The sequence below is a fragment of the Pseudomonas sp. C1C7 genome (genome assembly GCF_013359595.1).
Taxonomy (GTDB): domain Bacteria; phylum Pseudomonadota; class Gammaproteobacteria; order Pseudomonadales; family Pseudomonadaceae; genus Aquipseudomonas.
Genome location: NZ_JABFMP010000008.1, coordinates 1 through 57,671 on the forward strand (window position 1 = coordinate 1; position 57,671 = coordinate 57,671).

The following is a 57,671-nucleotide window of genomic DNA, read 5'->3' on the forward strand; positions in this document are numbered from 1 at the left end:
ATACCCGTACCCCTGTAGGAGATCCCGCAGGATGCGAAATTTTGATTTTGTTTTAAAAAACAGGATCAAAAGATCGCAGCCTGCGGCAGCTCCTACAGGGAGGCATGGGTGTTTTCGGATTTTATGATCCACACATAACAACTGTGGGAGCGAATTAATACTCGATCCGCACATCCCCCTTCGGAATGCTGCAGCACGACAGGATGAACCCTTCGGCTTCGTCGTCTTCGGTGATCCCGCCGTTGTGGTCCATCTCCACTTCCCCGCCCAGCTTCAGTACCTTGCAGGTGCCGCAGATGCCCATGCCGCAGGCTTTCGGGATCATCAGGCCGACCTTGGCAGCGGCGGCGTGTACGGTTTCACCCGGGGCCACGCGGATGCTTTTGCCCGATGCGGTGAATTCAACCTGGTGCAGGTCCGCGGCGTCGACTTGCGGCGCATCTGCCGCCTGTTCGGCGTGTTCCACGGCATCGGCGCGCGCTTCTGGCGGGGTCGCACCGAAGGATTCTTCGTGGTAACGCTTCATGTCGAAGCCGGCACCTTCCAGCAAGCGCTTGACTGCAGTCATATACGGCGTCGGGCCGCAGCAGAACACTTCGCGCTCCATGAAGTCCGGCGCCATCAATTCCAGCATCCGATGGTTCAGGTATCCGCGATAGCCAGCCCAGGGCTCACCCATGCCATGCTTTTCGCAAATGATGTGCAGATTGAAGTTCTCGATCCGCGATGCCATTTGCTCCAGCTCGCGGTGATAAATGATGTCTTTGGGCGAACGAGCGCTGTGGATGAACACCATATCCACGTTGCCGTTGGTGTCGTAGAACCAGCGCGCCATGGACATGACCGGGGTGATACCGACGCCACCGCTGAGGTAGAGCACTTTCGGCGCGGTGAAGTCCATGGCGTTGAACAGACCGACCGGGCCGTGCACTGCCAGTTCCTGGCCTTCGTGCAGGGTGTCGTGCAGCCAGTTGGAAACCTTGCCGCCCGGTACGCGCTTGATGGTCACCGAGAAGCTGTACGGCACCGACGGCGAGCTGGAAATGGTGTACGAACGCATGATCGGCTGGCCTTCGATCTCCAGCTCCAGGGTGACGAATTGCCCCGGCTTGAAGAAGAACATGATCGGCTGGTCGGCCATGAAGCAGAAGGTGCGCACATCCCAGGTTTCCTGGATGACTTTGACGCAACGGACAATATGTCGGCCATTGGCCCAGGTCTGGGTGGTTACCGGGTTCAGGAAGGTGTTGGACATGCTTGTTCTCCACAGCCGACTGTCGGCCTCATGATGGCGATTCTGCGTATAGCGTGAACCATCCATTTACCTATCTGCGACATTCACATGCTTATCGCGACCAGCCCCCAACCACCGGGGCTTGCGCGTCGGGAACAGATTGCACCATGTCGCCCATGGATAAGGTTCTGGCCTGCGCCGGCCCCACACTCGCCTCCAACAGGACAACCGTTTTTCCATACCTTGCGTTGCAAACCTGATCAGCCACTATTCGCGGCCACGCAGATGGCCTTGAGGACCTACACGATGGACGTCACTACTACCTTGAGCCTGGGCGATCCGCTGGAACCCGCACGCAAGGCCACCGCCCAGATGCTGCAGGAGCGCGAGCGCACCTTCTCGCTGCCGCAGCCGTTCTACACCGACGAGCGCCTGTTCGATATCGACATGCAGGAGATCTTCCAGAAAGAGTGGTTGATCGCCGGCATGACCTGCGAGATTCCGGCCAAGGGCAACTACATGACCCTGCAGGTCGGCAAGAACCCGATCATCGTGATCCGTGGCGCCGACGGCGTCGTGCACGCCTTCCACAACGTCTGCCGTCACCGCGGCTCGCGCCTGTGCACCAGCGACAAGGGCAAGGTCGCCAAGCTGGTCTGCCACTACCACCAGTGGACCTACGAACTCGACGGTCGCCTGCTGTTCGCCGGCACCGAAATGGGCGCCGACTTCGACATGAAGCAATACGGCCTCAAGCCCGTGAACGTGAAAACCGCCGGCGGCTACATCTTCATCAGCCTGGCGGAAAACCCGCCGGCCATCGATGAGTTCCTGGCGACGCTGACTCACTACATGGAACCGTACGACATGGAAAACACCAAGGTGGCGGTGCAAACCACCTTGATGGAGAAAGCCAACTGGAAACTGGTGCTGGAAAACAACCGCGAGTGCTACCACTGCGGCGGCTCACACCCTGAACTGTTGAAAACCCTGCTGGAATGGGACGACGTCACCGACCCGCGCGCCGACCAGGCGTTCAAGGACCACGTCGCGGCCTCCGCCGCTGCCTGGGAAGCCGAGAAGATCCCTTACGCCCACGCCAGCTTCGGCCTGCGTAACCGCATCGTGCGCATGCCACTGCTCAAGGGCACCGTGTCGATGACCATGGACGGCAAGCAGGGCTGCTCCAAACTCATGGGCCGCATCAAGAACCCGGACCTGGGCTCGATGCGCATCCTGCACCTGCCGCACTCCTGGAACCACTGCATGGGCGACCACATCATCGTCTTCACCGTGTGGCCAATCAGCGCCCAGGAGACCATGGTCACCACCAAGTGGCTCGTCCACAAAGACGCTGTCGAAGGCGTGGACTACGACGTGGAACGCATGCGCCAGGTCTGGGACGCCACCAACGACCAGGACCGTCGCCTGGCCGAGGAAAACCAGCGCGGCATCAACTCCACCGCCTACCAGCCAGGCCCATACTCCAAGACCTATGAGTTCGGTGTGGTGAACTTCATCGACTGGTACAGCGGTCGCATGCTGAACAACCTGGGCGCCGAGCCTGCGCCGTACCTCAAGGGAGTTGCCGTCAGCGGCTGATCAACCGCAAAGCCAAAAGCTTCGCGAGCAAGCCCGCTCACACATTGGATCTGTGTCGCTCACAAATCCCCTGTGGGAGCGGGCTTGCTCGCGAAAGCGCCCTTACAATCACCGCATCTCTCCCTGATACCCTCGCCCACTAGAACTGTACGAAATATGATCTATTCCGTTCGGCGCTAAGCCCCACAAGGCCCCCAGCCTTCCGCAAACAAGTTATCCACATCTCCACCCACAGCAAATGGGGACAACTGTGGAAAGACTGAAATTTTTCTCCACAGAATCTGAAGAAAATCCGTGACTTATTCAGAGCGACGGTTTTCTCCGGCACCTGATCATTTATTGACCAAGCCTCTGAAAAGCACGAAATACGTGGTGCGTAGCGTATGGCGAACACCTTATCCACAGATGCACCAACAGACTTTGGGTACAACTTCACGAGCACTGTGGAAAACCGCTGGAGACCTTGATTTTCCAACCCTTTCAGCATGCAAAGGGGGATAGAAGCAGCAGTTTGAGTGTTTTTTAACCAACTCTTCGGAAGCCACGCTCTACAAGGCCTCCAGCGCTAAACGAACATCTTATCCACAGAAGCGCCAACAGAGATTGGGGGCAAGTCGCGCCCTTATCCTCTGAAAAAACCCATGAAAAACCGTAGGTTAGGCTGGTTGTTTTTTGAACGAAGGGCTACAGGCCTCGGTTCACAAGGGCCTGCGCAAGGGGCGAACACGTTATCCACAGATCCGCCAACAGGGATTGTGGGTAAACACGTTCTAAATCATTCCAAGCCTTCAAACCTTGTTAAAACACGAGCGCCCCGCCTCGATATCCAGATTCAATTCAAACTCATCGAACGCCTGCCACCCCAGTAGAACCGACGGCACATAGCGCCCCCTCACCCAGGACGTCGGGATGGTGAAGCCGGGATAGTATTTGTAGGTGATCGGCAGGCTGTGACCGGGCAGGTTCAGCACACCCTTGAAGGATTGATAGCGCTGCCGGTCGGCGTTATCCGGGCGTGAGGCCCCAGGGGTGAGGGTTTGCACCACGTTGACCTGTTGGCCGGGCAAGGCGGAGGTCAGGTAGTCGACATTGCCGGTATCGACGATGGCCTGGGTGTTGCGGTTGTCCAGGCTGGCGGCGATGGTCAGGCGCTGGTTGAGGTCCATGCGGGTGTAGGTGATCGGCGAATCGCAGCGCGGGGAAGGTGCGGGGTTGAGCTCCAGGGTCTTGCGGGTGATTTTCAGACGGCCCAACTTGCTGATCAGGTCCAGCCCCAACAGGTTGTCCCTGGCGCTTACAAACACCAGCACGTTCCTGAACTCGCTTGAACCGATTTTCAGCGACTCGATGACTCCAAGCCTGGCCGACAGGTTGTTCTCGCCGTAAAACGTGCTGTAGGCGTAATGGGAGTCGCTCAGCAGCCTGATGCCCATCTGCTTTGCGGTATCGATGTTGACCCGGGTTTGCGGCGCTCCGGTGTCGAGGACGAAACGTGCCGAATGACCGTTGGCCGCGCTGACATCGATGAAGGGCAACACCTCTTGCGCGACGAAACGGTCGTTGGCGTATGGATGAATCTTCAGCACTTCGCGCTGAGACGCACGCTTTGTCGTGAAATCGCCAGTCTTGCGCAGCGTCGCCAGGGATTGCTCGCCGAACATCGAAAAGAGGATGTTCAGCTCCGGGTCAGCCTTGATCGCCCGAGCGTGTCGGCGCTGAACCGCCAGGTAGAAGTCCGGCAGCTGGTTGGCGGCCTTGAGCTCGAACATCCGGGCGATCACCGTCACCGAGCAGTCGAGGTTTTTCCCGGGCTCCGGCACAAGTTCGCAGCGCTCGCGCAACTGCATCAGGGAGGCTTTGCGCCCCTGCTCGGAGGCCAGCCATTGATAGAAGCCCGGCTCAGGCGCATTCAGCCGGGTAGCGGCCGGCAATCCCGTCGACACCAGGACAACCCAGGCAAGGAGCAATCGCATCAGCCGCTTCATGGCCCAACCCACTCATAAAAACCAGGTTTTATGAACAAGCGCTGAACCTCTGAAAGCTCCATGACTGCATGCTGCACCCTGACCAGCGCACCTAGAAAATGTAGTTCAGTGTGGCTCTTTGAGTGCTTACAGGAATCAGTGCCGTCATTAGGCGCTTCTTATTTCTTTGGGTGTATTGAGATCGCTCACTGATCCTACGGACGTCAGCGGAGCAGGAGATTTGGGTGGTTTCGCAGCGTCAGGCCAACCCACGATGTTTTTGACGTTGTTTTTCACTGTTTTCCACAACATATTGCTCTGGTACGCACTCTTGACTGCGACAGCTGCGCGAGTGGCCGCCCCCACGATCAAGGCCGATGTCCCTACGGTCTGGACGATGGCGCCGGCCGGGGATCCCCCTAACTGCATGGTTGCCCCCACAACACTGATGACAGAACCGCCCAAACTGAATCGGGTGGCGTGCAGAGCGACGCCTGAAACCTTGGAGCCGAAGATAAAGGCCACCGGAGCAAAGGTGTGCAGCGCAACCGTCAGGCCTCGTTGAATGATTGGTAAAACGCTCGCCATGAACTCACCCGTCGGGTCCGTGTAGTTCAGCGGGTCCCCCTTGCAATAGGCATACGCATTCAATCCCCCTTCCTCGAACGGACTGAGCCGATCAGGGCTTTGAAAACGCTTCAGCACCGGGTTGTACACCCGATGCCCGTTGCCCAGATGGTAGCGGCCGGTTGATCGCTCGCGCAGCTGCCCGTTGAAACCGAGGTGAGTACCGGCAGCCAGCAGGCTGCTTTGCGCGCCGTAGGGGGTATAGGCGAGTCGATTCGGACCTGTTCGGTCCAGTTCGGCGAGAACGCTCTGTTGCACGTCGCTGACCAGCAGCAAGACGCGCGCGGCAGAGTGTGGGGAGGGACGGGAAGCAGGCATCGTCGGCATCCTCGTAGAGGCGTTTCAGCTGTTCGATACCGTAGCAAAGCGAAGTGAAAATCGACACTAGCAGAACTGATAGTCCTCTTCGGGACTGCCAAAAATCATGTAGCAGCTGGCGAAGCCTGCGTCCGGCTGCTACAGGGATCGTGTTTGCCCCTAAGGGCGATACATCAGGTAGGCCTCGCCGGTGACGCGAATCATCGGGTGCGGTGTGATCTGGCAGGTGTCGACGATGCGAAAGCCGTGGCGTTCGTAGAAGCGTCGGGCGCCGGTGTTGGCGGCGTAGTCGATCAGGCTCAGGCCGTTGAGGCCCAGCTGGTTGGCGCGGTCGTAGGCGTAGGCGAGGAACTGTTTGCCCAGGCCCTGGTTACGCCAGCCCTCGTGCAGCGCGAGGCTGGAGATGTAGAGGGTGTCGGGAATTTCCATGGTGGCGTAGGGCGCCAGCACCGGGTCGGTGACCGGTTCGGCGAATGGATCGTGGCGCATCACGTAGCTGTGCATCATGCCGATGACCTGCCCGTACGCTTCGGCGATCAGGCAGTTCTGGTAAGAGAAATCCACGTCGTCGCGGGCATAGCGGATGGCGCCGACGTCGAGCAGATCCTGACCGGGTTCTGCGATCTGGCTCCAGATGTAATCTGAAGCGCCTTCGGATGAAATCTGGAACAGGCGCGCAATCTCCCGCGCGTCCGCGCGGACGGCGGAACGAAATTCAACTGTCATTGTTTCCCCATAAATTTCGGCTGCTTTTTGAGCTTTATGCAGGAGCTGCCGAAGGCTGCGATCTTTTGACTTTGGTCTTTAAAAACAAGATCAAAAGATCGCAGCCCTTCGGCAGCTCCTACAAAGAGAATCAGCGAACCACGCCTTCTTCGATGAGAAGTTTGAGGATCGCTTCAGCCCCAGCTTGCGCCGTAACACCCTTGAGCACTTGTCCACCGCCGCCACTGGCTTTCGCCGTTGCGGCTTTCATCCGGTCGGCACCGCTCTTGGCCTTGATCACCTTCAGGCGCTTTGGCCGTGGCTTGGCCGGTTGCAGGGTGGCGACCGCCAACAGCTCATCATCGACCACTTCGACTTCATCGGCCTGCAACACCCCGCGCCGGGCCGGGCCGTAGGCGCTCTGCCGAGGCTTGGGGGCGGCGTTATCCACAGTGGCCAGAAACGGCAGGCGCACCTTGAGTCGACGACGCTGACCACGGGGCAAGGCTTGCAGCACCAGCGCCGAACCGCCGTCGATGGATTCGACCTGGGCCAATCCCACCACCAGCGGCCAACCGAGGCCTTCAGCCAACAGGAACGGCAGCATGCCGGAGCCTTCGCCGGTTTCCGCCTGACTGCCGGTCAACACCACTTGGGCGCCGGCATCGCGCAGATAGGTCGTCAATGCCGGTAGCGCATCGGCGCCCTCGGGCTGTTCCAGCACGTGCAGCTGTTCCAGGCCCATGCCCAGATAAGCCCGCAGCGCCGGCTCGGCCACGTCGCCAGCATGCAGCACCTGCAAGTTATCCCCAGCCAGTTGCAGACCCAATTCCACCGCCCGCGCATCCTGTTCCGCGCGACGCGGACGACCGGAGGTCGGGTGGGCGCCGATGGACACCAGGCTGATGATTTTCGTGCTCATAACCCTTTCCTTCCCTTAAGCCGCATCGCGCTTGGCGTCGTTGCGATAAGCCTCTACCGCCGCGATCAAGGCTCGAAGAATCTCGGCGCTCTCGCCGATCACCGACAGGTCGGCCCGTTTGATCATGTCGCAGCCAGGGTCGAGGTTGATCGCCACCACCTTGTCGCAGGCACCGATGCCCTGCAGGTGCTGGATCGCCCCGGAAATCCCCACCGCCACATAGACCCGCGCAGTGACCCAGGTACCGGACGCGCCGACCTGACGGTCGCGGCCCATGAAGCCGTCGTCCACCGCCACCCTGGACGCGCCTTCGGTGGCGCCCAATGCTGCGGCGGTCTGGTGGAACAGGTCCCAGTCCTTGACCCCGTTGCCGCCGGAGAAGATGAACTCCGCTTCGGCCATGGGAATCGCTGCCGGGTCCACAGCCACCGCGCCCAGATCCTCGATGCGCGACAAACTGCGCGCGACGGCTGTGGATAACGCCACCGGCAATGCTTCGTGACGGGTTTCGCTGACCGGCTCGGCGCATTCGACGGCGCCCAGGATCAGGCGCGCCAGCGGCCGGGCCAGGTCCTGCAGACCGGCGCCAGCACGGCCGGTACAGGTTTCGTCCTTGACCTGCCAGACCCGCGTGGCCGGGCGTTCGCCCAGGGCCGCGGCGAAACGCCGGCCCAGTTCCCCGCCACCGGTGCGGCTGTCCGGCAGCAGCCAGTGCCGTGGATTGAACTGGTTATCCACAGCCCGCAAGCCCTGGACACGTTGCTCCGGTGCATAACCGCTGAATTCCTCGCCTTCCAGCACCAGCAGGCGGTCGACGCCCGCCGTGGCGAAGGCGTTTTCCTTGTGCTCGCCGAAGACCACCGCCAACACCGCGCCGTCCTTGCCGGCCAGCTGATGGGCCAGGCCGAGCAAGTCGCGGTCGTGGCTGCTCAGGCGGCCACCGACCATGTCCGGCACCACGCTGATGTAGAACGCAGGTTGCGCCACCTGATGCAGCGGCAACTGCACTTCAACGGCGGTCGAGCGCTTGGCCGTCCCGCCCTGTTGCGCGCCGCTGCGGTCGATACGCTTGATCCCGTTCGGCCCGATGAAACCGATGCCGTGCAGGTTCTTGCGGATGACGCCGTTGGGCCCCATCCAGCTGTGTTGCGCCGGTTGCATGGCCGCGTGCAGCGGATGCAGCCGGTTACGGGCGATCCATTCGGCGCGGGGGTCGCGGCGGATAATGTCGCTCATCAGTGCACCTCCGCAGGTTCGCGTTTGGCCGCCGAGGCAGACTTCGGCGCTTCGTCTTCAAGCAGCGCGTCAGCCACCAGTTCGGCAATGTCCTTGATCAACGGCCGGGGTTCGACCACGCCTTCGAGCATCGCGGTGCACTGTGGGCAACCCACGGCCACCAGTTCGGCACCCGTCTCGCGGATGTCTTCCATGCGCATGTCGGGAATACGCTGTTTGCCCGGAATGTCGGTGATCGGCGCACCACCGCCACCGCCGCAGCAGCGCGAGCGGAAACCGGAGCGTTGCATTTCCTTGACCTCGATGCCGAGGGCGCGCAGTACCTGACGCGGTGCCTCGTATTCACCGTTGTAGCGGCCCAGGTAGCACGGGTCGTGATAGGTCACGCTGTCGCCTTTGTGCTGGCCGAGGTTCAAGGCGCCGGCGTCGATGATTTCCGCCATGTAGGTGCTGTGGTGCTGCACCAGGTAGTTGCCGTCGAATGCGCCGTACTCGTTTTTCAACACGTGGAAGCTGTGCGGATCGCAGGTGACGATGCGGTTGAAGCTGTATTTGGCCAGGGTCTGGATGTTGCGCTTGGCCAGCAACTGGAAGGTCGCTTCGTCACCGAGGCGACGAGCCACGTCACCGCTGTCGCGTTCTTCGAGGCCCAGCACGGCGAAGTCGATTTTCGCCGCCTTGAGCACTTTGACGAAGGCGCGCAGGGTGCGCTGGTTGCGCATGTCGAAGGCGCCGTCGCCGACCCAGAACAGCACGTCGGTGGACTTCTTCTCGCTCATGAGATTGAGGTTGAGGTCCGCCGCCCAGTTCATCCGTCCGCCCGGGGCGAAGCCGCCCGGGTTGTCGGTGGCGATCAGGTTTTCCAGCACTTCGGCGCCCTTGTTCGGGGTCGCGCCTTTTTCCAGGGTCAGATGGCGACGCATGTCGACGATGGCATCGACGTGCTCGATCATCATCGGGCATTCCTCGACGCAGGCACGGCAGGTGGTGCAGGACCACAGGGTTTCGGCGTCCACCAGACCGTTGACGATCGGTTGATGCGGGTTGCCGCTGTGTTCGCCGATCGGTTTGCCTGGATAAGGGCTGCCGGCGAACTTGGCATCGCTGCCGCCGGCCAGACCGACGACCATGTCCTGGATGAGTTTTTTCGGGTTCAGCGGCTGGCCGGCGGCGAAGGCCGGGCACGCGGCTTCGCACTTGCCGCACTGCACGCAGGCATCGAAGCCGAGCAGTTGATTCCAGGTGAAATCCTTGGGCTTTTCCACGCCCAGCGGCGCGGCAGGATCATTCAAATCCAGAGGTTTCAAACCGGTCGAACGACCCCCGCCGAAGCGCTCAGAACGGCGGTGCCAGGCCAGGTGCAGGGCACCGGCGAAGGCGTGCTTCATCGGGCCGCCCCAGGTCATGCCGAAGAACAGTTCCGACACGCCCCACAACACGCCGATGCCGAGAATTACCGCCAGCAGCCAGCCCCCGAAGTTTTCCGGCAGGATCCCGGCCACCGGCAGGGTCACCAGGAAGAACGACGCCGAGAACGCCAGCAGGCTTTTCGGCAGGCGCATCCACGGGCCTTTCGACAGGCGCGAAGGCGGGTTGCGACGACGCAGGTAAACGAAGATCGCACCGACGAACATCACCGCCGACATCAACAGCAGTGCGTAACCGAGGATGCGGTTATGCAGGCCGAAACCGTGCACCAGGATCGCCAGCACGATGGACGCCACCGCACCACCGGCCGTGGCCACGTGGGTGTTGGCGATGTATTTGTCCCGCGCGACGACATGGTGCAAGTCGACCATGTAGCGCTTGGGCATGGCGAACAGGCCGCCGATCAGATCGACCTTCGAGGCCCGGCCCCGACGCCACATGGCCACCCGCCGCAACGCGCCCAGAACCGCGAGGCCCAGGGCTGCGAACAACAGGATTGGAAGAAGGGTGTTCAACATGGTGAAGCTCCCACCAATACAACTTGGAGAAACGCGGTCGGTGTAGGAGCTGCCGCAGGCTGCGATCTTTTGATCTTCAAATGTCGCGACTTTCAAAGATCAAAAGATCGCAGCCTTCGGCAGCTCCTACAGGGGGTTAGCCTGACTTAGAAATCCTTGCACAACCGCAGTGCGTCATAGATCGCCGCATGCACGTTACGCTGGGCCACGCAGTCGCCGATGCGGAACAGCAGGTAGCCGTCGCCGCTCTGTTCCAGGCATGGCTGCGGCTTGATCGCGAACAGGGCTTCGACGTCGATCTGGCCCTTGTTGCGCGAACCTTCCTTGAGCGCGTAGTAGATCGCTTCGTCCGGGCGCACGCCGTTTTCCACGACCACCTGGTCCACCACCCGCTCCTCTTTGGCGCCGGTGTATTCGTTTTCCAGCACCGCCACCAGCTTGTCGCCTTCGCGGTAGACCTTCTCCAGCATCATGTCGCCGGTCATGATCACTTCTTTGGGGTACATGCTGCGGTAGTAGGTCGGGAACGACGTACCGCCGATCGCCACGCCCGGCTTGATGTCGTCGGTGACGATCTCGACCTGGCTGCCCTTGTCGGCCAGGAAGTCGGCGGTGGACATGCCGGTGAACTCGCAGATGGTGTCGTAGACCAGCACGTTCTTGCCCGGTGCGACCTTGCCGTCGAGCACGTCCCAGCTGCTGACCACCAGGCCTTCAGCCGCGCCCCAGTGTTCGTTCTGCTCAAGATACGGATGACCGCCAACGGCCAGCACCACCACATCCGGACGCAGGTCCATGATGGTCGGCGCATCCGCCGCGGTGCCCAGGCGCAGGTCGACTTTCAGGCGCGCCAGTTCCAGCTGATACCAGCGGGTGATACCGGCGATCTGATCACGCTGCGGCGCCTTGGCCGCGGTGGTGATCTGCCCGCCGATGAATTCCTTCTTCTCGAACAGGGTTACGTCGTGGCCACGCTCTGCGGCCACACGAGCCGCTTCCATCCCCGCGGGACCTGCACCGACCACCACCACCTTGCGTTTCTTGCCGGTGGTTTTCTCGATGATGTGCGGCAGGCCCATGTATTCACGGGAGGTCGCCGCGTTCTGGATGCACAGCACATCCAGGCCCTGATACTGACGGTCGATGCAGTAGTTGGCACCGACGCACTGCTTGATCTGGTCGACCTGGCCCATCTTGATCTTGGCGATCAGGTGCGGGTCGGCGATGTGCGCACGGGTCATGCCGACCATGTCGACATAGCCGCCTTCCAGGATACGGGTGGCCTGGTTCGGGTCCTTGATGTTCTGCGCGTGCAGCACCGGAACCTTGACCACTTCCTTGATACCGGCCGCCAGGTGCAGGAACGGCTCCGGTGGATAACTCATGTTCGGGATCACGTTGGCCAGGGTGTTGTGGGTGTCGCAACCCGAACCCACGACGCCGATGAAATCGAGCATGCCGGTGTCGTCGTAATACTTGGCGATCTGCTTCATGTCCTCGTGGGACAGGCCGTCCGGGTGGAACTCGTCGCCGCAGATACGCATGCCCACGCAGAAATCGTCACCGACTTCGGCGCGCACGGCCTTGAGCACTTCCAGACCGAACTTCATGCGGCCTTCGAAGGTGCCGCCCCACTCGTCGGTACGCTTGTTGACCCGCGGGCTCCAGAACTGGTCGATCATGTGCTGGTGCACGGCCGACAGTTCAACGCCGTCCAGGCCACCGGCCTTGGCGCGACGGGCCGCTTGCGCGTAGTTGCCGATCACCCGCCAGATTTCTTCCGGCTCGATGGTCTTGCAGGTGGCACGGTGCACCGGTTCACGGATGCCCGACGGCGACATCAGGGTCGGCCAGTTGAAACCGTCCCAACGCGAGCGACGGCCCATGTGGGTAATCTGGATCATGATCTTGGCGCCGTGCTTGTGCATGGCGTCGGCCAGATTCTGGAAGTGCGGGATGATGCGGTCGGTGGACAGGTTCACCGAGCTCCACCATTCCTGCGGGCTGTCGATGGCGACCACGGACGAACCGCCGCAGATCGCCAGGCCGATCCCGCCCTTGGCCTTCTCTTCGTAATACTTGACGTACCGGTCGGTGGTCATGCCGCCGTCGGTCGCGTAGACCTCGGCGTGCGCGGTGCTGAGCACGCGGTTACGGATGGTCAGTTTGCCGATCTGGATCGGCTGGAACATTGCTTCGAAAGCCATGGCGGGTTCCTCGACTTACAACGGCTTGACGGTGAACAGGCCGTCGTCGTGGCCTTCTTCGGAGCCACCGTAGACTTGTTCGGCCACGGTGCGGATCTTGCTGCCGCGAGCGGCGAGGATCTGGTCCATCGCGCCGGCAAACCAGCCGGTGAACATGTAGTCGACCTTGCGTCCGACCTTGCCGTAGACGTAGACGAATGCCGAGTGCTCGAGCTTGACGCTGGCGGTGCCCTTGTCCAGGTCAATGTCCTGGATCTTGAACAGGCCCCAGCCGCGCTGCGACAGGCGCTTCATGTAGTGCTCGAACACCGCGACACCTTCCAGGCCGTGGCATTCGGCTTCTTTTTCACACCAGTGCCAGGCGGACTTGTAGCCGGCCTTGTAGAGGATCTCGGCATAGGCGTCGGCGCCCAGCACTTCCTCGATGCCCATGTGGTTGTTGACGAAGAAATGACGCGGCACGTACAGCATCGGCAGGGCGTCGGACGTCCAGACACCGGTCTCGCTGTCGACTTCGATAGGCAATTGCGGGGCGATCTTGGCCATGGAAACTTAACTCCAGAAAAATTTTGGTGTTGCCCCCGGCACGGACGGCCGGGGGAAAAGGATTCAGCGCGCTGCGGCTTACTCGCCCCAGACATCCTTGAGGACGTTGACCCAGTTTTCGCCCATGATCTTGCGCACCACTCGCTCGGAATGGCCGCGCTTGAGCAGGGTTTCGGTCAGGTTCGGGAACTCGCCGACGGTGCGGATGCCCAGCGGGTTGATGATCTTGCCGAAGCTGGTCAGACGGCGGGCGTAGCCCTTGTCGTGGGTCAGGTATTCGAAGAAGTCCTGGCCATGACCCTGGGTGAAGTCGGTGCCGATGCCGATCGCGTCTTCGCCGACGATGTTCATCGTGTATTCGATCGCTTCGGCGTAGTCGTCGATGGTCGAATCGATGCCCTTGGCCAGGAACGGCGCGAACATGGTCACGCCGACGAAACCGCCGTGGTCGGCGATGAACTTGAGTTCTTCATCGGACTTGTTGCGCGGGTGAACCTTCAGGCCCGACGGCAGGCAGTGGGAGTAGCAGACCGGTTTCTTCGATTCGAGGATGACTTCCTCGGAGGTCTTGGAGCCGACGTGGGACAGGTCGCACATCACGCCGACACGGTTCATTTCGGCAACGATTTCACGACCGAAGCCCGACAGGCCGCCATCGCGCTCGTAGCAGCCAGTGCCGACCAGGTTCTGGGTGTTGTAGCACATCTGCACGATGCCCACGCCCAGCTGCTTGAAGATCTCGACATAGCTGATCTGGTCTTCGAAAGCGTGAGCGTTCTGGAAGCCAAAGAGGATGCCGGTCTTGCCCTGCTCCTTGGCTTTGCGGATGTCGGCGGTGGTGCGCACCGGAATCACCAGGTCGCTGTTTTCGCGGATCAGTTTCTGGCTGGCGGCGATGTTGTTGACGGTGGCCTGGAAGCCCTCCCACACCGACACGGTGCAGTTGGCCGCGGTCAAACCGCCCTTGCGCATGTCTTCGAAAAGCTCACGGTTCCACTTGGCAATAATCAGCCCGTCGATAACGATGCTGTCGGCGTGCAGTTCGGCTGGGCTCATCAGGCTGTCCCCTTATTGGCGATTCATGCGCCGAATCGTCTGCCGGCGCTTTGGAGCCAGCATATGCCTCGGTGCCGTGGCAGCCGGGTGCAAAAACGACAGACGAATTGCCGAAAGCGTCAATCCGCGACAAAGGGTCGTCGCCAGGAGCGATTCGCGACCTGTTCAAGGTCGCCCGCATGGGCCAGAATTCCCCGCATCTCTTGATGTAGGGCGACTTGAATGAAATCGATCTTGCTGGCTTTGGCACTGATTGCGACGGGCGTAACGGCTGCGGAAGAAGCCGACGACAACCCCTGCGACAAAGTCGAAAACGACGTCCAGACCCTGGAATGCTCGGCGTTCAGCAAAAGCACCGCTGAAGACCTGCTGAACGAAAACACCAAAAGCCTGAACGAGCGCATGCAGTCGCTCTACGGCAAGAATCCGGCGCAACTGGCCGACATCACCGCCAAAATCAAAGCCGCCCACCAGCAATGGCAAAAAACCCGCGACGCCGACTGCGCCATCGAAGCCTTCCCCGCCACCGCCGGCAGCAAGGCATTCACCATCGCGCAAAATGATTGCGTGGCGCGGATGAGTGACGACAGGTCGGAATTTTTGGAGTCGATTGGGCAGGAGTGACAGGTCAGAGCGATCTCCAGATGCCGTCCAGCACCGACAGCAATTTTTCGCTCTGAACCTTGTCGATTTCCAACTCTGCGCAACAGGTGCCCCACCCTGAAAGCGCATCCAGTGTCTGGGCGATATACCGCTCGGGCTCAAGGAAGCTGTAGGGTTTGCACACCTCTATCAACGCCTTGCGCGACGGCTTTCCTGTTCCGGCAAAAGCCGTCGTGTGCTCATCCCGACGCCCGCCCGTGCTGGAAAACGTCAAGTCATACGCAGGTGCCATTTTCCAACCGCCGGGACCACCAAAGAAGGAGAAATTCTTCGCATGATCGTCGTGGTTGTGGGTCAGGGCGTTGAAGATCATCAAGCGGGCCATTTTCTCGACTTCTGTCGCATCCCGGGTCATCGCCCAGGTTGCACGCAGCAAGTCGCTGTAATCGAGACTGGGGGCACGAAAATCGGCATATAGAATCGCTGCGGCGGACAGCAAATGGCGCTTGGCGCCTGCTTCACGATCAAAGCGTCTGGTGGCAAAAAAGCGCTCGCGCCCCGTGACGGTCTGGACATCGAACAATTTCGACTCCGACATTTCTACCCCGGCTTTACGGGCCATCGTGGCATAAGCCTGCTCGATGGCGCCGCTGTCGCGATGGTCGCCATCGCTGCGGAACTTGATCAACCAATGCTCGTACCCTTCAGGCATCGCTCCGAAGGACGAAACGGCGCGGCGATGGTCCGCAGAGAGGCCAACGACCGCCTTGGGTCGCGCACCACCCGGGGAACCGCCCGCCAGGCGCAGGGAAGTGATGATCTCGTCAGCACTTCCGCACAGTATGGTCTGCGAAGCTTCATAGAGCGCCGCCAGATCCAGCTCTACGTCAGTCGTCCCGCCTTCCAGTGTCGGCACGTACTCCAACGCCCCCATGCCCCTGGCCCCCATATAGGCCAAACGATCGAGCGGACTTATGTCATGACGCTCGACGCTCAGTTCACGGCGAAAAAACCGGTCCATGAGCAACAACCCCCAACCGTCGGGAAGCGAATCGCTGAAGGCGCCATGGAGTCCGTCAAACAGCTGCGGATCGGCAGCTCTTTGAGGCTTGATCGAAAACTCCATATGAAACGGCGCGAGATTGAATCCCTTGGCCAGCCACACCGGATCGTACGAAAAGAACAGGCCTTGGCGGGGAATCGAAACCAACTCGCCCACCCTCGCCCCCTGGAGCATGACGCTTATCGATTTGACGGCTTTCATTGACGCCCCCTCGCCCTTCCGTGGTTTTTCAGATCTTGGAGTGTCAGCCATTGCGGCGACGCGAACAGATTCATCAGCGGCGCTTCGGCTTCCAGGCAGATCGCGATCAACAACAACCCATCCAGCGAAATCTTGCCGGTGGTCTCGAAGCGTTTGATATTGGATTCAGGCACACCTGACTTTTGCGCCAATGTGCGTCTGGACAGGTTTTTACTCAGCCTCAATTGCTTGGCATTGCTGGCGATCTGCATGGCGATCTCGCCGGGGGAGTAGAGAATATGGGTCAGGGCCATGATTTTGACCTCGTAGGGCGCAATAATGAGCGTAGTAGAGCACGGCTTTAAAATTAAATTAAAAGATAAAATATGAACCTTTATTTCCAAAAAAGTCGATTAGCGAACAATATTTAGTCCTTTATAAATCGACAATCAGTCATCCGATATAGGCACTTGAATGAAAATCTGCGGAATCGAAATCAAAGGCAGCGAAGCGATCATCGCCGTGGCCACCCTGGAGGGCCAGACGCTGAGCCATATCGCGCTGGCCACCAAGAAAATCGCACTGGACGATGACGACGAAGCGGCGAACGTGAAGGTTTTCGCTGCGCAAGTTGCTTCGTTTGTTCGCGAGAATTCGATAGATCGAATGGCGATCAAAAAGCGCAGCAAGAAGGGTGAATTCGCCGGTGGACCGACGACGTTCAAGATCGAAGGGGTCTTGCAGTTGCTGGAGAATTGCGAGGTGACGCTGCTGTCGCCGCAGACCATCAATGCGCAGGCGAAGAAGCATGGGTTTGAGCTGCCGCAGACGCTGAACAAGTATCAGCATGAGGCTTACAAGGTGGCTTGTTCGGCGTTGGTGAAGAAGTAATTTCAAACGCCGCTGTGAAAATGTGGGAGCGGGCTCGCCCGCTCCCACAGGTTTACTTGGCGTTCATACTTTTGCGGTTCGCCGGTCTTCCCGCGGGCAACGCTCGTACTTCGCCCGGTAGCTGCGGGTGAAATACGACGGTGATTCAAACCCGCAGGCAATGCTCACTTCCAACACGCTCATGTCGGTCTGGCGCAGCAATTGCCGCGCTTTCTCCAGTCTCAAGCGCAAGTAGAAATTGCTCGGGGTGTCGTTCAGGTGCAAACGGAACAGGCGCTCCAGTTGCCTACGCGTCACCTTGATCGATTCCGCTAGTTCCAGGGTGCTCAAGGGCGGCTCGCTGTGCTGTTCCATCTCGCCAATGACGTGAACGAGTTTCTTGTTGCTGATGCCATAACGCGTGGCGACTTCCATGCGCTGGTGGTCTTTGCGCGGGCGGATGCGGCCGAGTACGAACTGTTCGCTGACCTGGATCGCCAGGTCCGGGCCGTGGGCCTGGCCGATCAGATCGAGCATCAGATCAATAGAGGCAGTGCCGCCGGCGGAGGTGATGCGCCGGCGGTCGATCTCGAACAGCTCCTGGGTGACGCTCAGCTGCGGGTAGGACTCCTTGAAGGCATCGATGGCTTCCCAGTGCAGGGTCAGGCGATGACCGTCCATCAAACCCGCCTCGGCGAGGACGACACTGCCGGTGTCGATGCCGCCCAGGGTCACGCCTTCGTTATCCAGACGGCGCAGCCAGTGCTCCAGCGCCGGGGTGACGAACTTCAGCGGTTCGAAGCCAGCGACCACCCATAAGGTCGCGCCCTTCTTCAATGGCTCCAGCGCCGCATCGGCGTTGACCGACATGCCGTTACTGGCCAGCACCGCCCCGCCATCGGCGCTCAATACATGCCAGCGATAGAGCTCGCCGCGAAAGCGATTGGCGACCCGCAGCGGCTCGATGGCCGAGATGAATCCAATGGCCGAGAAACCCGGCATCAACAAGAAATAGAAATCCTGAGACATGGCGCGCACTCGAGTGGAGGTAGCGAGACGGCGGGAGCGTGAGGACGTTGATACGCCACTTGCAAACGCCATTCAAGAGGACAGGTCGCTGCAGTGCAAGTGCTGGTCGCCGCAGTGCGCTTTTATGGCCGATTAGCTGCGTAACGTGACATCACCGGCGCACAAAGACGACCGGACCCACAATAACGAAACTGCCGAGGAACCCGAGAATGAAACGACTGATCAGCAGCTGTGTTCTTGCACTCAGTGGTACCGCTTTGCTGAGCGCCAGTGTCATGGCCGCCGAACCCGCCTCCTGCCAGAACGTGCGCATGGGCGTGGTGAACTGGACCGACGTGATCGCCACCAGCGCCATGACCCAGGTATTGCTCGACGGCCTCGGCTACAACACCAAACAGACCAGTGCTTCCCAGCAAATCATCTTCGCCGGCATCCGTGATCAGCGCCTGGACCTGTTCCTGGGTTACTGGAACCCGCTGATGACCCAAACCATCACCCCGTTCGTAGACGCCAATCAGGTGAAGGTGCTTGAAGCGCCGAGCCTGAAGGACGCCCGCGCCACCCTCGCCGTGCCGACTTACCTGGCCGACAAGGGCCTGAAGACTTTCGCTGACATCGCCAAGTTCGAGAAAGAGCTGGGCGGCAAGATCTACGGCATCGAGCCAGGCTCGGGCGCCAACACCCAGATCAAGGCGATGATCGCCAAGAACCAGTTCGGCCTGGGCAAGTTCCAGCTGGTCGAATCCAGCGAGGCCGGCATGCTCGCCGCGGTGGATCGCGCCGTGCGCCGCAAGGAAGCCGTGGTGTTCTTCGGCTGGGCGCCGCACCCGATGAACGTCAACGTGCAGATGACCTATCTGACCGGCAGCGAGGACGCCCTGGGCCCGAACGAAGGCATGGCCACCGTGTGGACGGTTACCGCGCCGAAATACGCCGAACAGTGCCCGAACATCGGTCGCCTGCTGACCAACCTGACCTTCAGCGCCGAAGACGAGAGCCGGATGATGCAGCCGCTGCTGGATCACAAGGACGCCTTCGAATCGGCCAAGCAATGGCTCAAGGATCACCCCGAAGACAAGAAGCGCTGGCTTGAAGGCGTGACCACGTTCGACGGCAAACCGGCCGCTGAAAACCTGCAACTGACCAGTAAGTAACCCCCCAGAACCGAATCACAGTACCGAATCACAGTACCGAACCACAGTACCGAACCACCGATTCGCAGCCCCAGCGGGCTGCGAACGGCACCGCTACGCCCGGCTTTTGACCCGACTAAAAAACACTTGCCTGTAAGGAACCGCGAACATGAACCACGACGTCATCATCACCTGCGCACTCACCGGTGCTGGCGACACGACCGCCAAGAGCCCACACGTGCCGGTCACCCCGAAACAGATCGCCGCTGCCGCCGTGGAAGCCGCGAAGGCCGGCGCCACCGTGGTTCATTGCCACGTTCGCGACCCGCAAACCGGCAAGTTCAGCCGTGACGTGGCGCTGTATCGCGAAGTGATGGAGCGCATCCGCGAGGCCGACGTCGACATCATCGTCAACCTCACCGCCGGCATGGGCGGCGACCTGGAAATCGGTGCCGGCGAGAACCCGATGGAGTTCGGCCCGAACACCGATCTGGTCGGCCCGCTGACCCGTCTGGCCCACGTCGAGGAGCTGCTGCCGGAAATCTGCACCCTCGATTGCGGCACCCTGAACTTCGGCGACGGCGACACCATTTACGTCTCCACCCCGGCGCAACTGCGTGCCGGCGCCAAACGCATTCAAGAGCTGGGCGTGAAAGCGGAGCTTGAAATTTTCGACACCGGCCACCTGTGGTTCGCCAAGCAGATGATGAAGGAAGGCCTGCTCGACAACCCGCTGTTCCAGCTGTGCCTGGGCATCCCGTGGGGGGCGTCGGCTGACACCACCACCATGAAGGCCATGGTCGACAACCTGCCGGCCGACGCGGTCTGGGCCGGCTTCGGCATCGGCCGCATGCAGATGCCGATGGCGGCGCAAGCGGTACTGCTGGGCGGCAACGTGCGGGTCGGCCTGGAAGACAACCTGTGGCTGGACAAGGGCGTGCTGGCGACCAACGGCCAACTGGTCGAACGCGCCGGCGAAATCCTCAGCCGCCTTGGCGCCCGGGTCCTGACCCCGGCTGAAGGCCGCAAGAAGATGGGCCTGAAACAGCGCGGCTAAGCCGAACCTACACATCCCCCCCTGTAGGAGCTGCCGAAGGCTGCGATCTTTTGATCTTGATCTTCAAAAGCAACATCAAAAGATCGCAGCCTTCGGCAGCTCCTACAGGGTTCACCGAAATCTTCAGGAAATCGCCATGAGCTTTATCACCGAAATCAAAACCTTCGCCGCTCTGGGCAGCGGTGTCATCGGCAGCGGCTGGGTTGCGCGCGCCCTCGCCCATGGTCTGGATGTCGTGGCCTGGGATCCGGCGCCCGGTGCCGAGGCGGCGCTGCGCAAACGCGTGGCCAACGCCTGGGGTGCGCTGGAGAAAAAGGGGCTGGCGCCTGGCGCCTCGCAGGACCGCCTGCGCTTTGTCGCCACCATCGAAGAATGCGTGCGTGACGCCGATTTCATCCAGGAAAGCGCCCCCGAGCGCCTTGAGCTGAAACTGGACCTGCACAGCAAAATCAGCGCCGCGGCCAAGCCCAACGCCCTGATCGGTTCCAGCACCTCCGGCCTGCTGCCGAGCGAGTTCTACGAGAGCGCCACCCATCCGGAACGCTGCGTGGTCGGCCACCCGTTCAACCCGGTTTACCTGCTGCCGCTGGTGGAAGTGGTCGGCGGCAAGAACACCGCGCCCGAAGCCGTGCAGGCAGCGATGCAAGTCTACGAATCCCTGGGGATGCGCCCACTGCATGTACGCAAGGAAGTTCCGGGCTTCATCGCCGACCGCCTGCTCGAAGCGCTGTGGCGCGAGGCCCTGCACCTGGTCAACGACGGTGTGGCGACCACCGGCGAAATCGACGACGCGATCCGTTTCGGCGCCGGCCTGCGCTGGTCGTTCATGGGTACTTTCCTGACCTACACCCTGGCCGGTGGCGACGCGGGCATGCGTCACTTCATGGCCCAGTTCGGCCCGGCCCTGCAGTTGCCGTGGACTTACCTGCCGGCGCCTGAGCTGACCGACAAGCTGATCGACGATGTGGTGGACGGCACCAGCGATCAACTGGGCAAACACAGCATTTCTGCGCTGGAGCGCTATCGTGATGACTGCCTGATGGCGGTGCTGGATGCGGTGAAGGCCACCAAAGAGAAGCATGGGATGGCGTTCAGCGAGTAAGACTCAGGCTTTGAGGCCAGCAGTACTGGCCTCATCGCGGGCAAGCCCGCGATGACGGCGGCCTTGTCACCACATTTTTTGGAACCTGAAACATGCCCGCACTGACCACCTATCAAACCCGCATCATCCCCGACTGGGTCGACTACAACGGCCACCTGCGCGACGCCTTCTACCTGCTGATCTTCAGCTATGCCACCGACGCACTGATGGATCGCCTCGGCATGGACAGCAACAACCGCGAAGCCAGCGGCAATTCGCTGTTCACCCTGGAGCTTCACCTCAACTACCTGCACGAAGTGAAGCTCGACGCCGATGTCGAAGTGCGCACGCAGATCATCGGCCACGACGCCAAGCGCCTGCACCTCTACCACAGCCTGCATCTGGTGGGCGACGACAAGGAGCTGTCGGGCAACGAGCAGATGCTGACGCACGTCGATCTCGCCGGCCCGCGCTCCACGCCGTTCAGCGAATTGACCTTGAGCAAACTGCAAGCCATTGTCGCCGATCAGGCCGATCTGCCGGCCCCCGCGTACATTGGACGAGTGATCGCATTACCCCAAAAAAAATAACAAGGAGATTGCATGAACACCGCCGCCGCTTTAGCCGATTTTCGTACGTATCCGTTGATCAGCGCGCTGACAGGCGTGCAGGCGATGGCGGATCGTGTTCTGGTGAAGTGGGCCGATCAACGGGTCAGCCCCTTCCACCATCAATGGCTGCGGGACAACTGCCCGTGCCCGCAATGCGTCTACACCGTGACCCGCGAACAGGTACTGGAAATCGTCGACGTTCCGGACAACCTGCTGCCGGAACAGTGCAGCGTCGACGTTGAAGGCTGCCTGAGCATCCAGTGGCAGGACGGCCACCTCAGTCGCTTCGACCCCGGCTGGCTGCGGGCCCACGCCTATGACGACGAATCCCGCGCCGAACGCCTGGCCGGCAAGCCTCGGGCCAAACTGTGGCACAGCGACCTGACGCTGCCGGTGTTCGAATACCAGGCGCTGATGAACGACAACAGCGCCCTGCTGCAATGGCTGCTGGCCGTGCGCGATACCGGGCTTTCCCAGGTGCGCGGCGTGCCCACCGAGCCCGGCTCGCTGAAGCTGATCGCCCAGCGCATTTCGTTCATCCGCGAGAGCAATTTCGGCGTGCTGTTCAATGTGCAATCCAAGGCCGATGCGGACAGCAACGCCTACACCGCTTTCAACCTGCCGCTGCACACCGACCTGCCGACCCGCGAGCTGCAACCGGGGCTGCAATTCCTGCATTGCCTGGTCAATGACGCCGAGGGTGGCGAGAGCATCTTCGTCGACGGTTTTGCCATCGCCGACGCCCTGCGCCGGGAAGATCCGCAGTCGTTCAAAAGCCTGTGCGAGATCCCGGTGGAATTTCGCAACAAGGACCGCCACAGCGACTATCGCTGCCTGGCGCCGATCATCGCCCTGGATGCCCTGGGACAAGTGTCGGAAATCCGCATGGCCAACTTCCTGCGCGGTCCGTTCGACGCGTCAGTGGACGATATGCCCAAGCTCTATCGCGCCTATCGCCGCTTCATCGAGATGACCCGCGAGGCCCGCTTTCGTGTGATGCAAAAGCTCAATCCGGGCGAGCTGTGGTGCTTCGACAACCGCCGCACCCTGCATGCCCGCAACGCCTTCGATCCGGCGACCGGGGCGCGGCATTTCCAGGGCTGCTACGTCGACCGGGATGAGTTGTTGTCGCGCATTTTGGTGTTGCAGCGTTAGACCGTGTCATCGTTCATCGCGGGCAAGCCACGCTCCCACAGGTTCGGCGTCGTACACAAAATCTGTGACCACTCCGGCCCCTGTGGGAGCGGGCTTGCCCGCGAAGGCGTCAGTTCAGGCGACAGATTTCTCAAGGACACACAGGCAAAAAAAGCCCCGATCAAGCCGTGACATGACCGAGGCAGAGGGTACTGTTGAGGAGCTGCAACGCTCGGGTGACCAAACCTTCGTGAAGCGAGCTGAGTCCAGTGTGCCCACTCCCCTTTGTGCAAAGATGCCCGAAAACGACGTGCTCATAGTCAGTTATGACATTGCGACAAATCGCCCTTGATGCCACTGCATGCCACTACCAGAATCGAGCCAGACCCGTTCCCAGAAGAAGGATTAGCGCCATGATGCACGCCGATTTGATTGACCAGGAAGACCTGTTGGGCCACCTGATTGCATTGGGCTTTCAAGTGCCGAACGGTGCGACCGCCGAGCAGGCCTGTGAGTTCGCGGTACGCGGTTTGAACAACGAACGGGCCATCGTGCTGCGTACCATGGTCAAGCAGATGTATACCAGCAGCGCCACCATCCTGCCGGCCGTACGCCAGGCCATCGACAAGCAGTTGCTGCCGGCATTGGCCGAGTACCAGCAGAGCCATTCCGGCCGATAAGACGCAATCGCGGCCAAGCCCGCTCCCACAAGGATTTCGGTTGGATCATACATTTGCAATCCAACCGAGAACCCTGTGGGAGCGGGCTTGCCCGCGATGAAAACGCCTCGGTTTACAGCCTTACACTGGCAAACGTCGACTCATTGCGCGCCTGGCTCAGCGCCGACAACGGCCCCGACAGCGGCGACAGCACCATGGCCTGCGGCAGCGGCATCATCGCCACTTGCTGGGTAGTGTTGGAGCCTACGCGCTCGTCACGCGGCGGAATGCCGAAGTATTCGCGGTAGCACTTGGAGAAGTGCGGCGTGGAGACGAAACCACAGACCGACGCCACTTCGATGATCGACATCGGCGTCTGCTTGAGCAGCTGCCGAGCGCGGATCAGGCGCAGCTTGAGGTAGTAACGCGACGGCGAGCAGTGCAGGTATTTCTGGAACAGGCGCTCGAGCTGGCGACGGGACACCGAGACGTACACCGCCAGCTCGTCCAGGTCGATCGGCTCTTCGAGGTTGGCCTCCATCAGCGCGACGATTTCCTGCAGCTTCGGCTGGTTGGTGCCCAGCATGTGCTTGAGCGGCACGCGCTGGTGATCCTGTTCGTTGCGGATGCGCTCGTAGACGAACATCTCCGAGATCGCGGCGGACAGTTCACGGCCGTGATCGCGGCTGATCAGGTGCAGCATCATGTCCAGCGGCGCGGTGCCGCCGGAGCTGGTGAAACGGTTACGGTCGAGGGTGAACAGACGGGTACTCATGGCCACCCGTGGAAACGCTTCCTGCATCGCCGCCAGACATTCCCAGTGCACGCTGCAATCGAAACCGTCGAGCAGGCCGGCGCAGGCCAGGGCCCAGCTGCCGGTGCAGACCGCGCCCAAACGGCGGGACTGACGCGCCTGGCTTTGCAGCCATGACACGTGTTCGCGGGTAACAGTGCGCTGGATACCGATACCACCGCAGACGATCACGGTGTCCATGGGAGGGGCTTTGTGCATCGAGGCGTCGGGGGTGATCTGCAGGCCGTCACTGGCCCAGACCTGGCCGCCGTCGACTGTGAGGGTGGTCCAGCGATACAACTCGCGACCGGACAACTGGTTGGCCATGCGCAGTGGTTCGACTGCGGAAGCCAGGGAAATCAGCGTGAAATTGTCCAGCAGCAGAAAGCCGATGGATTGAGGCGCACGGTTCTGGGGTTGGGCCCCGGAGTTGAACGACGTCATCGCGGTATCTCCTCACACAAGCAGGTAATGGCCTCAGGCGCAGGCTCTTGTTATTGCCATCGTTCTCGCGTGGGAGACGGGCTTTGTAATGACAGAGCAATTGCCATGCCTAAAATTGAATAGGCATTCAATAACTCCTGAAAACGACGTCGCACGTGTCTAAATATGACGCGCGGCGAGTAGGGGATATAGGTGCTATCAATGCGGGAAAGTGCCCTTCTGCGACAGGTGTGAGCAGATCGGTAGCACTTGTGGGAACTGGGCTGCGGGCAACCCGGCAAGAGTGTCACCCAAGGCACGGGATGACGGGTGGTCGTGGCGGTGATTGTACCCGACCTTTGATGAGGCCATTTATCTGTGAGCGACGCGCCAAAAGATGGCGCGTTTTGGTGCGGGTGTTCGATTTACGCGCAGTTTTGACTGGTCCGGCCCCTTCGCGGGCAAGCCTCGCTCCTACCGACACCACTGTCCGCAGGAGCGAGGCTTGCCCGCGAACAGGGTCAATGCGGTCTCAACACTCCACCGCACTCACCGCCAACCCGCCCCGCGATGTCTCCTTGTATTTGTCATGCATATCGGCGCCGGTATCGCGCATGGTGCGGATCACCCGATCCAGCGAGATGAAGTGCTGACCATCGCCACGCAACGCCATCTGCGCCGCGTTGATCGCCTTCACCGCCGCAATCGCGTTGCGCTCGATGCACGGCACTTGCACCAGGCCGCCCACCGGGTCGCAGGTCAGGCCGAGGTTGTGCTCCAGGCCGATTTCCGCCGCGTTGCACAACTGTTCGGGCGTGGCGCCAAGGATCTCCGCCAGACCCGCGGCAGCCATGGCGCAGGCTGAACCCACTTCACCCTGGCAACCGACTTCGGCGCCGGAGATCGAGGCGTTCTTCTTGCACAGGATCCCCACGGAAGCCGCGCCCAGGAAGTAGTCGACGACATTGGCGTCGGTCACGTCTTCGCTGAACTTCATAAAGTAGTGCAACACTGCCGGGATGATCCCCGCCGCGCCATTGGTCGGTGCCGTGACCATGCGCCCGCCGGCGGCGTTTTCTTCGTTGACCGCCAGTGCATAAAGGTTGACCCACTCCATCGCACTCAAGGTCGAGCCGATCACGTTGGGCTTGTTCAGCTCCTGCAGGCTGCGGTGCAACTTGGCCGCGCGACGGCGCACGTTCAGACCGCCGGGCAGGATGCCTTCGTGCTTGAGGCCGTGATCGACGCAATCCTGCATGGCGCGCCAGAGTTTCATTAGGCCGCTGCGGATCTCTTCTTCGCTGCGCCAGACCTTCTCGTTGGCCATCATCAATTGGGCCACGCTCAGGTTGTGCTTCTTGCACAGCTCCAGCAGTTCGGCGGCGCTGGAGAAGTCATACGGCAACACGGTGCTGTCCAGGTCGACGACGCCGCTGCAAGCCTGGGCTTGATCGACGACAAAACCGCCGCCGACCGAATAATAAGTGTCGCGATGCAACTCGCCGTCATCACCCTCGGCGACCAGGGTCATGGCGTTGGGGTGAAACGGCAGGTTCTCGTCGATCAGGCGCATGTCCCGCGCCCATATAAAAGGCACCTCGAGACGACCATCGAGCAGCAGCGTGTCGGTTTCACGCAGGGTCGCGATGCGGATGCCGATTTGCGACGGATCGATCGCGTCCGGCCACTCGCCCATCAGGCCCATGATCACCGCGTTGTCGCTGCCGTGGCCGATGCCGGTGGCGGACAACGAACCATAAAGCTGAACCTCGACGCGCCGCACCTGCTCCAGCAGCCCGCGTGCGCGCAGATCCTGCACGAACAGCGCCGCGGCGCGCATGGGTCCCACGGTGTGCGAACTGGAGGGGCCGATGCCGATTTTGAACAGGTCGAAAACGCTGATAGCCATGACTGCCGAACTCCTGGATGAGCCTGATCCAGGCGCCCAAAGCGCCCGGTGGCGGAGCTGCTACGCTCAAGCTGCAATCCGCCGAGATGGCCGCATCATCCGGCTTTTATCGTGTCGCTCGACGTCTCGGACCGACGCACTCTTGTCCACCAGCGCCGTGTGCGTTTTACGCCATGTTTTCGCGGTTTTGGGCGGTGCAGACGGGGGAAAAGGGGCGAAAAAATCTGTAAACGACGTCACCGACACTGGATGCGACCATCCCTGTACTGGTTACGACGCACCCTGTAGGCGTCAGATTTTCACTGGTACATGATCTTATTCGACTCGATTGCAAAGGCGCTGCGGTAGAGCTGTCACAAGAACGCCACCCAACCGCAACCTATAAGTGCGGTAGTCCAAGTCGGAACACTGCCAAAAAAAAACACCAAGGAGTCCATTCATGAAAGGTTCCCCGTCGTTGTTGTTGGCCGCCATGCTTAGCCTGCCGGTTCTGGCTCAAGCCGCAGAACCGGCACAATGCAGTACCGTGAACTTCTCCGATGTCGGTTGGACCGACATCACCGCGACAACCGCCACCACCAGCGTCGTGCTCAACGCGCTGGGCTACAAGACCAAGACCACCATGATTTCCGTGCCGGTGACCTACAAGTCCCTGGCCGACGGCAAGAACATGGACGTTTTCCTCGGCAACTGGATGCCGACCATGGAAAACGACATCAAGGCCTACCGCGACGCCGGCACCGTGGACACCGTGCGCACCAACCTCAAGGGCGCCAAGTACACCCTGGCCGTTCCTCAGGCCCTCTACGACAAAGGACTGCATGACTTCGCCGACATCGCCAAATTCAAGAAGGAACTCGACGGCAAGATCTACGGGATCGAGCCGGGCAACGACGGCAACCGTCTGATCCAGAGCATGATCGACAAGAACGCCTTTGGCCTCAAAGACGCCGGCTTCAAGGTCGTCGAATCCAGCGAAGCGGGGATGCTGTCCCAGGTCGACCGCGCACAGAAACGCGACACCGCCGTGGTCTTCCTCGGCTGGGCGCCGCATCCGATGAACAAGCGCTTCAAGATCCAGTACCTCACCGGTGGTGACGATTTCTTTGGCCCGGATTTCGGCGCCGCCACCGTGGCAACCAACACCCGCAAGGGCTATGCCGAGGAATGCAGCAACGTGGGCCAGCTGTTGAAAAACCTGGAGTTCACCGTCGACATGGAAAGCGAACTCATGGGCAACATCCTGGACGACAAGATGAAGCCTGACGCGGCCGCCAAGGCCTGGCTGAAAAAGAATCCACAGGTGCTCGATACCTGGCTCGCTGGCGTGACCACCATTGACGGTAAACCTGGCGTGGACGCCGTGAAAGCCAAGTTGAATCAGTAATCGCTTATGCCGGACGGCTCCGGCCGTCCGGGCTGTTTATTACCTTGCATGCGGACGTTCACTACCATGCTGATTGATCAGAAAATACCTCTAGGCCAGCACATCGCGAGCTTTGTCGAATGGTTGACGCAACACGGCGCCAGCACCTTCGACGCCATTGCCGTGACACTGGAAACGATGATCCACGGCGTGACGTTTGCGCTGACCTGGTTCAACCCGCTGGTCCTGATCGGCCTCATCGCCCTTCTGGCCCACTTCATCCAGCGTAAATGGGGCCTGACCGCCTTTGTCGTTGCCTCCTTTCTGCTGATCCTGAACCTGGGGTACTGGCAGGAAACCATGGAAACCCTCGCCCAGGTGATGTTCGCGACCCTGGTCTGCGTATTGATCGGCGTGCCGTTGGGCATCGTCGCCGCGCACAAACCGATGTTCTACACTTTAATGCGTCCGGTACTCGATCTGATGCAGACCGTACCGACCTTCGTGTACCTCATTCCTACCCTGACCCTCTTCGGTCTGGGTGTGGTCCCGGGCCTGATTTCGACGGTGGTGTTCGCGATTGCCGCGCCCATCCGCCTGACTTACCTGGGTATCCGCGATGTCCCTCAAGAACTGATGGACGCCGGCAAGGCCTTCGGCTGCTCGCGTCGCCAACTGCTGACACGGATCGAACTGCCCCACGCCATGCCGAGCATCGCGGCAGGCATCACCCAGTGCATCATGCTGTCGTTGTCGATGGTGGTGATCGCGGCACTGGTAGGCGCCGACGGACTCGGCAAACCGGTGGTCAACGCACTGAACACTGCTGATATCGCCCTGGGCTTCGAAGCGGGCCTGGCGATCGTACTGCTGGCGATCATGCTCGACCGTATCTGCAAACAACCCGACGCCAAAGTAGGGGGTGACGCATGAGCATTATTCGCTTCGATAACGTCGACGTTATCTTCACCAAGGATCCGCGCGAGGCGCTCAAGCTGCTGGATCAGGGCCTGACCCGTAACGAGATTCTGAAGAAGACCGGCCAGATCGTCGGTGTGGAAAAGGCCAGCCTGGATATCGAGAAAGGCGAAATCTGCGTGCTGATGGGCCTGTCCGGCTCCGGCAAGTCCAGCCTGCTGCGCTGCATCAACGGCCTCAACACCGTGAGCCGCGGCAAGCTGTTCGTCGAGCACGAAGGCAAGCAGATCGACATCGCGTCCTGCACCGCCGCGGAACTGAAAATGATGCGCACCAAGCGCATCGCGATGGTGTTCCAGAAGTTCGCCCTCATGCCTTGGCTGACGGTGCGCGAGAACATCAGTTTCGGTCTGGAAATGCAGGGTCGTCCGGAGAAGGAACGCAAGAAGCTGGTCGACGACAAGCTCGAACTGGTGGGCCTGACCCAGTGGCGCAACAAGAAGCCCGATGAACTGTCCGGCGGTATGCAACAACGCGTGGGCCTGGCCCGTGCGCTGGCGATGGATGCCGACATCCTGCTGATGGACGAACCGTTCTCGGCACTCGACCCGCTGATCCGTCAGGGCCTGCAGGACGAGCTGCTGGAGCTGCAACGCAAGCTGAGCAAAACCATCGTGTTCGTGAGCCACGACCTCGACGAGGCCCTGAAGCTGGGCAGCCGTATCGCGATCATGAAAGACGGCCGGATCATTCAGTACAGCAAGGCCGAGGACATCGTCCTCAACCCGGCGGATGACTATGTGCGCACCTTCGTGGCCCACACCAACCCGCTCAACGTACTGTGCGGCCGCAGCCTGATGCGCACCCTGGACAACTGCAAGCGCATCAACGGTTCGGTGTGCCTGGATCCGGGCGGCGACTCCTGGCTCGACCTGGCCGAAGGCAACACCATCAAGGGTGCTCGCCAGAACGGTTCGGTACTGGACCTGCAGAACTGGGCACCGGGCCAGGCCGTGGAAGGACTGGGTCGTCGTCCGACCCTGGTGGATTCGAACATCGGCATGCGCGACGCGCTGCAGATCCGCTACCAGACCGGCAACAAACTGGTGCTGCACGACAACAACAAAGTCGTCGGCATCCTGGGCGACAGCGAGCTGTACCACGCACTGCTCGGCAAGAACCTGGGGTAAGGCAACAGACAAAAAACGCCGCGAGAGATCGCGGCGTTTTTGTTTGTGGAGCAAAGATCAAAGGATCGCAGCCTTCGGCAGCTCCTACATTGGAAAGCGTACACCTGCAGGAGCTGCCGAAGGCTGCGATCTTTTGATTGGTTACAGACTTGATGACCCCTTCGCGGGCAAGCCTCGCTCCTACAAGAGCACACATGATCTGTAGGAGCGAGGCTCGCCCGCGAAGAACTCAACGCGGTGCTTCAGACCGAAACACCATCTCGACGCACTTGCGCTTGCCCCGGCTCCAGGTCCAGCTCGGTCAGAAGCTCATTGAACCCCCGACGACTACGCGCCGCCAACTCCGCCTGTTCCTGCTCGATTTGCACGTCCCGGCGCATCGCCTTGTGCAAGCCGAACATGAAGAACACCAGCACCACCGAGAACGGCAGACCCGCCAGCACCACCATGGTTTGCATGGCTTCGAAGTTACCGGCGAACAGCAGACCGATGGTCACCAGGGTGATCACCACCGACCAGAAAATCCGCAGCCAGTGCGGCGCGTCTTCATCGACGGTACCGCCCTTGCACGAAAGGTTGGCCATCATCACCGCACCGGAATCCGCCGGCGTCAGGAACAGCACGAAACCAACGAAAATCGAAACGCCGATCACCACCTTCGACGCCGGGTAATGCTCCAGCAACTGGTAGATCGCCATCGACGGCTGTTCCAGCGCCGTCTTGCCCAGCTCCAACGCGCCCTGGTTCATCACCAGGTCCAGCGCCGAGTTACCGAAGATCGACAGCCACGCCAGGGTGAAACCCAGCGGAATCAGCAGCACGCCGGCCACCAGTTCACGCACGGTGCGACCACGGGAGATACGCGCGATGAACATGCCCACGAATGGCGCCCAGGAAATCCACCACGCCCAGTAGAACAGGGTCCACAGGCCCAGCCAGCGGTCGGACTTCTCACTGTCGCCTTCGTAGACGTACAGGTCGAAGGTCTTGAGCACCACGCCGTTGAGGTAGTCACCGACGTTCTGCACGAAGCCGTTGAGCAAATGCAGGGTCGGGCCGAACAGCAGCACGAAAATCAGCAAGCCGCTGAACAGCATGATGTTGAGGTTGGACAGGCGGCGGATGCCGTTTTCCACACCCGACACGGCGGCGATGGTCGCCACGGTGCTCATCACGATGATCACGATCAAAAGATTGGTGTTGCTGTGCTCCATGCCGAACAGGTTTTCCAGACCCGACGCCACTTGCAGCGAACCGATCCCCAGGTTGGTCACCAGCCCCAGCAGGGTCACGAACATGCCGAAGCCGTCCACCGCATGCCCCGCCGCGCCCTTGACCCAACGCTCGCCCACCAGCGGGTACAGCGCCGAACGCAATGCCAGCGGCTGGTTGTGGCGATAGGCAAAGTAACCCACGGCCAAACCGACCAGCGCGTAGATCGCCCAGCCATGCAGGCCCCAGTGCAGGAACGTCAGCTGAACCGCCTGACGCGCCGCCTGGTTGCTGCCGGCCGCGCCTTCGGGCGGGTTGAAGAAGTGATCCAGCGGTTCGGAAGCGCCAAAGTACAGCAGCGAAATGCCGATACCCGAGGAGAACAGCATCCCCGCCCAGGCGCCGTAACTGAAGTCCGGGGTGTCGTCCTTGGTGCCCAGTTTCAGTTTGCCGTAGGACGAGAACGCCAGGCCCACGACGAAGATCAGGTAGGCGGCAATGACCACCATGTAGTACCAGCCAAAACTGCGGGACAACCAGGCTTGCGCCGTACCGAGCAGTCTGCCGGCCTCTTGCGGGGCGATGATCAGAATGGCGGTCAACAACAGAATCAACGCGGTCGAGGTGTAGAACACCCAACCGTTGACCGTCACCTTTTGCGGTGGGGTCTTTATTAGCGAGGCAGAACTCATGGCACAGATGCTCCGGGCAGTGCGAGATGAAGAACGCAAGACAAACGAGTCACTCGACCAATCGGTTAGTGGGCAGCCGACCAGCGGGTGATATAAAGACAGCCGGAAAAAAGCCCGAAGCCTGGGGACGCCGTGGCGTACTGGTTTCGAGCTGATTTGGATGTCGGTTAGCCGCCATTTACACGTAGGAAAAATCTGTAAGGAGCGACGAATTGTCGCGGATCTTATTCTTTGTTGATTGAACGTTCAATCAAAACAAAATAGACTGGCCCACAAGCCGGTAGACGCTCGTCGTCTGCCGCAAGGGCCCAAGGAGATGTGCAAGATGCCCAAGGTCGGTATGCAACCCATCCGCCGCCAGCAATTGATCGAAGCCACTTTGCAGGCGGTCGATCAGGTCGGAATGGGGGACGCCAGCATTGCGCTGATCGCCCGTTTGGCCGGTGTCTCGAACGGCATCATCAGTCACTACTTTCAGGACAAGAATGGCCTGATCGCCGCCACCATGGGGTACCTGATGAGCGTCCTGAGCGAGAACGTCACCGCGCGCCGTCAGGCGCTCAAAGATGACAGCCCCCGGGCGCATCTGCAGGTGATCATCGAAGGCAACTTCGACGCCAGCCAGGTCAATGGCCCTGCAATGAAAACCTGGCTGGCCTTCTGGGCCACCAGCATGCACCAGACGTCTTTGCACAGGTTGCAGCGGATCAACGATCACCGTTTGTATTCCAACCTGTGCTGCCAGTTCCGCCGCGTACTGCCGCTCGAAGATGCGCGCAGTGCAGCCCGTGGCCTGGCGGCGTTGATTGACGGTTTGTGGTTGCGCGGTGCGTTGTCGGGAGACGCTTTCGACACCGAGCAGGCGCAACAGATCGCTTACGAATACATGGATTTCCAATTGGCCAAGCGGGTGAGCTAGAGCACAAAAGAACGCTCGACACCCGCACCGTGCCGCCACTCATGCACTTGCGAGGACTTTATGGCCCGTTTCGAACTGCAAAAACTCTACATCGATGGCGCTTACTCCGACGCTGGCAGCGACGCCACTTTCGAAGCCATCAACCCGGCTAACGGCGAAGTCCTCGCAAAAGTACAACGTGCCACCAAGGAAGACGTCGAGCGCGCTGTCGTCAGCGCCGAAAAGGGCCAGAAAATCTGGGCCGCCATGACCGCCATGGAGCGTTCTCGCATCCTGCGTCGCGCCGTGGAAATCCTGCGTGAGCGCAACGACGAACTGGCTGCCCTGGAAACCCTGGACACCGGCAAGGCCTACTCCGAAACCCGCTACGTGGACATCGTCACCGGCGCCGACGTGCTGGAGTACTACGCAGGCCTGGTGCCGGCCATCGAAGGTGAGCAGATTCCGCTGCGCACCACTTCTTTCGTCTACACCCGTCGCGAGCCGCTGGGCGTCGTGGCCGGTATCGGCGCGTGGAACTACCCGATCCAGATCGCCCTGTGGAAATCCGCACCGGCCCTGGCTGCCGGCAACGCGATGATCTTCAAGCCAAGCGAAGTCACCTCGCTGACCACCCTGAAACTGGCCGAGATCTACACCGAAGCGGGCCTGCCAGCCGGCGTGTTCAACGTCCTGACCGGCAGCGGCCGCGAAGTCGGCACCTGGCTGACCGAGCACCCGCGCATCGAGAAAGTCTCGTTCACCGGCGGCACCGACACCGGCAAGAAAGTCATGGCCAGCGCCTCGAGCTCTTCGCTCAAGGACGTGACCATGGAACTGGGCGGCAAATCCCCGCTGATCATCTGCGACGACGCCGACCTGGATCGCGCCGCCGACACCGCGATGATGGCCAACTTCTACAGCTCCGGTCAGGTCTGCACCAACGGCACCCGCGTGTTCGTGCCGAGCCACATGAAGGCCGCCTTCGAAGCCAAGATCGCCGAGCGCGTCGCGCGCATCCGCATCGGCAACCCTGAGGACGAAAACACCAACTTCGGCCCGCTGGTCAGCTTCGCCCACATGGAAAGCGTGCTGGGCTACATCGCCAAGGGCAAGGAAGAAGGCGCACGCGTACTGTGCGGTGGCGATCGTCTGACTGACGGCGCATTCGCCAAGGGCGCGTTCGTGGCACCGACCGTGTTCACCGACTGCACCGACGACATGACCATCGTGCGCGAAGAAATCTTCGGCCCGGTGATGGCGATCCTGAGCTACGAAACCGAAGAAGAAGTGATCCGCCGCGCCAACGACACCGACTTCGGCCTGGCCGCCGGTGTGGTCACCAAGGACCTGAACCGCGCCCACCGCATCATTCATCAACTGGAAGCGGGCATCTGCTGGATCAACGCCTGGGGCGAATCCGACGCCAAGATGCCGGTCGGTGGCTACAAGCAGTCGGGCGTGGGCCGCGAGAACGGGATCAGCTCTCTCAATAACTTCACGCGCATCAAGTCCGTGCAAGTCGAACTCGGTGAGTATGTTTCAGTATTTTGATTAGCTGATCCAGCTACAAGCGGCAAGCTTCAAGCTGCAAGTAAAAGCAGTTTGGTTTGCCGCATCTCTTCGATACACCGCTCGCTGCTTTTTCTTGCAGCTTGAAGCTTAGAGCTCGCAGCTCTCAAGGAGCCCCCATGACTCAAGAATACGACTACATCATTGTTGGCGCAGGATCGGCAGGCAACACCTTGGCTACCCGTCTGACCGAAGACGCCGGCGTCACCGTCCTGCTGCTCGAAGCGGGCGGTCCGGACTACCGCATGGACTTCCGCACGCAGATGCCGGCCGCCCTGGCGTTCCCGCTGCAGGGCCGTCGCTACAACTGGGCCTACGAAACCGATCCGGAGCCGCACATGGACGGTCGCCGGATGGAATGCGGTCGCGGCAAGGGCCTGGGTGGCTCCTCGCTGATCAACGGCATGTGCTACATCCGCGGCAACGCCATGGACTACGACGGCTGGGCGAAACTGCCGGGCCTGGAAGACTGGTCCTACCTCGACTGCCTGCCGTATTTCCGCAAGGCGGAAACCCGTGACATCGGCCCCAACGATTACCACGGCGGCGAAGGCCCGGTCAGCGTGACCACGCCAAAGGCCGGCAACAACCCGCTGTTCCACGCCATGGTCGAAGCCGGCGTGCAAGCCGGTTACCCGCGCACCGAAGACCTCAACGGTTACCAGCAGGAAGGCTTCGGCCCGATGGACCGCACCGTGACCCCCAAAGGCCGTCGTGCATCCACCGCCCGTGGTTACCTGGACGTGGCCAAGAAGCGCTCGACCCTGACCATCGTCACCCACGCCCTGACCGACAAGATTCTGTTCGAAGGCAAGCGTGCGGTCGGCGTGCGTTACCTGGTGGGCGCCGCTGAAGAGCGCGTTGAAGTCAAAGCGCGCAAGGAAGTGCTGGTCTGCTCCGGCGCCATCGCTTCGCCGCAACTGCTGCAACGTTCTGGCGTCGGCCCGGCCAAGCTGCTGCAAAGCCTCGATATTCCGGTGGTCCACGACCTGCCTGGCGTAGGTGAAAACCTGCAGGACCACCTCGAGTTGTACCTGCAATACGCCTGCACCCAGCCGGTGTCGCTGTACCCGTCGCTGCTGTGGCACAACCAGCCGGCCATCGGTGCCGAATGGCTGTTCAACGGCACCGGCATCGGCGCCAGCAACCAGTTCGAAGCCGGCGGTTTCATCCGCACCCGTCCGGAATTCGAATGGCCGAACATCCAGTACCACTTCCTGCCGGTGGCGATTAACTACAACGGCAGCAACGGTGTGCAGGAGCACGGTTTCCAGGCGCACATGGGTTCCATGCGTTCGCCGAGCCGTGGTCGGATCCAGGTCAAATCCAAGGACCCGCGCCAGCACCCGAGCATTCTGTTCAACTACATGGCCACCGAGCAGGACTGGCAGGAATTCCGCGACGGCATCCGCCTGACCCGTGAAATCATGCAGCAGCCGGCACTGGACGCCTTTCGGGGTCGCGAGATCAGCCCGGGTATCGAAGTGCAAACCGATGAGCAGCTGGACAAGTTCATCCGCGAGCACGCCGAAACCGCGTTCCACCCGTCCTGCTCCTGCAAGATGGGCACCGACGAGATGGCGGTGGTCGACGGTCAGGGTCGCGTGCATGGCATGCAGGGCCTGCGCGTGGTCGACGCCTCGATCATGCCGATCATCACCACCGGCAACCTGAACGCACCGACCATCATGATGGCCGAGAAAATCGCCGACCGGATCCGCGGTCGCCAGCCGCTGCCGCGCAGCAAGGCCGCCTACTACGTGGCCGGTGATGCGCCGGTGAAGGGCAAGGCGGTGCGGGAAGTGCCTCAGACCGCGTAATACCGCGTCGGGGCCAATCGCGGGCAAGCCCGCTCCCACAGGTTTTTGGGTTGGAATACAAATCTGTAGTCCAACCGAGATCCTGTGGGAGCGGGCTTGCCCGCGATGAGGCCCTCACAAACAACACACCTCTACCGCTCCAAACTTGATCCTCCCCCCTCGCAGGCCTAATCTAGCGCCACGCAATCGTTTCACCCCCTCCCTCGCAGCACCGATGCTCCACACCAAGGAGGCCCCCCGAATGTTCGATTTCCACCCCCAGCTCAAGCAGCGCTTCGCTGCCTTGCGCACGGGCGCCGAGTTCTTTTCCCTGCGTTATGTACGCGAGTCCGGCCAGTACCTGTCGGTGCGCAAAAATGTCGCCGAACCGCCGAGCCTGCGACGTGACGAAGGCGCGATGTTGACCGTGCGGGTCAATGGCGTCGAAGCTTATGCCGCCACCAACGACCTGTCGCAGCAAGGCCTGCAAGCGGCCCTCGAACGCGCCGAACATCAGGCGCGCCGGCTCAAGCCCCATGCCCTGCTCGACCTGCACGATCAGGCCGTCTCGGAGGAGCGCGCCGATTATTTCTCGCCGAACCTCGACCAGCCGTTCCCATCCTTGAGCCAGTGCTATGAACTGCTCGGCGCCGAATCCGCTGCCGTGCCCAAGGACGATCGTCTGGTGAACTGGCAGGTGAGCATCGGCATCACCCACGTCGAGCAGATCTACCTCAACAGCGCCGGCGCCGAGTTGCGCCAGGCCCAGCGTTTCGTCTACCCGGGCCTGGACGTCACCGCCTACGACGGCAACGACAGCCAGACCCGCAGCCTGGGCCGCGAGAACTTCGGCCAGCAGGGCGGCGCCGATGTCATCAGCCGCTGCGGACTGATCGGCGCCGGCCCGAAAGTCGCCGATCAGGCCCTGCAACTGCTGCTCGCGCCGAACACCCCGCAAGGCCCGCGCGACCTGCTGCTGATGCCCGACCAGATGATGCTGCAGATCCACGAATCCATCGGACACCCGCTGGAACTGGATCGCATCCTGGGCGACGAGCGCAATTACGCCGGCACCAGCTTCGTCAAGGCCGAAGACTTCGGTCATCTGCAATACGGCTCGAAACTGCTCAACGTGACCTTCGACCCGGACATTCCCGAGCAGCTCGCCAGCTACGGCCATGACGACGACGGCACCGCCGCGAGCAAGCAATTCCTGATCCGAGAAGGCCTGTTGCTGCGCCCGCTGGGCGGTGCGCTGTCGCAATTGCGCACGGGCCTTTGCGGTGTCGCCAACAGCCGCGCCTGCAGCTGGAACCGTCCGCCGATCGACCGCATGGCCAACCTCAACATCGAGCCCGGCGATCAACCGCTGGAGCGCCTGATCGGCAACATCGAACACGGCATCCTGATGAGCACCAACCGCTCCTGGTCCATCGACGATGCGCGCAACAAGTTCCAGTTCGGCTGCGAATGGGGCCAGTTGATCGAAAACGGCGAACTCAAGGGCGTGGTGAAGAACCCGAATTACCGGGGCGTTTCCGCGCAGTTCTGGAAGAGCCTCAGCGCCGTCGGCGATGCCAACACCTTCCAGGTCCTCGGCACGCCGAACTGCGGCAAGGGCGAACCCAACCAGGTGATCCGCGTCGGCCATGCGTCGCCCGCCTGCGTGTTCAGCAACGTTGATGTGTTTGGAGGAGACGCCTGATGACTACTCACGCGAGCACCTCGAAAAACCAGGGCGAGTCGTTCAAGGCGCTGGTCAACGGACTGCGCGAGGCCCTGCACGAACCGGAACGGTTCACCTTGAGCTACGCCGCCGAGTCCTCGGCCTTCGTGCGTTTCAACCACGCCAAGGTGCGTCAGGCCGGGCAGGTGCAGCAGGCGAGCATCGTTCTGAAACTGATCAATGATGGTCGCCACGCCGACCTCGACATCACCCTCTCCGGCGATCCGCAGGTGGATCAGCAGCGTCTGGCCGAAGGCCTGCAACAGCTGCGCGACACCCTGCCGTTGCTGCCGCAGGATCCGTATCTGTTGCTCAACCACAACGGCTGGCAAAGCAACAATGTGCAGGAGCATCCGCTGCCGGACACCGAGCAGGTGGTCGCCGAAATCACCCGTTGCGCCGAAGGCCTGGATCTGGTCGGTTTCTACGCGGCCGGGCCTATCAGCCGTGGTTTCGCCAGTTCCGCCGGAGCCTTTGGCTGGCATCAGGCCAACAGTTTCAACTTCGACTTCAGCCTGTTCCACGAAAACGGCCAGGCGGTGAAAGCCAGCTTTGCCGGCCATGACTGGAACAGCGAGGCGTTCGCCAAACGTTTCCAGCAGGCCCGCGAGCAGCTGGAGCTTCTCGGGCGGCCATTGCGTACGTTGGCGCCGGGACAGTACCGCGCTTACCTGGCACCGGCGGCGCTGGAAGAGATCATGGGCATGCTGTGCTGGGGCGGGTTTTCCGCACAGTCGATCGCCAGCAAGAGCAGTCCGCTGCAGAAGCTGTATGGCGGTGATCAGCACTTCAGTCCGCTGGTGTCGCTGGACGAGAAAGTCAGTGGTTCGTTGAGTCCGGCGTTTTCCGATGAAGGTTATCCGCGCAGCGATCTTCGGTTGATCGTCGAGGGCAAGGCCGAGGCACAGCTGGTCGGTTCGCGCAGCGCCGCCGAATACGGCCTGACCGCCAACGGCGCCAGCGCCGGCGAATGGCCCAGCGCCCTGAACATGCAGGCCGGGGTCCTGGCGGAAGCGGACGTCCTCAAGCAGCTGGGCACGGGCCTGTACATCAGCAACCTGTGGTACCTGAATTTTTCCGACCAGCCGGCAGCCCGCCTGACCGGTATGACCCGCTTCGCGACCTTCTGGGTCGAGAACGGCGAAATCCAGGCACCGGTCAGCACCATGCGCTTTGACGACAGCGCCTTCAGCCTGCTCGGCTCGCAGCTCGAAGCGTTGACCCAAGAGCGCGAGATGCTGCTGTCGGCCAGCACCTACAGCCAGCGCGCGACGGCTTCGGCGCTGCTGCCGGGGGCGCTGGTCAGCAAACTGACTTTGACCCTTTGAAAAGCTTCGCGAGCAAGCCTCGCTCCTACAGGTTTTGCGCCAATTTCGGATATGCGAAAAACCTGTAGGAGCGAGGCTTGCCCGCGAAGAAGTCACCCCGGATTGCCTGATTCACACTGACAAGAGGTCCCATGCCCAACCGCCCGCCTCTCGACGCTGTCACCGCCCGCTGGGTGCCGTGGGTCGTCGCCATTGCGTTTTTCATGCAGTCCCTCGACGGGACGATTCTCAACACCGCGCTGCCGGCCATGGCTGCGGATCTGGCTGAAGACCCGCTGCGCATGCAGGGCGTGATCATCGCCTACATGCTCACGGTCGCCTTGTTGATCCCGGCCTCGGGCTGGATCGCCGACCGCTTCGGCACCAAAAAAATCTTCTTCAGCGCCATTCTGCTGTTCAGCATCGGCTCATTACTCTGTGCCATGTCGAGTAGCTTGACCCAGCTTATTGGCGCTCGAGTCATTCAGGGCCTGGGCGGCGCGCTGATGCTACCGGTCGGGCGGCTGGTGGTGTTGCGCGCCTACCCGCGCTCGGAGCTGGTGCGGATCATGGGTTTCATCACCATCCCCGGCCTGCTCGGCCCGCTGATCGGCCCGACCATGGGCGGCTGGATGGTGCAGTACCTGACCTGGCACTGGATCTTCCTGATCAACCTGCCGGTGGGCGTGGTCGGTTGCTATGCGGTGTGGAAATTCATTCCCGACCTGCGTGGCTCGGAACGCACGAAATTCGATGGCCTGGGCTTCGTGCTGTTCGGCGCGGCGATGATCCTGATCACCATCGCCATGGAGGGCCTGGGCGAACTGCACCTGCCGCACCTGCGCGTGATGTTGCTGCTGTTCGGCGGCATGGCCTGTCTGGCGGCGTACTGGCTGCGCGCCGGGCACATCGAAAATCCATTGTTCTCGCCGTCGCTGTTCAAGACCCGGACTTTCGCCGTCGGCATTCTCGGCAACCTGTTCGCCCGCCTGGGCAGCGGCGCCCTGCCGTTCCTCGTGCCGTTGCTGCTGCAGGTGGCGCTGGGCTACTCGCCGTCCCTGGCGGGGATGAGCATGTTGCCGCTGGCTGCCGCGGCGATGGTCGCCAAGTGGGTGGCGCGGCCGATGATCGAGCGCCTGGGCTACCGCATCGTCCTGACCGGCAACACCCTGGCGCTGGGGATCATGCTGGCGAGCATGGGCCTGGTCAGCGAGCAGACGCCGTACTGGCTGCTGCTATGCCTGCTGGCGATCCTGGGGGCGATCAACTCCCTGCAGTTCACCGCGATGAACACCGTGACCCTGATCGACCTCGACGACGCCAGCGCCAGCAGCGGCAACAGCCTGCTGTCGGTGGTCGCGCAATTGTCCCTGAGCCTCGGGGTGGCCTGCGCCGGTGCGCTGCTTGGCGGCTTTACCGCCGAGGTTGGCAATGACGGCGTGGAAACGGTGCTCGGGGCGTTCCAGCTGACGTTCGTCACTGTAGGCATCATGGCGATGCTGGCGGCGACGATTTTTTCCCAGCTGTCACCCAAAGACGGACGCCGAATAGTCAGCCGCGAGCACGATATCGGGCATTGATCGTTCGCCATCGCTTCAACTATTCGTCCGGAAACAAAAGGCGAATGGCCATCGGACTGGTACACTGCGCGACATTTTGTTTTGCAGGCCAGTCCCGTGACCACCATCGCCACCGAATTCAATACTCTGCCGTTGTCCGCCGCCATGCTGGCTAACCTCGACTCCCTCGGTTATTCCCAGATGACGCCGATCCAGGCGCAGAGCTTGCCGGTGATCCTCAAGGGGATGGACCTGATCGCCCAGGCCAAGACCGGCAGCGGCAAGACCGCGGCTTTTGGCATCGGCCTGCTGAACCCGATCAACCCGCGCTACTTCGGCTGCCAGGCGCTGATCCTGTGCCCGACCCGTGAGCTGGCCGACCAGGTCGCCAAGGAAATCCGCCGTCTGGCCCGCGCCGAAGACAACATCAAGGTCCTGACCCTCTGCGGCGGCGTGTCGCTCGGCCCGCAGATCGCTTCGCTGGAGCACGGCGCGCACATCATCGTCGGCACCCCGGGGCGCATCCAGCAGCACCTGCGCAAGGGTTCGCTGGTGCTTCACGGCCTGAACACCCTGATCCTCGACGAAGCCGACCGCATGCTCGACATGGGTTTCTACGACTCGATCGAAGAAATCATCATGCAGGCACCGGAACGTCGCCAGACCCTGCTGTTCTCGGCCACCTACCCGGTCGGCATCAAGCAACTGGCGGCGAAGTTCATGCGCAACCCGCAGCAGGTCAAGGCCGAGGCGTTGCACGACGACTCGCAGATCGAGCAGCGTTTCTACGAAATCTCCCCGGAAGAGCGCATGAGCGCGGTGACCAAGGTGCTGGGCCACTTCCGTCCGGCGTCCTGCGTGGCGTTCTGCTTCACCAAGCAGCAGGTCCAGGAAACCGTCGATCACCTGACCGCCAAGGGCATCTCCGCCGTCGGCCTGCACGGCGACCTGGAACAGCGTGACCGCGATCAGGTGCTGGCCATGTTCGCCAACCGCAGCACTTCGGTGCTGGTGGCCACCGACGTGGCGGCCCGCGGCCTGGACATCGATTCCCTGGACATGGTGATCAACGTCGAACTGGCTCGCGATTCGGAAATCCACATCCACCGCGTCGGCCGTACCGGTCGTGCCGGCGAGAAAGGCCTGGCGATCAGCCTGGTGGCGCCGTCCGAAGCGCAGCGTGCGCAGGCGATCGAAGAGTTGCAGAAGTCGCCATTGAACTGGGATCAGGTAGACAACCTCAAGTCCCAGGGCGGCGGTCCGCTGCTGCCGCAGATGAGCACCCTGTGCATCGCCGCCGGGCGCAAGGACAAAGTACGCCCGGGCGACATCCTCGGCGCCCTGACCGGCGACGCCGGCATCCCGGGCGCCCAGGTCGGCAAGATCGCGATCTTCGACTTCCAGGCCTACGTGGCCGTGGAGCGCGGCATCGCCAAACAGGCCCTGCAGCGCCTGAACGACGGCAAGATCAAGGGCCGGTCGTTGCGGGTGCGTATTCTTTAAGGCTCCCACATGGACCGTCGGTGAATTGAAAATTTGTGTGAGGACACCGTTTTGCGCTCTACCGAAGTCGTGATCATTGGCGCTGGCGCCGCAGGGTTGATGTGTGCACTGACCGCCGCCGGCCGTGGGCGCAAGGTGCTGTTGCTCGACCATGCCAACAAGGCCGGCAAGAAAATCCTGATGTCGGGCGGTGGGCGCTGCAATTTCACCAACATGTACACCGAGCCTGGCAATTTCCTCTCGCAGAACGCGCACTTCTGCAAATCCGCCCTGGCGCGCTACACCCAGTGGGATTTCATCGGCCTGGTGGCCAAGCACGGCGTGCCTTACCACGAGAAAAAACTCGGCCAGCTGTTCTGCGATAACAAATCCAGCGACATTCTCGAAATGCTCCTGAACGAGTGCGATCAGGCCGGCGTCAGCCTGCACCTGGACACCTCGATTCAGACCATCGAGAAGCTCGAACAGGGTTATCTGCTGGACACCACCCTCGGTCAGGTCACCTGCCAGTCGCTGGTGATCGCCACCGGCGGCCTGTCGATCCCGACCCTGGGCGCCACCGGTTTCGGCTATCAGGTGGCCAAGCAATTCGGCCATGAACTGCTGCCGACCCGCGCCGGCCTCGTGCCGTTCACCATCACCGATCAGCTCAAGGCGCTGTGCAGCGAGTTGTCCGGCACGTCGGTGGATTGCCTGGTCAGCTGCAACGAGCAGAGTTTCCGCGAGAACATCCTGTTCACCCACCGCGGCCTCAGCGGTCCGGCGATTCTGCAGATTTCCTCGTTCTGGGAATCGGGCGATACGGTCGAGATCAACCTGATGCCCGACCACGACGTGCCGACCTGGCTGCAACAGCAACAGGCCGAACGCCCCAACAGCGAACTGAAAACCCTGCTCGGGGAGATCTTCACCAAGAAGATGGCCAACCTGCTGGCGGACAACTGGTTCGTGTCCAAACCGATGAAGCAGTACACCCACGCGGAAATCGCCGGCATCGCCGAAAAACTGGCGAGCTGGAAAATCGTGCCCGCCGGCACCGAAGGCTACCGCACCGCCGAGGTGACCCTGGGTGGCGTGAACACCAATGAAGTGTCGTCCAAGACCATGGAATCGCTGAAAAGTCCCGGCCTGTACTTCATCGGCGAAGTGCTGGACGTGACCGGGCATCTGGGCGGTTTCAACTTCCAGTGGGCGTGGGCCTCGGGGTACGCGGCGGCGCAGTACGTCTGACACTCCTACAAAAGAAGGTCGTGTTTGCCAGGGAAGGAACAGTTTTTGCTGCCCGATGTGATCGCCGCCATTGCGTCGGCGTCATTACTGGCTCAATTTAGCGGCATCGCCTCGGAAGGCCTTCGCATTTCATGTCATCGACTTCGTTTCGTCAGTCTCTGCGGCGTCTGTGGGCGCTGGACAAGTTCAGCTACAGCGTGCGGGTGTTCATCGCCCTGACCGGCACCATGGCACTGTGTTGGTATCAGGATGAAATGGGGCTGCTGATCCCGTTGTTCCTGGGGATTATCGCCAGCGCCCTGGCCGAGACCGACGACAGCTGGCAAGGCCGCCTCAATGCGCTGGCTGTGACCCTGGTCTGTTTCGCCGTCGCCGCGCTGTCGGTGGAGCTGCTGTTCCCCTACCCGATCGTCTTCATCATCGCCTTCGCCCTCGCCAGCTTCTGCCTGACGATGCTTGGCGCCCTGGGCGAACGTTATGGCGCGATTGCCTCGGCGACGCTGATTCTGTCGGTGTACACCATGATCGGCGTGGACCAGCGCGGCGGCGCGGTGATCGACGTCTGGCACGAACCCTTGCTGCTGGTGGCTGGCGCGGCCTGGTACGGGGCGCTCTCGGTGCTGTGGCAGGCGCTGTTTTCCAACCAGCCGGTGCAGCAGAGCCTGGCGCGTTTGTTTCGCGAGCTGGGCTACTACCTGAAGCTGAAATCGTCGCTGTTCGAGCCGATTCGCCAGCTGGACGTGGAAGCCCGGCGCCTGGAACTGGCCCAGCAGAACGGCCGTGTCGTCGCCGCACTGAACGCCGCCAAGGAAATCATCCTGCACCGGGTCGGCAACGGCCGCCCGGGCTCGAAACTGAGCCGCTACCTGAAGCTGTATTTCCTCGCCCAGGACATCCACGAACGCGCCAGCTCTTCGCACTACCCTTACAACGCCCTGGCCGAGGCGTTTTTCCACAGCGACGTGCTGTTCCGCTGCCAGCGCCTGCTGCGCCAGCAGGGCAAGGCCTGCCGGGCGCTGGCCGAATCGATCCAGATGCGCCAGCCGTTTATCTACGACGCCAGCTTCGCCGAAGCCCTGGGCGATCTGAATGCCTCCCTCGAACACCTGCGCATCCAGAGCAATCCGGCCTGGCGCGGCTTGTTGCGTTCGTTGCGGGCGCTGGCGGCGAACCTTTCCACCCTCGACCGCCTGCTCAGTGATGCGAGCAACCCCGATGCCCTGGCCGACGCCACCGACAGCAGCCTGCTCGACCGTTCGCCACGCAACCTCAGGGACGTCTGGGTGCGCTTGCGCACGCAGCTGACGCCGACTTCGCTGCTGTTCCGCCATGCCCTGCGCTTGCCCCTGGCCCTGAGCATCGGCTACGCGATGGTGCATTTGATCCACCCGTCCCAGGGCTACTGGATCATTCTCACCACGCTCTTTGTCTGCCAGCCCAACTACGGTGCGACACGACGCAAGCTGGGCCAGCGGATCATCGGCACCGCCGTCGGCCTGACCCTGGCCTGGGCGCTGTTCGACCTGTTCCCCAACCCGCTGATCCAGTCGTGCATCGCGATTGCCGCAGGTGTGGTGTTCTTTATCAGCCGTACCACCCGCTACACGCTGGCGACGGCGGCGATCACCCTCATGGTGCTGTTCTGCTTCAACCAGGTGGGCGACGGTTACGGGCTGTTCCTGCCGCGGCTGTTCGATACCCTGCTCGGCAGCCTGATCGCGGGGCTCGCGGTGTTCCTGTTCCTGCCGGACTGGCAGGGCCGCAGCCTGAACAAGGTGCTGTCCAACACCCTGACCTGCAACAGCATTTACCTGCGCCAGATCATGCAGCAATACGCCGCCGGCAAAAGCGACGACCTGGCCTACCGCCTGGCCCGACGCAACGCGCACAACGCCGACGCGGCGCTGTCGACCACCCTGGCCAACATGCTCATGGAGCCGGGGCACTTCCGTAAGGAAGCGGACGTGGGCTTCCGCTTCCTGGTGCTGTCGCACACGCTGCTCAGCTATTTGTCAGGCCTCGGCGCACACCGTGAAACCCGCCTGCCAGCCGAGGTGCGCGAGCATCTGATCGAAGGCGCCGGGGTGAAGCTGGCAGCCAGCATCGACGAAATCGCCCAAGGGTTGGCCAGCAAGTCGGCGATTGCAATTCAGAGCGACGAGGAAGAAGCCCTGGCCAATGAGCTGGAGCAGATGCCCGATGAGATCGATGAGGGACAGCGGCTGGTGCAGACGCAACTGGCGCTGATCTGCCGGCAACTGGGGCCGTTGCGGACGTTGGCGGCGCATTTGATCAAGGACACCCGTGCAGAGGTGTAGCGCCTGACAGGGCCTCTTCGCGGGCAAGCCTCGCTCCTACAGAGAATCACCACGCCCCGTAGGAGCGAGGCTTGCCCGCGAAGGCGCCAGACCAGACACCACATAACCAACTCTTGCAGCTTGAAGCTTGCAGCTGCCCCTCTACATCCCATGCTGGCGAAGCAACCGCGCATAACTCCCATCCGCCTTCATCCTGGCAATCTCCCGGTCAAAACCGGCGACGATCTGCTCATGCTTCGGATTCTTCAGGCTCACCAGGATATGCAGGCTGTTCTCGCTCAAGGGCCTGGGCAAAAACTCCACGGCATTGCGCACTTTGGCCGATTCCCGGGCCAGGTAGTAACGGGCGACGTATTCGTCTTCCAGGGTCAGCTTGACCCTGTCGGCAGCCACCATGCGCACGGCCAGGGCGAAGTTGTGGACCGGCACCTTCTGCAGTGATTCATCTTCATCGAACGCCGGCGAATAGGCGTAACCGCGCACGATAGCCACCGGGTAGGTGTGCAACTGCTGCAGGTTGTTGTATTCGATGGGGGCATCCTTGCGCTTGATGAAGCGGATGCGATTGATCAGGTATTCAGCGGAAAACTGGCCAAGCCGGGTGCGATCCTCGGCGTACCAGGCGTTGACCAGCACGTCGTAGCGCCCTTCCCCCAACCCCAGCAACGCCCGGGCCCAGGGCACCTGTTCAAACTCGCTGGCATAACCGGCTCGCGCCAGGGCGGTACTGACGATGTCGGTGGCCAACCCGCCATTGACCAGCGTGGCATCGGTAAAGGGCGGCCAGGCATCGGCGACCAGACGCAGTTTGTCCGCTGCCGCGTGCTGGGCCAGCAACAGCAAAACGATCAGAGCAAAGACTCGATGCAATCGCGGCATGCTCGAACATCCTTAGCGGGCGAGGTGCCCGACGTGTTTTCAGCTAAATCTCCAAGCTCCTTACCGGCACGCCCAGGTGCAAAATCTCAGTTCATTGAAGCCACTGCAGATGGCTGGAATCCAGATTACACAAAGAAGCCGGCGCCGCGCGAGATGATTGATGGCATTTTGGTCTTTGTCACAGATTTCTCCGCCATAAAGACTTCCATCGTGCGGGCGCTTAGTATCACCAGGACGTTTTCAGGGAATCAAAACATGACAATCGAATGGGTCTGCAAACACCACAGCGATCTGGGCATACAGCAGCTGTATGCGATTTTGCAGCTGCGCGCCGAGGTGTTCGTCATCGAGCAGCAATGCTTCTACCAGGACATCGACGGCCAGGATCTGGAAGGTGAAACCTGCCATTTGATGGCCTGGGACGAGGACCGGCTGGTGGCCTATCTGCGCCTGCTCGATCCGGAAATGCAGGGCGGTGACGTGGTGATCGGACGGGTCGTGACCTCGCCGGCGGCCCGTGGCCAGGGTCTGGGGCATGAAATGATGGAACAGGCGCTGAAACAGGCGCAAAAGCGCTGGCCGGACATGCCGATCTATCTCTCGGCCCAGGCGCATTTGCAGGGGTACTACGGGCGGTACGGGTTTGTGGTGGCGGGTGAGGAGTATGTCGAGGATGGGATTGCGCACATAGGTATGCGTCGTTCCTGAGGGCCTCTTCGCGAGCAAGCCCGCTCCCACATTGGATTTGCGTCGTTCACAAATCCAATGTGGGAGCGGGCCTGCTCGCGATGAGATCGATCAATCACCGCAGATTAGGGGTACTCCAACACCTCTTTGATCCCCCGCAAATGCCGCTCGATCCACCCCCGATCGATCGCCCCCCAGTCACGAATCCGATAGCGCCCGGCATGGTTGCGGGCGCCCTCTTCCTGTTCGAACTCGCAGACGATATCCAGATCCGCCAGCGCCGCGATGGTGTCCTGGGCGGTGCGCCGTGGCATGCCGGTGACTTCGGTCAGTGCCGGAACGCTGCTGGCCAGGCCGCTGTCGATCAGGTACGCCACGTACAGGCGGCGGTAGAAGCTGCTTTTGGTCTTGCTTACGTCCATCCATGCGCCTCGGTTTCAGAAGATGAAAAGTCCGGAAGATCTGTTTACTGCATGTCCCGCCAGGTCAGGTACACCCGCACATCGAATTCGATCTGGTGATAGCCCGGCAGCATGTGTTCACACAACTTGTAGAACGCCTTGTTGTGATCCGATTCCTTGAAGTGCGCCAGCTCGTGAACCACGATCATCTTCAGGAATTCGGCGGGCGCTTCCTTGAACAGCGAGGCGATGCGGATTTCCTTCTTGGCCTTGAGCTTGCCGCCCTGCACCCGCGAGATGGTGGTGTGCAGGCCGAGGGCACGATGGGTCAGGTCCAGGCGGTTGTCGAACAGCACCTTGTCGATGGCCGGGGCGTTGCGCAGGTATTCCTGCTTGAGGTCCAGCGCGTAGGTGTACAGCGCCTTGTCGCTCTGCACACCGTGCTGCTCGGGGTAGCGCTTGCTCAGGTAGTCGCCCAACCGACCTTCGGCGATCAGCTGGCGCACCTGATCCTGCAGCGAAGCAGGATAAGCCTGGAGGTATTTCAACGCGGTCATCGCAGGCAACACACATGACGAAAAGGTCGCCAGTGTAGCGAATTCAACCGCTGAGCGCGCTCCAGTCGAAAGGCTGCACAAAGCGCTCGGTGTCTTCGGCCATCATCGGCCGCGCCACCAGGAAACCCTGCACGTACTCGCAGCCATTGGCTTGCAGCCACTGGTACTGCTCGACGGTTTCCACCCCTTCGGCGATCACCAGCATGCCAAAGCGCTTGCACAGCTCGATGATGTTGCACACCAGCGCCGCGTCCCGTGAGGACTGCGGAATCCGCGCGATCAGGTGGCGGTCGAGCTTGAGCGTGTCCAGTTCCAGATCCCGCAAATGCGCCAGCGAACACGGCCCGGAACCGAAATCATCCAGCGCCACCCTGACCCCCAGGTTACGCAGCAATCGCAGCTGCTTGCGGGTTTCCTCCGGATGACGCATCAGCGCCTCTTCGGTCACCTCCACTTCCAGATGCCGGGGTTGCAGGCCATGACGCTCCAGCACTTGGCGCAGTTCGGTCACCAGATTGGGCATGGAGAACTGGGTGCTGCTCAGGCTGACGCCCAGCACCAGATCTTCGGCGAACAGGGTTTCCCAGGCTTTGCGCTGCCCGGCGCCGCGTTGATAGATCCAGCTGCCCAGGCGGCTGATCAACCGCGCCTCTTCCAGCAAAGGCAGGAACAGCCCCGGCGGCACATCGCCGACACTCGGGTGCTGCCAGCGCAGCAAGGCTTCGAAGCCACGAATCCGCCCGTCGGCGATGGCCACCTGCGGCTGATAGACCAGGTTGAAGTCGCGATTCTCGATGGCGCTGCGCACGCTTTCTTCGAGCATCAACCGCGACCGGGCGCGGCCGTTCATCTCGTGATCGTAGAAGCGGTATTGCTGCCGACCGGCGCGCTTGGCTTCGTACATCGCGATGTCCGATGCCCGCAGCAGACCGTCCAGGTTGGCCCCGCAATCGGGGTAGGTGGCGATGCCGATGCTCACGCCCAGGGCGATATCCAGGCCGTCGATCTGCTGACAGATCGACACCCGCTCGATCAGCTTCTCGGCAATTCGCGAGGCCTGCTCGGGGAATTCGAGGTCGAGCAAGGCGGTGAATTCATCGCCGCCGATGCGCGCCAGAATGTCGAACGGCCGCAGACAGGCCTTCAACTGCTCGGACACCCAGCGCAGCACGCGATCCCCCGATTCGTGACCGAGGGAATCGTTGACCCGCTTGAACCCATCGAGGTCCAGGTACATCAGCACCCAGGCACTGTCGTTGTGCTCACTGCGCAGCAGCAGGTTTTCCACGGTCTGATAGAAGCCGCGGCGGTTGAGCAAGCCCGTCAGCGGGTCGGTGACCGCCTGGTATTCCAGCTGTTGATGCAGATGGCGCACCACCGACATGTCTTGCACCGTCACCACCATCGCATGCTGCTCGGCTGGCAGCGGCGCGCAGGACAATGCCACCGGCACCTGCTGCCCCCGTGCGGTCCGCAGCAGCGCATCGTGCAGGCGGAAGGTCTCGCCGCGCTTGTAGCCGCTCAGCAGTTCGGATTCCGCCCACACCGGAATGTGCGGCTTTTGCATGAAATCCAGGAATTCCTTGCCCTCCAACTCCTGCACCGTGGCATTGAGCAGGCGCGACATCGCCGGGTTGGCGAAACGGATCAGGCCGTCTTCGTTCACCACCAGGATGCCTTCGGCGGCGTTGTCCAGCACCGAGGCGTTGAAGGCGCGAGCGACTTCCAGATCATGACTCAGGCGCTGCAAGGCGCGGCGGTTGCGCTGGTGTTCCAGCAACGCCTGGACCTTGGGCTTGAGGATCTGTGGGTCGAAAGGTTTGAACAGGTAATCCACGGCGCCGCTGGCGTAACCCTTGATCACGGCATCCTGGGACTGCTCGTTGGCGGTCAGGAAAATGATCGGTGTCAGCCGGGTGCGCTGGCTGCCACGCATCAGGCGCGCCACCTCGAAACCGTCCATGCCCGGCATCTGCACATCCAGCAGAACCAGGTCGACATCCTGTTCGAGCAACACGCTCAGCGCCTCGAAACCCGAGGCCGCGGTGATGACCTGCCAGTCCTGGCGCTGCAACAACGCGCGCATGCTGATCAGGTTTTCAGGGTAGTCGTCGACGATCAATAACGTTGAGTTGCCGTCAATTGGCGGGGGTTGCGCGCATTCCATGCTGCTTCTCTTTGTTCGGGACGAGACCGGTTTCTCGTGAAAACCGGACAGATACTATGGCTTCACTCTAGACCTGGATCCAAAAAAGCTGAAGCTGTCAGTGCGCCATCATTTAACCAAGGTATTAATTTACCGACTAACGGTCACCTCTGAAAGCCACTAAAACCGCGAAGGATGGCCTTTTAACAGTTTTTTGACGCCATGGATCCGGCGATGCCAGCATTAACAAAAAACCCTTCTATGTTTATAAAGGCCGCCGTCAAAGGCGCGTGTTAGAGCTTCTGGTACGCCCGTACTGCAAATTCCTGTGGAAGCTTAGCCAATGATTGACCTCGCATCCTGGAACCTCAGCGTTCCGGTCGGCAACCCGCCGTACACCGTTGAAACCTCGAAACTGGTCAAAGGCTACAAGAATCAGTATTTCCATTCCGATACCGGCACCTTGTTTTTCTGGTCCCCGGTGACCGGTTCGCGCACTGAAAACGCGATCTATCCGCGCACTGAACTGCGGGAAACCTACAGCAATGGCACCCTGAAAAACTGGTACTACCCGGACGCCGACAACCTGCTGCATGCCACCCTCACAGTGAATCAGGTGCCCAGCTCGGGCAAGATCGTCATAGGCCAGATTCATGCCTATGAAAGCCAAAAGCCGCTGGTCAAACTCGAGTATCAATACAAGACCAAGACCGAAACCGGCAACATCGTCGCCAAGGTGCGCATGCATCCCGATGATGATGAAGGCCGGGTAATCACCATCGCCACGGGCGTGAAACTGGACCGCGAATTCTCCTACCTGATCCATTTGAGCCCCGGCGGCGCCCTGGGCCTGAGTGCCGCAGGTTACCAATGGGACACCCGGATCAGCGCGACATGGCGGGTCAAGCCGCTGTATTTCAAGGCCGGGGTATATGTGCAGGACAACACCGGCTACACCAGCGAGGGCGGGAAAGTGACGTTCAGCCGGCTGGATATCGATCACAACAAATAAACGCAAAAAGATCGCAGCCTTCGGCAGCTCCTACATTGGAACGCGCTTCCTGCAGGAGCTGCCGAAGGCTGCGATCTTTTGATCTTCACCCAAAAAAAACCCGCCTCACGGCGGGTTTTTCATATGACTCAAACGCGGAGGTCTTAGTTGACCTTGGCGTTCAACTCACCCTTCAGGTAACGCTGGTACATGCCTTCCAGGGAGATCGGCTTGATCTTCGAGGCGTTGCCGGCGGTGCCGAAGGCTTCGTAGCGAGCGATGCAGACGTCGCGCATGGCGGTGACGGTGGCGCCGAAGAATTTACGTGGGTCGAACTCGCTCGGGTTGGTGGCCATCAGGCGACGCATCGCACCGGTGGATGCCAGACGCAGGTCGGTGTCGATGTTGACCTTGCGCACGCCGTGCTTGATGCCTTCGACGATTTCTTCAACCGGTACGCCGTAGGTTTCTTTGATGTCGCCGCCGTACTGGTTGATGATCGCCAGCCACTCTTGCGGAACCGAAGACGAACCGTGCATGACCAGGTGGGTGTTCGGAATACGCTTGTGGATTTCCTTGATGCGGTCGATCGCCAGTACGTCGCCGGTAGGCGGCTTGGTGAACTTGTAGGCGCCGTGGCTGGTGCCGATGGCGATGGCCAGGGCATCGACCTGAGTGCGCTTGACGAAGTCAGCGGCTTCTTCAGGGTCGGTCAGCATCTGGCTGTGATCCAGAACGCCTTCGGCGCCGATGCCGTCTTCTTCACCGGCCATGCCGGTTTCCAGCGAACCCAGGCAGCCCAGTTCGCCTTCTACCGAAACGCCGCAGGCGTGAGCCATGGACACAGTCTGCTGGGTGACACGGACGTTGTAGTCGTAGTCGGTCGGGGTCTTGCCGTCTTCGCCCAGGGAACCGTCCATCATCACCGAGCTGAAGCCCAGTTGAATGGAACGCTGGCAGACGTCAGGGCTGGTGCCGTGGTCCTGGTGCATGCACACCGGGATGTGCGGGAATTCTTCGATGGCCGCCAGGATCAGGTGACGCAGGAACGGGGCACCGGCGTATTTGCGGGCACCGGCCGAAGCCTGGACGATCACCGGGGAGTCAGTCTTGTCAGCGGCTTCCATGATGGCGCGCATCTGCTCAAGGTTGTTGACGTTGAAGGCTGGAACGCCGTAGCCGAACTCGGCTGCGTGGTCCAGCATCTGGCGCATGCTGATAAGTGCCATTGTTAGGGTCTCTCCCGGTTGAAGTCGTTAATCGTGCCAGCCTGCCGGAGCGGCGGCGGCTATTCAAGTTATTGCAGATCGGGGGTTGAGCCCGGGCTGCGGATTCGGTGTTACGAAAAAATCTGAATGCCGACGCAGAACCTGCAGGAGCAAAGCTTGCTCGCGATAGCGGTTCAACTGCCAACACAGGTGTTGAATGTGCTGGCCTCATCGCGAGCAAGCTTTGCTCCTACAGAGGGCTGCGTTGTTATTCGGCCTTACACCCACGCCCAATCAAATCATTGGTGGCGACCCAGTAAACCAGGCCTTCCTCACCTTTTATGTGAAACGCCAGCATGTCGTTGCTGTACAGCACACCCGACGCGCCCGGCTCCTGCTTCAAGCGGTAGACCTGATCGGCGCCACCGAGTCGCACGTCGACCTGACTGCGGCTCTCGTCGGCGAAGCGCCAGACCACTTTGGCCTGGCTGTCGCAGGTCCAGGTGGTCCAGTTGTCTGCCGGGGCGGACGACTGGAACGGGTTCAAGTTGGAGCACCCGGCCAGCAATGCCAGCGCCGTAATGGCGATCAATCCTTTCATCCGTGTTCCTCGACCGGCAGCGCACGCCGCCGGCCCTGAGTAAAGAGTCAGACCCGTCAAGGGCAACCATGTTCCTTGGCGGGAGTCTGTGTCTCGTATTTATCCAGGCCGTCAGGCCCGGAACGCTTGTTGAGCACAGGATTGGTTTCCGCCTGCCAGTCGGCCTGGTAGCAGCCCTTGTCCTGTGCCGGCGTCTCGGGCACCTCGGGGGCTTTGGGGTTACTCCCGCAAGCCGCCAGCGCACCCGCGACGATCAACAGCGCAAACGTTCTGACCATCTGAACACTCCCTTGCCTGGTCAAACGGCAGACCTCAGGCCTTGGCCCGGCTTTCCAGGACTTCAACGGCTGGCAGCACCTTGCCTTCGACGAATTCGAGGAACGCGCCACCGCCGGTAGAAATGTAGGAGATTTGCTCGCCAACACCATATTTGTCGATGGCCGCCAGGGTGTCGCCGCCGCCAGCGATGGAGAACGCCGCGCTGTCCGCGATGGCCTGGGCCAGGACTTTGGTGCCGTTACCGAACTGGTCGAATTCGAACACGCCCACCGGGCCGTTCCAGAGGATGGTTTTCGACGATTTCAGCAGGTCGGCGAACTTCGCCGCGGTCTGCGGGCCGATGTCCAGGATCATGTCGTCAGCAGCAACGTCGGCGATCAGCTTGACGGTGGCTTCGGCGCTTTCAGCGAATTCCTTGGCAACCACGACGTCCACCGGCAGCGGCACGCTGACCTTGGCGGCGATGGCGCGAGCGGTGTCCAGCAGGTCCGGCTCGTACAGGGACTTACCGACCGGGTGACCGGCAGCGGCCAGGAAGGTGTTGGCGATGCCGCCGCCGACGATCAGCTGGTCGCAGATCTGGCTCAGGCTGTTCAGCACGTCCAGCTTGGTCGACACCTTGGAACCGGCAACGATCGCAGCCATTGGCTTGGCCGGGGCACCCAGGGCCTTGCCCAATGCGTCCAGTTCGGCAGCCAGCAGGGGACCTGCAGCAGCGACTTTGGCGAACTTGGCCACGCCATGGGTCGAACCCTCGGCACGGTGTGCGGTACCGAAGGCGTCCATCACGAACACGTCGCACAGCGCGGCGTATTGCTGGGCCAGTTCATCGGCGTTCTTTTTCTCGCCCTTGTTGAAGCGCACGTTTTCGAACAGCACGATGTCGCCGGCCTTGACGTCAACGCCGCCCAGGTAATCGGCCACCAGCGGCACTTCGCGGCCCAGGGCGCGGCTCAGGTAGTCGGCGACTGGCTTGAGGCTGTTCTCGGCGGAGAACTCGCCTTCGGTCGGACGGCCAAGGTGCGAGCAGACCATCACGGCCGCACCTTTTTCCAGGGCCAGCTTGATGGTCGGCAGCGAAGCCAGGATTCGCGCATCGCTGGTGACTACACCGTCCTTGACTGGGACGTTGAGGTCTTCGCGAATCAGTACGCGCTTACCTTGCAGATCGAGGTCGGACATCTTCAACACGGTCATGGGTCGCATTTCCTGAATAGCTGTTCTTAGAGAGCAGGTTTTTTTGAAATAGCTGATTGCAGATAGTGTTCCGCAACATCCAGCATTCGGTTGGCAAAACCCCATTCGTTATCGAACCAGGCCAGGATGTTCACCAGCCGTGGGCCGGAAACGCGGGTCTGACTGGCATCGACGATGGCCGAATGTGGGTCGTGGTTAAAATCGCAACTGGCGTGGGGCAACTCGGTATAGGCCAGAAGGCCTTTGAGCGGGCCGCTGGTGGCAGCCTCGCGCAGGATCCGGTTGACCTCGGCGGCGTCGGTGCCACTCACAGTCTGCATCGTGATATCGAGGCAAGACACGTTCACCGTCGGCACGCGTACGGCTTTGGCCTGAATTCGCCCGGCAAGTTCCGGCAACAGGCGTTCGATGCCTCGCGCCAGACCGGTGGACACCGGAATCACCGACTGAAACGCCGAGCGCGTGCGGCGCAGGTCTTCGTGGTGATAGGCGTCGATCACCGGCTGATCGTTCATCGCCGAGTGAATGGTGGTGATCGAGACGTACTCGAGGCCAATGGCCTGGTCCAGCAGGCGCAACAGCGGCACGCCGCAGTTGGTGGTGCAGGAGGCGTTGGACACCAGCAGTTCGTCGCCGGTCAGGCACTCCTGGTTCACGCCGTAGACGATGGTGGCGTCGACATCCGACTCGCTGGCCATCGGCTGGGAAAACAGCACCCGTGGCGCACCCGCGTCGAGGAAACGCTGGCCGTCTTCACGGGTGTGGTAAGCGCCGGAGCATTCCAGCACCAGATCGACGCCAAGGGACGCCCAATCGATGCCTTCGGGGGTGGCACTGCGCAGGACCTTCACGCAATCGCCATTAATATGCAGACAATCGCCGTCGACCTTCACCTCACCGGGAAAGCGCCCGTGGGTGGAGTCGAAGCGCGTCAGGTATTCGATGCTGGCCATGTCGGCCAGATCGTTGATCGCGACAATCTCGAACCCAGCCGCCGAGCCTCGCTCGAACAAAGCACGCAAGACGCAACGACCAATCCGGCCGTAGCCGTTGAGTGCAACTTTGTAGGGACGCGGTTGGGGCATGGGGGGTCTCGATTACCGTGGTGAATCCGTTAACGCGGCGGCGCCCGATCTATCGCTTTCGCGAGCAAGCCCGCTCCCACATTGGGCCATTGTTGTGAACACCATCTGGCCACACAACAATTCCCCTGTGGGAGCGGGCTTGCTCGCGAAGACGTCAGTCCAGGCGACACCTATGTTGGATCAGTCTTCCAGCAGCTCTTCAGCCTGACCCAGGATGTTTTCCAGGGTGAAGCCGAACTCTTCGAACAGGGCCGACGCAGGGGCCGACTCGCCGTAAGTGGTCATGCCGATCACGCGACCTTCCAGACCGACGTACTTGTACCAGAAGTCGGCATGGGCAGCTTCGATGGCGATACGGGCACCGACTTGCAGCGGCAGGACCGCTTGCTTGTAACCGGCGTCCTGGGCATCGAACACGCTGGTGCAAGGCATGGAAACCACGCGCACCTTGCGGCCTTGCTCGGTCAGTTTGTCGAAGGCCTGAACGGCCAGACCGACTTCGGAACCTGTGGCGATCAGGATCAGCTCAGGCTCGCCCGCGCAGTCCTTGAGCACGTAGCCACCACGGCTGATATCGGCGATCTGGCCGGCATCACGGGTTTGGTGCTGCAGGTTCTGACGCGAGAAAATCAGGGCCGAAGGACCATCCTTGCGCTCCAGAGCGTGCTTCCAGCTCACGGCCGACTCGACGGCATCGGCTGGACGCCAGGTGTCAAGGTTCGGCGTGCTGCGCAGGGCCGTCAGTTGCTCGATCGGCTGGTGAGTCGGGCCGTCTTCGCCCAGACCGATGGAGTCGTGGGTGTAGACGTGGATCACACGCTGCTTCATCAGGGCCGACATGCGCACGGCGTTACGGGCGTATTCCATGAACATCAGGAAGGTCGCGCCGTAAGGCACCAGGCCGCCGTGCAGGGCAACGCCGTTCATGATCGCAGTCATGCCGAACTCGCGCACGCCGTAGTACATGTAGTTGCCGCTGGCATCCTCGGCGCTGACGCCTTTGCAGCCTTTCCACAGGGTCAGGTTGGAGCCGGCCAGGTCGGCGGAACCACCAAACAGCTCAGGCAGCAACGGGCCGTATGCATTCAGCGCGTTCTGGCTGGCTTTACGGCTGGCTATGGTTTCGCCTTTGGCCGCCACTTCTGCAATGTATTCATCAGCCTTCGACGAAAAATCGAGTGGCAGATCACCATTCAGACGGCTCCTGAATTCGATGGCCAACGCAGGGAATTCAGCATCATAGGCAGCGAAGCGCTGTTCCCACTCGGCTTCCACCGCGCGACCGGCTTCCTTGGCATCCCACTCGGCATAGATGTCGGCCGGGACTTCGAACGGGCCGTGGTTCCAGTTCAACGCCTGACGGGTCAGGGCGATTTCCGCTTCACCCAGCGGGGCGCCGTGGCAGTCTTCCTTGCCTTGCTTGTTCGGCGAGCCGAAACCGA

General features: G+C 61.3%; 49 protein-coding genes (1 of these 49 running past the window's edge). 23 read left to right on the forward strand and 26 right to left on the reverse strand.

All coding sequences use genetic code 11. The annotated features are described in order from the left end of the window. Positions 1-154: 154 nt before the first annotated feature. Positions 155-1,255, reverse strand: a complete 1,101-nt coding sequence (gene gbcB / locus HNO86_RS08645; protein ID WP_175376585.1) for a glycine-betaine demethylase subunit GbcB — start codon at positions 1,253-1,255, stop codon at positions 155-157. A 285-nt stretch (positions 1,256-1,540) separates the two neighbouring features. On the opposite strand from gbcB, the gene gbcA reads away from it, so the two are divergent. Next, on the forward strand, positions 1,541-2,836 hold the full coding sequence (gene gbcA / locus HNO86_RS08650) for a glycine-betaine demethylase subunit GbcA (protein ID WP_175376586.1): 1,296 nt from the start codon (positions 1,541-1,543) through the stop codon (positions 2,834-2,836). 788 nt (positions 2,837-3,624) lie between these two features. Here gbcA and HNO86_RS08655 read toward each other — a convergent pair. From HNO86_RS08655 to HNO86_RS08695, 9 genes are all read right to left on the reverse strand, one after another. Beyond that, positions 3,625-4,809, reverse strand: a complete 1,185-nt coding sequence (locus HNO86_RS08655; RefSeq protein WP_256672582.1) for a retropepsin-like aspartic protease — start codon at positions 4,807-4,809, stop codon at positions 3,625-3,627. 159 nt (positions 4,810-4,968) lie between these two features. Continuing rightward, entirely contained in the window at positions 4,969-5,745 is a 777-nt protein-coding gene (locus HNO86_RS08660; protein WP_256672583.1) for an RHS repeat-associated core domain-containing protein, read from the reverse strand. 159 nt (positions 5,746-5,904) lie between these two features. Beyond that, positions 5,905-6,471, reverse strand: a complete 567-nt coding sequence (locus HNO86_RS08665) for a GNAT family N-acetyltransferase (RefSeq protein WP_175376589.1) — start codon at positions 6,469-6,471, stop codon at positions 5,905-5,907. A gap of 130 nt (positions 6,472-6,601) precedes the next feature. Further along, complete coding sequence (locus HNO86_RS08670; protein WP_175376590.1) at positions 6,602-7,372, reverse strand: electron transfer flavoprotein subunit beta; 771 nt, start codon at positions 7,370-7,372, stop codon at positions 6,602-6,604. A 15-nt stretch (positions 7,373-7,387) separates the two neighbouring features. Continuing rightward, positions 7,388-8,608 (reverse strand): electron transfer flavoprotein subunit alpha/FixB family protein, encoded by a 1,221-nt coding sequence (locus tag HNO86_RS08675; protein WP_175376591.1) that lies wholly within the window; start codon positions 8,606-8,608, stop codon positions 7,388-7,390. After that, positions 8,608-10,554: a dimethylglycine demethylation protein DgcB gene (gene dgcB / locus HNO86_RS08680; RefSeq protein ID WP_175376592.1), complete on the reverse strand. Its 1,947-nt coding sequence runs from the start codon at positions 10,552-10,554 to the stop codon at positions 8,608-8,610. Before dgcB ends, HNO86_RS08675 begins: the two co-directional genes overlap by 1 nt. A 146-nt stretch (positions 10,555-10,700) precedes the next feature. Then, entirely contained in the window at positions 10,701-12,761 is a 2,061-nt protein-coding gene (gene dgcA / locus HNO86_RS08685) for a dimethylglycine demethylation protein DgcA (RefSeq protein ID WP_175376593.1), read from the reverse strand. 15 nt (positions 12,762-12,776) lie between these two features. Then, positions 12,777-13,307 carry a DUF5943 domain-containing protein gene (locus HNO86_RS08690; RefSeq protein WP_007926354.1) on the reverse strand — a complete coding sequence of 177 codons (531 nt, stop codon included), beginning with the start codon at positions 13,305-13,307 and terminating at the stop codon, positions 12,777-12,779. Between the two features lie 78 nt (positions 13,308-13,385). Further along, on the reverse strand, positions 13,386-14,363 hold the full coding sequence (locus HNO86_RS08695) for a dipeptidase (RefSeq protein ID WP_175376594.1): 978 nt from the start codon (positions 14,361-14,363) through the stop codon (positions 13,386-13,388). A gap of 222 nt (positions 14,364-14,585) precedes the next feature. On the opposite strand from HNO86_RS08695, the gene HNO86_RS08700 reads away from it, so the two are divergent. Beyond that, a complete protein-coding gene (locus HNO86_RS08700; protein ID WP_175376595.1) occupies positions 14,586-14,987 on the forward strand; it encodes a lysozyme inhibitor LprI family protein in 402 nt (133 codons plus the stop codon). Between the two features lie 4 nt (positions 14,988-14,991). Here HNO86_RS08700 and HNO86_RS08705 read toward each other — a convergent pair whose 3' ends face one another. Further along, complete coding sequence (locus tag HNO86_RS08705) at positions 14,992-16,230, reverse strand: type II toxin-antitoxin system HipA family toxin (protein ID WP_175376596.1); 1,239 nt, start codon at positions 16,228-16,230, stop codon at positions 14,992-14,994. Next, positions 16,227-16,523, reverse strand: a complete 297-nt coding sequence (locus HNO86_RS08710) for a helix-turn-helix transcriptional regulator (protein ID WP_175376597.1) — start codon at positions 16,521-16,523, stop codon at positions 16,227-16,229. Before HNO86_RS08710 ends, HNO86_RS08705 begins: the two co-directional genes overlap by 4 nt. A 160-nt stretch (positions 16,524-16,683) precedes the next feature. Between HNO86_RS08710 and HNO86_RS08715 the strand changes: the two genes are divergently transcribed. Continuing rightward, on the forward strand, positions 16,684-17,100 hold the full coding sequence (locus HNO86_RS08715) for a DUF3010 family protein (protein ID WP_175376598.1): 417 nt from the start codon (positions 16,684-16,686) through the stop codon (positions 17,098-17,100). Positions 17,101-17,163: 63 nt separating this feature from the next. Here the strand turns inward: HNO86_RS08715 and HNO86_RS08720 are convergent, their stop codons facing one another. Continuing rightward, positions 17,164-18,108 (reverse strand): GlxA family transcriptional regulator, encoded by a 945-nt coding sequence (locus tag HNO86_RS08720; protein ID WP_175376599.1) that lies wholly within the window; start codon positions 18,106-18,108, stop codon positions 17,164-17,166. A 209-nt stretch (positions 18,109-18,317) separates the two neighbouring features. On the opposite strand from HNO86_RS08720, the gene HNO86_RS08725 reads away from it, so the two are divergent. From HNO86_RS08725 to HNO86_RS08750, 6 genes are all read left to right on the forward strand, one after another. Beyond that, the gene (locus HNO86_RS08725; RefSeq protein WP_175376600.1) at positions 18,318-19,262 is read left to right on the forward strand and encodes a choline ABC transporter substrate-binding protein; all 945 of its coding nucleotides are present in this window, start codon (positions 18,318-18,320) and stop codon (positions 19,260-19,262) included. Positions 19,263-19,410: 148 nt separating this feature from the next. After that, entirely contained in the window at positions 19,411-20,298 is an 888-nt protein-coding gene (locus HNO86_RS08730) for a 3-keto-5-aminohexanoate cleavage protein (protein ID WP_175376601.1), read from the forward strand. Positions 20,299-20,434: 136 nt separating this feature from the next. Continuing rightward, positions 20,435-21,400 carry an L-carnitine dehydrogenase gene (locus HNO86_RS08735; RefSeq protein WP_175376602.1) on the forward strand — a complete coding sequence of 322 codons (966 nt, stop codon included), beginning with the start codon at positions 20,435-20,437 and terminating at the stop codon, positions 21,398-21,400. Between the two features lie 92 nt (positions 21,401-21,492). Further along, on the forward strand, positions 21,493-21,969 hold the full coding sequence (locus tag HNO86_RS08740) for a thioesterase family protein (protein ID WP_175376603.1): 477 nt from the start codon (positions 21,493-21,495) through the stop codon (positions 21,967-21,969). Positions 21,970-21,981: 12 nt separating this feature from the next. Continuing rightward, entirely contained in the window at positions 21,982-23,145 is a 1,164-nt protein-coding gene (locus tag HNO86_RS08745) for a gamma-butyrobetaine dioxygenase (RefSeq protein ID WP_175376604.1), read from the forward strand. Positions 23,146-23,537: 392 nt separating this feature from the next. Then, the gene (locus HNO86_RS08750; RefSeq protein WP_175376605.1) at positions 23,538-23,804 is read left to right on the forward strand and encodes a hypothetical protein; all 267 of its coding nucleotides are present in this window, start codon (positions 23,538-23,540) and stop codon (positions 23,802-23,804) included. A gap of 112 nt (positions 23,805-23,916) precedes the next feature. Here the strand turns inward: HNO86_RS08750 and HNO86_RS08755 are convergent, their stop codons facing one another. Both HNO86_RS08755 and HNO86_RS08760 read right to left on the reverse strand, forming a co-directional pair. Next, on the reverse strand, positions 23,917-25,020 hold the full coding sequence (locus tag HNO86_RS08755) for a GlxA family transcriptional regulator (protein ID WP_175376606.1): 1,104 nt from the start codon (positions 25,018-25,020) through the stop codon (positions 23,917-23,919). Between the two features lie 511 nt (positions 25,021-25,531). Further along, a complete protein-coding gene (locus HNO86_RS08760) occupies positions 25,532-26,908 on the reverse strand; it encodes an L-serine ammonia-lyase (protein ID WP_175376607.1) in 1,377 nt (458 codons plus the stop codon). A 439-nt stretch (positions 26,909-27,347) separates the two neighbouring features. Between HNO86_RS08760 and HNO86_RS08765 the strand changes: the two genes are divergently transcribed. The 3 genes from HNO86_RS08765 (at position 27,348) to choV (ending at position 30,382) form a co-directional block, all read left to right on the forward strand. Beyond that, positions 27,348-28,295, forward strand: coding sequence for a choline ABC transporter substrate-binding protein (locus tag HNO86_RS08765; RefSeq protein ID WP_175376608.1), 948 nt, complete (start codon positions 27,348-27,350; stop codon positions 28,293-28,295). Positions 28,296-28,361: 66 nt separating this feature from the next. Further along, positions 28,362-29,207 (forward strand): choline ABC transporter permease subunit, encoded by an 846-nt coding sequence (gene choW / locus HNO86_RS08770; RefSeq protein ID WP_175376609.1) that lies wholly within the window; start codon positions 28,362-28,364, stop codon positions 29,205-29,207. Then, positions 29,204-30,382, forward strand: coding sequence for a choline ABC transporter ATP-binding protein (gene choV / locus HNO86_RS08775; protein ID WP_175376610.1), 1,179 nt, complete (start codon positions 29,204-29,206; stop codon positions 30,380-30,382). Before choW ends, choV begins: the two co-directional genes overlap by 4 nt. Positions 30,383-30,624: 242 nt before the next feature. On the opposite strand, the gene HNO86_RS08780 is transcribed toward choV, so the two are convergent. After that, positions 30,625-32,229, reverse strand: a complete 1,605-nt coding sequence (locus tag HNO86_RS08780; RefSeq protein WP_372242522.1) for a BCCT family transporter — start codon at positions 32,227-32,229, stop codon at positions 30,625-30,627. A 382-nt stretch (positions 32,230-32,611) separates the two neighbouring features. On the opposite strand from HNO86_RS08780, the gene betI reads away from it, so the two are divergent. The 9 genes from betI to yccS all read left to right on the forward strand — a co-directional run bounded on the left by betI (position 32,612) and on the right by yccS (position 46,198). Further along, positions 32,612-33,205, forward strand: coding sequence for a transcriptional regulator BetI (betI, locus tag HNO86_RS08785; protein ID WP_175376611.1), 594 nt, complete (start codon positions 32,612-32,614; stop codon positions 33,203-33,205). A 60-nt stretch (positions 33,206-33,265) separates the two neighbouring features. Then, positions 33,266-34,738 carry a betaine-aldehyde dehydrogenase gene (gene betB, locus HNO86_RS08790; protein ID WP_175376612.1) on the forward strand — a complete coding sequence of 491 codons (1,473 nt, stop codon included), beginning with the start codon at positions 33,266-33,268 and terminating at the stop codon, positions 34,736-34,738. Positions 34,739-34,875: 137 nt separating this feature from the next. Further along, positions 34,876-36,576 (forward strand): choline dehydrogenase, encoded by a 1,701-nt coding sequence (betA, locus tag HNO86_RS08795; RefSeq protein WP_175376613.1) that lies wholly within the window; start codon positions 34,876-34,878, stop codon positions 36,574-36,576. A 241-nt stretch (positions 36,577-36,817) separates the two neighbouring features. Next, the gene (locus HNO86_RS08800) at positions 36,818-38,260 is read left to right on the forward strand and encodes a TldD/PmbA family protein (RefSeq protein WP_175376614.1); all 1,443 of its coding nucleotides are present in this window, start codon (positions 36,818-36,820) and stop codon (positions 38,258-38,260) included. After that, positions 38,260-39,609 (forward strand): TldD/PmbA family protein, encoded by a 1,350-nt coding sequence (locus tag HNO86_RS08805; RefSeq protein WP_175376615.1) that lies wholly within the window; start codon positions 38,260-38,262, stop codon positions 39,607-39,609. Before HNO86_RS08800 ends, HNO86_RS08805 begins: the two co-directional genes overlap by 1 nt. A gap of 131 nt (positions 39,610-39,740) precedes the next feature. Next, positions 39,741-41,168: a multidrug transporter subunit MdtD gene (gene mdtD / locus HNO86_RS08810; RefSeq protein ID WP_175376616.1), complete on the forward strand. Its 1,428-nt coding sequence runs from the start codon at positions 39,741-39,743 to the stop codon at positions 41,166-41,168. A gap of 144 nt (positions 41,169-41,312) precedes the next feature. Continuing rightward, on the forward strand, positions 41,313-42,650 hold the full coding sequence (gene dbpA, locus HNO86_RS08815; protein ID WP_372242523.1) for an ATP-dependent RNA helicase DbpA: 1,338 nt from the start codon (positions 41,313-41,315) through the stop codon (positions 42,648-42,650). Between the two features lie 51 nt (positions 42,651-42,701). Beyond that, positions 42,702-43,880 (forward strand): NAD(P)/FAD-dependent oxidoreductase, encoded by a 1,179-nt coding sequence (locus HNO86_RS08820; RefSeq protein WP_175376618.1) that lies wholly within the window; start codon positions 42,702-42,704, stop codon positions 43,878-43,880. A gap of 131 nt (positions 43,881-44,011) precedes the next feature. After that, positions 44,012-46,198: a YccS family putative transporter gene (gene yccS, locus HNO86_RS08825; RefSeq protein ID WP_175376619.1), complete on the forward strand. Its 2,187-nt coding sequence runs from the start codon at positions 44,012-44,014 to the stop codon at positions 46,196-46,198. A gap of 141 nt (positions 46,199-46,339) precedes the next feature. On the opposite strand, the gene HNO86_RS08830 is transcribed toward yccS, so the two are convergent. Beyond that, entirely contained in the window at positions 46,340-47,077 is a 738-nt protein-coding gene (locus tag HNO86_RS08830) for an ABC transporter substrate-binding protein (RefSeq protein ID WP_175376620.1), read from the reverse strand. 255 nt (positions 47,078-47,332) lie between these two features. Between HNO86_RS08830 and HNO86_RS08835 the strand changes: the two genes are divergently transcribed. Further along, positions 47,333-47,785, forward strand: coding sequence for a GNAT family N-acetyltransferase (locus HNO86_RS08835; RefSeq protein WP_175376621.1), 453 nt, complete (start codon positions 47,333-47,335; stop codon positions 47,783-47,785). A gap of 104 nt (positions 47,786-47,889) precedes the next feature. Here HNO86_RS08835 and HNO86_RS08840 read toward each other — a convergent pair whose 3' ends face one another. The 3 genes from HNO86_RS08840 to HNO86_RS08850 are packed head-to-tail and all read right to left on the reverse strand — an operon-like array spanning position 47,890 to position 50,889. Beyond that, positions 47,890-48,186 (reverse strand): helix-turn-helix domain-containing protein, encoded by a 297-nt coding sequence (locus tag HNO86_RS08840; protein ID WP_175376622.1) that lies wholly within the window; start codon positions 48,184-48,186, stop codon positions 47,890-47,892. A gap of 44 nt (positions 48,187-48,230) precedes the next feature. Continuing rightward, entirely contained in the window at positions 48,231-48,722 is a 492-nt protein-coding gene (locus HNO86_RS08845; RefSeq protein ID WP_110965285.1) for a M48 family metallopeptidase, read from the reverse strand. A 43-nt stretch (positions 48,723-48,765) separates the two neighbouring features. Beyond that, the gene (locus tag HNO86_RS08850) at positions 48,766-50,889 is read right to left on the reverse strand and encodes a bifunctional diguanylate cyclase/phosphodiesterase (protein WP_175376623.1); all 2,124 of its coding nucleotides are present in this window, start codon (positions 50,887-50,889) and stop codon (positions 48,766-48,768) included. 322 nt (positions 50,890-51,211) lie between these two features. Between HNO86_RS08850 and HNO86_RS08855 the strand changes: the two genes are divergently transcribed. After that, the gene (locus HNO86_RS08855) at positions 51,212-51,880 is read left to right on the forward strand and encodes a polysaccharide lyase family 7 protein (RefSeq protein WP_175376624.1); all 669 of its coding nucleotides are present in this window, start codon (positions 51,212-51,214) and stop codon (positions 51,878-51,880) included. 143 nt (positions 51,881-52,023) lie between these two features. On the opposite strand, the gene fba is transcribed toward HNO86_RS08855, so the two are convergent. From fba to tkt, 6 genes are all read right to left on the reverse strand, one after another. Then, a complete protein-coding gene (gene fba / locus HNO86_RS08860; RefSeq protein ID WP_175376625.1) occupies positions 52,024-53,088 on the reverse strand; it encodes a class II fructose-bisphosphate aldolase in 1,065 nt (354 codons plus the stop codon). Positions 53,089-53,335: 247 nt separating this feature from the next. After that, positions 53,336-53,668 (reverse strand): MliC family protein, encoded by a 333-nt coding sequence (locus HNO86_RS08865; protein WP_175376626.1) that lies wholly within the window; start codon positions 53,666-53,668, stop codon positions 53,336-53,338. A 56-nt stretch (positions 53,669-53,724) separates the two neighbouring features. After that, entirely contained in the window at positions 53,725-53,946 is a 222-nt protein-coding gene (locus tag HNO86_RS08870) for a hypothetical protein (RefSeq protein ID WP_175376627.1), read from the reverse strand. A 34-nt stretch (positions 53,947-53,980) separates the two neighbouring features. Next, positions 53,981-55,144, reverse strand: a complete 1,164-nt coding sequence (locus HNO86_RS08875; protein ID WP_175376628.1) for a phosphoglycerate kinase — start codon at positions 55,142-55,144, stop codon at positions 53,981-53,983. Between the two features lie 26 nt (positions 55,145-55,170). Further along, a complete protein-coding gene (gene epd, locus HNO86_RS08880; RefSeq protein WP_175376629.1) occupies positions 55,171-56,229 on the reverse strand; it encodes an erythrose-4-phosphate dehydrogenase in 1,059 nt (352 codons plus the stop codon). A 180-nt stretch (positions 56,230-56,409) separates the two neighbouring features. Next, positions 56,410-57,671: the 3' portion of a transketolase gene (gene tkt, locus HNO86_RS08885; protein WP_175376630.1), read on the reverse strand. Its footprint extends 736 nt past the window's final position; only the last 1,262 of its 1,998 coding nucleotides appear in the window; its start codon lies off the right edge, out of view — the gene reads right to left on this strand; its stop codon occupies positions 56,410-56,412.

Bases quoted from the DNA above. Each gene is read 5' to 3' on its own strand.
- gbcB (WP_175376585.1), bottom strand. From the start codon at position 1,255: ATGTCCAACACCTTCCTGAACCCGGTAACCACCCAGACCTGGGCCAAT.
- gbcA (WP_175376586.1), top strand. From the start codon at position 1,541: ATGGACGTCACTACTACCTTGAGCCTGGGCGATCCGCTGGAACCCGCA.
- HNO86_RS08655 (WP_256672582.1), bottom strand. From the start codon at position 4,809: ATGCGATTGCTCCTTGCCTGGGTTGTCCTGGTGTCGACGGGATTGCCG.
- HNO86_RS08660 (WP_256672583.1), bottom strand. From the start codon at position 5,745: ATGCCTGCTTCCCGTCCCTCCCCACACTCTGCCGCGCGCGTCTTGCTG.
- HNO86_RS08665 (WP_175376589.1), bottom strand. From the start codon at position 6,471: ATGACAGTTGAATTTCGTTCCGCCGTCCGCGCGGACGCGCGGGAGATT.
- HNO86_RS08670 (WP_175376590.1), bottom strand. From the start codon at position 7,372: ATGAGCACGAAAATCATCAGCCTGGTGTCCATCGGCGCCCACCCGACC.
- HNO86_RS08675 (WP_175376591.1), bottom strand. From the start codon at position 8,608: ATGAGCGACATTATCCGCCGCGACCCCCGCGCCGAATGGATCGCCCGT.
- dgcB (WP_175376592.1), bottom strand. From the start codon at position 10,554: ATGTTGAACACCCTTCTTCCAATCCTGTTGTTCGCAGCCCTGGGCCTC.
- dgcA (WP_175376593.1), bottom strand. From the start codon at position 12,761: ATGGCTTTCGAAGCAATGTTCCAGCCGATCCAGATCGGCAAACTGACC.
- HNO86_RS08690 (WP_007926354.1), bottom strand. From the start codon at position 13,307: ATGGCCAAGATCGCCCCGCAATTGCCTATCGAAGTCGACAGCGAGACC.
- HNO86_RS08695 (WP_175376594.1), bottom strand. From the start codon at position 14,363: ATGAGCCCAGCCGAACTGCACGCCGACAGCATCGTTATCGACGGGCTG.
- HNO86_RS08700 (WP_175376595.1), top strand. From the start codon at position 14,586: ATGAAATCGATCTTGCTGGCTTTGGCACTGATTGCGACGGGCGTAACG.
- HNO86_RS08705 (WP_175376596.1), bottom strand. From the start codon at position 16,230: ATGAAAGCCGTCAAATCGATAAGCGTCATGCTCCAGGGGGCGAGGGTG.
- HNO86_RS08710 (WP_175376597.1), bottom strand. From the start codon at position 16,523: ATGGCCCTGACCCATATTCTCTACTCCCCCGGCGAGATCGCCATGCAG.
- HNO86_RS08715 (WP_175376598.1), top strand. From the start codon at position 16,684: ATGAAAATCTGCGGAATCGAAATCAAAGGCAGCGAAGCGATCATCGCC.
- HNO86_RS08720 (WP_175376599.1), bottom strand. From the start codon at position 18,108: ATGTCTCAGGATTTCTATTTCTTGTTGATGCCGGGTTTCTCGGCCATT.
- HNO86_RS08725 (WP_175376600.1), top strand. From the start codon at position 18,318: ATGAAACGACTGATCAGCAGCTGTGTTCTTGCACTCAGTGGTACCGCT.
- HNO86_RS08730 (WP_175376601.1), top strand. From the start codon at position 19,411: ATGAACCACGACGTCATCATCACCTGCGCACTCACCGGTGCTGGCGAC.
- HNO86_RS08735 (WP_175376602.1), top strand. From the start codon at position 20,435: ATGAGCTTTATCACCGAAATCAAAACCTTCGCCGCTCTGGGCAGCGGT.
- HNO86_RS08740 (WP_175376603.1), top strand. From the start codon at position 21,493: ATGCCCGCACTGACCACCTATCAAACCCGCATCATCCCCGACTGGGTC.
- HNO86_RS08745 (WP_175376604.1), top strand. From the start codon at position 21,982: ATGAACACCGCCGCCGCTTTAGCCGATTTTCGTACGTATCCGTTGATC.
- HNO86_RS08750 (WP_175376605.1), top strand. From the start codon at position 23,538: ATGATGCACGCCGATTTGATTGACCAGGAAGACCTGTTGGGCCACCTG.
- HNO86_RS08755 (WP_175376606.1), bottom strand. From the start codon at position 25,020: ATGACGTCGTTCAACTCCGGGGCCCAACCCCAGAACCGTGCGCCTCAA.
- HNO86_RS08760 (WP_175376607.1), bottom strand. From the start codon at position 26,908: ATGGCTATCAGCGTTTTCGACCTGTTCAAAATCGGCATCGGCCCCTCC.
- HNO86_RS08765 (WP_175376608.1), top strand. From the start codon at position 27,348: ATGAAAGGTTCCCCGTCGTTGTTGTTGGCCGCCATGCTTAGCCTGCCG.
- choW (WP_175376609.1), top strand. From the start codon at position 28,362: ATGCTGATTGATCAGAAAATACCTCTAGGCCAGCACATCGCGAGCTTT.
- choV (WP_175376610.1), top strand. From the start codon at position 29,204: ATGAGCATTATTCGCTTCGATAACGTCGACGTTATCTTCACCAAGGAT.
- betI (WP_175376611.1), top strand. From the start codon at position 32,612: ATGCCCAAGGTCGGTATGCAACCCATCCGCCGCCAGCAATTGATCGAA.
- betB (WP_175376612.1), top strand. From the start codon at position 33,266: ATGGCCCGTTTCGAACTGCAAAAACTCTACATCGATGGCGCTTACTCC.
- betA (WP_175376613.1), top strand. From the start codon at position 34,876: ATGACTCAAGAATACGACTACATCATTGTTGGCGCAGGATCGGCAGGC.
- HNO86_RS08800 (WP_175376614.1), top strand. From the start codon at position 36,818: ATGTTCGATTTCCACCCCCAGCTCAAGCAGCGCTTCGCTGCCTTGCGC.
- HNO86_RS08805 (WP_175376615.1), top strand. From the start codon at position 38,260: ATGACTACTCACGCGAGCACCTCGAAAAACCAGGGCGAGTCGTTCAAG.
- mdtD (WP_175376616.1), top strand. From the start codon at position 39,741: ATGCCCAACCGCCCGCCTCTCGACGCTGTCACCGCCCGCTGGGTGCCG.
- dbpA (WP_372242523.1), top strand. From the start codon at position 41,313: ATGCTGGCTAACCTCGACTCCCTCGGTTATTCCCAGATGACGCCGATC.
- yccS (WP_175376619.1), top strand. From the start codon at position 44,012: ATGTCATCGACTTCGTTTCGTCAGTCTCTGCGGCGTCTGTGGGCGCTG.
- HNO86_RS08830 (WP_175376620.1), bottom strand. From the start codon at position 47,077: ATGCCGCGATTGCATCGAGTCTTTGCTCTGATCGTTTTGCTGTTGCTG.
- HNO86_RS08835 (WP_175376621.1), top strand. From the start codon at position 47,333: ATGACAATCGAATGGGTCTGCAAACACCACAGCGATCTGGGCATACAG.
- HNO86_RS08840 (WP_175376622.1), bottom strand. From the start codon at position 48,186: ATGGACGTAAGCAAGACCAAAAGCAGCTTCTACCGCCGCCTGTACGTG.
- HNO86_RS08845 (WP_110965285.1), bottom strand. From the start codon at position 48,722: ATGACCGCGTTGAAATACCTCCAGGCTTATCCTGCTTCGCTGCAGGAT.
- HNO86_RS08850 (WP_175376623.1), bottom strand. From the start codon at position 50,889: ATGGAATGCGCGCAACCCCCGCCAATTGACGGCAACTCAACGTTATTG.
- HNO86_RS08855 (WP_175376624.1), top strand. From the start codon at position 51,212: ATGATTGACCTCGCATCCTGGAACCTCAGCGTTCCGGTCGGCAACCCG.
- fba (WP_175376625.1), bottom strand. From the start codon at position 53,088: ATGGCACTTATCAGCATGCGCCAGATGCTGGACCACGCAGCCGAGTTC.
- HNO86_RS08865 (WP_175376626.1), bottom strand. From the start codon at position 53,668: ATGAAAGGATTGATCGCCATTACGGCGCTGGCATTGCTGGCCGGGTGC.
- HNO86_RS08870 (WP_175376627.1), bottom strand. From the start codon at position 53,946: ATGGTCAGAACGTTTGCGCTGTTGATCGTCGCGGGTGCGCTGGCGGCT.
- HNO86_RS08875 (WP_175376628.1), bottom strand. From the start codon at position 55,144: ATGACCGTGTTGAAGATGTCCGACCTCGATCTGCAAGGTAAGCGCGTA.
- epd (WP_175376629.1), bottom strand. From the start codon at position 56,229: ATGCCCCAACCGCGTCCCTACAAAGTTGCACTCAACGGCTACGGCCGG.